This is a genomic window from Ralstonia sp. RRA, from assembly GCF_037023145.1.
GTDB lineage: Bacteria > Pseudomonadota > Gammaproteobacteria > Burkholderiales > Burkholderiaceae > Ralstonia.
Genome location: NZ_CP146091.1, coordinates 1,356,718 through 1,414,388, shown reverse-complemented (window position 1 = coordinate 1,414,388; position 57,671 = coordinate 1,356,718). Strand labels below are relative to the sequence as shown.

Sequence of the window (57,671 nt, the reverse complement as noted above, 5' to 3'; positions counted from 1 at the left end):
TTGTCGCTTCAGTGCGTGTTGCAGATCAGCCGAAGCGGCCGGTGATGTAGTCTTCCGTTTCCTTGCGGCGCGGCTTGATGAAGATCTTCTCAGTCTCACCAAACTCGATCAGCTCGCCCAGGTACATGTACGCCGTGAAGTCGGAGCAGCGCGCGGCCTGTTGCATGTTATGCGTCACGATGACGACGGTGTAGTCGTCTTTCAGCTCAGCAATCAGTTCTTCGATCTTACCGGTGGAAATCGGGTCCAGTGCCGAGCACGGTTCGTCCAGCAGCAGCACCTCAGGACGGATGGCGATGCCACGTGCGATGCACAGACGTTGCTGCTGACCGCCCGACAGCCCATAGCCCGACTGGTTGAGCTTGTCCTTGACTTCATTCCACAGCGCGGCCTTGGTCAACGCCCACTCCACGCGGTCGTCCATTTCGGAGCGCGACAGGCGCTCGAACAGCTTCACGCCAAAGGCGATGTTGTCGTAGATCGACATCGGGAACGGCGTCGGCTTCTGGAACACCATGCCGACCTTGGCGCGCAGCAGAGCGATGTCCATCTTCGACGTGAGCAGGTTCTCGCCGTCCATGTTGATCGCACCTTCGGCACGCTGCTCAGGGTACAGGGCGTACATCTTGTTGAACGTACGCAGCAGCGTCGACTTGCCGCAGCCCGACGGGCCGATGAAGGCCGTCACCTGCTTCTCGGGAATCTGCAGCGAGATGTTCTTGAGCGCGTGGAACTTGCCATAGTAGAAGTTCAGGTCGCGCACATCGATCTTCGGGCTTTGCGTGCGCACTTCGAGGGACGTAGCAGTCATGGTCATTTCTTGGTGAACAAGGCACGCGCAAGGACGTTCAGCCCCAGCACACCCAGCGTAATCAGGAACACCCCGGCCCAGGCCAATTGCTGCCACTCGGGGAACGGGCTCATTGCAAACTTGAAGATCACCACCGGCATGGTCGCCATCGGCTGATTCAGGTCCATGCTCCAGAACTGATTGTTCAGCGCGGTGAAGAGCAGCGGTGCGGTCTCACCGGCAATGCGGGCCACGGCCAGCAGCACACCGGTAATCACGCCGGCATACGACGCCTTGAGCGTGATCGACAGCACCATTTTCCACTTGGGCGTACCGAGCGCCATGGCGGCTTCACGCATCGCGTTGGGCACCAGGTTCAGCATGTTCTCGGTCGTGCGCACCACGATCGGGATCTGCAGCAGGGCCAGCGCAAGCACACCCGCAATCCCCGAGAAGTGCTGCACGCGCGCCACCACAACGGCATACACGAACAAGCCGATCACGATGGACGGTGCCGACAGCAGAATGTCGTTGATGAAGCGCGTGGCGCTGGCCAGTGCCGACGTCTTGCCATACTCCGCCAGGTAGATGCCGGCTAGGATGCCCAGCGGCGTACCGATCAGCGTGGCCATGCCAACCAGCATGAACGAGCCTGCGATGGCGTTGGCCAGACCGCCTCCCGGCGTGTTGGGCGGCGGCGTCATCTCCGTGAAGAGCGACAGCGACAGGCCGCCCACGCCCAGCGAGAGCGTGGTCCACAGAATCCACGCCAGCCACACCAGGCCGAAGCCCATGGCGGCAAGCGAGAGTGCCAGCGCAATACCGTTGATATTGCGGCGACGGGCCTGCAGGCGTGACTTGATCTTCTCGGAGTCGGCACGAACGGCAGGAATGGATGGCGTACGCATGGTATTGGGTCTCATGGCGTCGGGCAGATCGTGCTGGTTCACTTTTGACCCTCGCTCTTCTGCAGGCGCAGCAGAAGCAGCTTGGACGCCGCCAGCACGAAGAACGTGATGACGAACAGGATCAAGCCCAACTCCATCAGCGCGGCGGTGTGCAGGCCTTGGCCCGCTTCTGCAAATTCGTTGGCCAACGCGGAGGTAATGCTGTTGCCCGGCGAGAACAGCGACGCGTCAGACAGCAGGTTGGTGTTGCCGATCACGAACGTCACGGCCATGGTTTCACCCAGCGCGCGGCCCAGACCCAGCATCACACCACCGATCACACCCGCCTTGGTGTACGGCAGCACCACGTTCCACATGACTTCCCACGTCGTGCAACCTACGCCATAGGCGGATTCCTTGAGCAGCGTCGGCGTGATCTCGAACACGTCACGCATCACCGCCGAGATGTACGGGATGATCATGATCGCCAGGATCACCCCGGCGCACAGCAGGCCGATACCGATCGGCGCGCCCTGAAACAGCGCCCCGATGACCGGGATCTTGCCGACAGTCGCGGCCAGCGGCTTTTGAAAGTATTCGCTAAAAATCGGTGCAAATACGAGCAGACCCCACATGCCGTAGACGATGGACGGCACGGCAGCGAGCAGCTCGATGGCGGTACCCAGCGGTCGGCGCAGCCAGGCCGGCGACAGCTCGGTCAGAAACAGGGCAATGCCGAAGCTCACGGGCACGGCAATGATGAGCGCGATCAGCGAGGTGACCAGCGTGCCGTAGACCGGCACGAGCGCGCCGTAGATATCGGCGGGCGGATCCCACTCCGAATTCACCAGGAACGACAGGCCGAATTGCTTGATCGAGGGCCAGGAGCTGATGATCAGCGAAACGATGATGCCGCCCAGCAGCAGGAGCGTAACGATTGCGGCAAGGCGGGTCAGGCCGCCAAACACCAGATCGCCCATGCGGCTTGGTGCACGCATGCTGGAAGAAGCGCCGGAAGAATCAGAGAGCGTGGCCATGTGGGAAACCGGTCAGCCGTGAGAGAAGCTATGGAAATGGCGCGGGCGGCCGATCTGCACCGCCCGCCCGCACCTTGTGCTGCACACTACTTATGCAGCGGGCAACGATCAGTTATAGATCGCCTTACCCGACGCGTCCTTCACGTTCGACTTCCACGTCGCGCGGATCTGGTTCTTCACAGCATCCGGCAGCGGCACGTAGTCCAGACCCTTGGCAGCGTCATCGCCACCCTTGTAGGCCCAGTCGAAGAACTTCATGACTTCAGCGCCTTGTTCCGGCTTGGCTTGGGTCTTGTGCAGCAGGATGAACGTTGCACCAGCGATCGGCCAGGCGTCCTTGCCCGGCTCGTCCGTCAGGATCTGGTAGTACGTCTTGCTCCACTCGGCGCCAGCAGCGGCTGCCTTGAACGCCTCAGCGGTCGGTTGCACGGTGGCGCCCGACTTGTTCTGCAAGTTCACGTAGGTCATCTTGTTCTGCTTGGCGTAGGCGTACTCAACGTAACCCACTGCGCCACCCAGACGCTGCACGAAAGCGGCCACGCCTTCGTTGCCCTTGCCGCCCGTACCGGTCGGCCAGTTCACGGTCGTGCCTTCGCCAACCTTGCCCTTCCACTCGGCGTTCACCTTCGACAGGTAGTTCGTGAAGATGAACGAGGTGCCCGAACCGTCAGCACGGCGCACCACCAGGATGTCCTGGTCCGGCAGCTTGGCCTTCGGGTTCAGCTTGACGATAGCCGGGTCATTCCACTTCTTGATCTTGCCCAGGTAGATGTCGCCCAGGATCTGGCCGTTCAGGGTCAGCTCGCCCGGCTTCACGCCCGGCAGGTTGATCACAGGCACCACGCCGCCGATCACGGTCGGGAACTGGATCAGGCCGTCCTTGGCCAGCTCTTCGTCCTTCAGCGGCATGTCCGATGCGCCGAAGTCAACAGTCTTGGCGGTGATCTGCTTGATGCCACCCGACGAACCGATACCTTGGTAGTTCACCTTGGTCTGGGTCGCCTTGTTGTAGTCAGCCGCCCACTTGTTGTAGACGGGTGCCGGGAACGTTGCGCCAGCGCCAGTGATGTCAACAGCAAATGCGGCACCAGCGAAAGCCAGCGCAGCCACGCCCGCAATCGCGGTTTTGACCAGTTTCATGTGTCCTCCAGAGGAGCGGTTGAGCGATGACAAATTTTTGACACCCGAACTTTAGGTCGCTCACATGACACTTCTGTGACAACACAAAAACTTCTCAGAGCCGCCTTAAGGCGCACGAAAGTCGCCCTTAAGCCATAAAAAAAGCGGCGCCAAGGCCGCTTTTTTATTGCTTCTGCAGCGTTCGTCCGTCAATTCACTGGAACGTTGCCGCCAGGCGCTCTGCGTGTTGTGCGGCAAGGTCGGCATCCTGCGCCTCAACCATCACTCGCACAACAGGTTCGGTGCCCGACGGACGGATCAGCACACGCCCCTTGCCGTTGAGCTCTGCTTCGCTCGTCTTGAGCGCGGCCTGCAAGCCAGCGTGCGACTTCCAGTCGAAACCCTTCTCGACACGCACGTTGATCAGCTTCTGCGGGAACAGGCGCACACCGTCCAGCATCTGGTAGAGCGTCTGGCCGCTGCGACGCAATGCCGCAAGCACCTGCAACGCCGAGATGATGCCGTCGCCCGTGCTGTGCTTGTCCAGGCAAAGCAGATGGCCCGAACCTTCGCCACCCAGCAGCCAGCCGTTCTTCTTCAGCTCTTCCAGCACATAGCGGTCACCCACCTTGGCGCGCACGAATTCGACGCCTTGCGCCTTGAGTGCCAGCTCCACGGCCAGGTTGGTCATGAGCGTGCCGACAGCGCCCGGCACCGCCTGCCCTGCTGCGCGGCGCGCCTGCACCATCACATAGAGCAGCTCATCGCCGTTGTACAGGCGGCCGTTGCGGTCGACCACCTGCAGGCGGTCAGCATCGCCGTCGAAGGCTAGGCCGATGTCGGCACCATGTTCACGCGTGGCCTCGACCAGCTTGCCCGGCGCCGTCGCACCGTAGCCGTCGTTGATGTTGCGACCGTTCGGCTGGTTGCCGATCGACACCACATCCGCCCCCAGTTCATGGAAGACGTGCGGCGCAATGTGGTACGCCGCGCCATGCGCGCTATCCAGCACGACTTTCATGCCGAACAGGTTCAGATCGTTCGGAAACGTGCTCTTGCAGAACTCGATGTAGCGGCCGGCGGCATCCTCTATGCGGCGGGCGCGGCCCAGCGCATCCGACGCCGCGTACTCCATCGGCTTTTCCAACTCGGCTTCGATCTGCAGCTCGGTCTCGTCCGGCAGCTTGTCGCCGCTGGCCGAGAAGAACTTGATGCCGTTGTCATAGTACGGGTTGTGTGATGCTGAAATCACCACACCGGCCGACAGGCGCAGCGCGCGCGTCAGATAAGCCACGCCAGGCGTCGGCAGCGGACCGCTCATCAGCACGTCCACACCGGCAGCCGTGAAGCCGGCCTCCAGTGCCGCTTCCAGCATGTAGCCCGACAGGCGCGTGTCCTTGCCGATCAGCACGGTAGGCCGACCGTGGCCATGCGACTCAGCACCGTGTGCCAACACGCGGCCGGCAGCATAGCCAAGACGCAGCACAAAGTCCGGCGTGATCGGGGTCTCGCCCACGCGCCCGCGAATGCCATCGGTGCCGAAATACTTCCTGGACATGAGGAATCTCTCCTGCAGTAGTGTCTTTATTGTTTGTAAGGTGCCGGCCGCAGCCGGGCAATCGTCTGTTCGCTCGACCCCGCCCGCACGGCCGTCATGCGAGCGGTGGATCAACCCGCTCGTGACGCATCGCCCACCAGACCTGAAGCGCTTCCACGGTCGGCTGCACGTCGTGCACACGCACGATGAAGGCGCCGCGCTCCGCTGCCAGCACCGCGGCTGCCACACTGGCGGTGATGCGTTCGGCTGGCGGTTTGCCACCCAGCACTGCACCCAGGGTCGATTTGCGCGACAGGCCTGCCAACAACGGCAACCCGATCTGCTCGAACTGCGCCAATCGATTGAGCATCGTGAGATTGTGATCCGGCGTTTTGCCAAAGCCAAATCCCGGGTCAAGCGAAATGCGTTCGGCAGCGACACCGGCAGCCAGCAACGCTTCGGTCTGCACGCGCAGGAAGGCCGCCACTTCGCCCATCAGATCCGTATAACTGGGCGACTCCTGCATCGTTTCGGGATCGCGCTGCATATGCATCACGCACAGGCCGGCGTTGCCCTTGGCCACTGCCTCAATCGCACCTGGGCGGCGGAAACCCCAGATGTCGTTGATGAGATCGGCGCCGCCTTCCAGTGTGGCGCGCATCACCTCAGGCTTGTAGGTGTCGATGGACAGCGGTTTGCCGCAATCGCGCAGCGCCTCGACAATCGGCATCACGCGGTCCAGCTCTTCCTGCAGCCCCAGTGGCGCGGCGCCCGGCCGGCTCGATTCACCACCGATGTCGATCATGTCGACGCCCTCGGCGATCAGTTGTTCAGCATGGCGCAGCGCCGTATCGCGGGTGGCATGCTGACCACCGTCGGAAAACGAATCGGGCGTGACATTGAGAATGCCCATGACCAGCGGGCGCCGATCACGTGCGTAAAGAAAACGCCCACATTGGAAGTGCGTTGTGACTGGGATGGAAGCAGACAAGATAGGTAGACGGGAATGCAGCGCAGGACCGGAATGTTACGCTAGGCATGCCAAAAAGGCGCCCACAAAAAAGCCGGTGCGTTTGCACCGGCTCTACTGCGTTGCCGCCGGGGCGACAAACTAAACGGTCATCAAGCCGTGGCAGGCACGTTGCCCGGGTTCGCGGCGGGGGTACCACCACCCGGCGGCGTGCTGCCACCACCGGTCGAACCATAACGCGGCGGACGCGGCGGCTTGCCGTCCATGATGTCGTTGACCTGATCGGCGTCGATGGTTTCCCACTCGAGCAGCGCGGCCGTCATGGCTTCCACCTTGTCGCGGTTGGCTTCCAGCAAGCCCTTGGCCAAGGCGTACTGCTCGTCCACGATGCGTCGAATTTCCGCGTCGACCTTTTGCTGGGTCGCTTCAGACACCGTCTTCGATGCCATGCGGCCGAAGAAGCCATCCTGTTCAGTGTCGACGTACACCATCGTGCCGAGCGTATCGCTCATGCCGTAGCGCGTCACCATGTCGCGGGCCATCTTCGTGGCGCGCTCGAAGTCGTTTGAAGCGCCAGTACTCATTGCCCCCAGGAACACCTCTTCCGCAGCACGACCGCCGAACAGAATGGCGACCTCTTCAAGCATCGTGTCCTTGTAGGCGTAATGCTTGTCGTGCTCCGGCAGCTGCCAGGTCAGACCACCCGCCCAACCGCGCGGCATGATGGTGACCTTGTGCACCGGGTCCGCCTTCGGCAGCAGCTTGGCCACCACTGCGTGGCCCGACTCGTGGTACGCAGTCGCCTTGCGCTCCTCTTCGCGGATCACGGCCGACTTGCGCTCCGGACCCATGTAGATCTTGTCCTTCGCATCTTCAAAGTCTTGCATGTCGACCACGCGCTTGTTACGGCGGGCGGCAAACAGTGCAGCTTCATTGACCAGGTTGGCCAGATCAGCACCCGAGAAGCCCGGCGTGCCGCGTGCCAGCACCGAAGCATCCACGTCGTTGCCGATCGGCACCTTGCGCATGTGGACCTTGAGAATCTGCTCGCGGCCGCGGATATCCGGCAGGCCCACGTAGACCTGGCGGTCAAAGCGGCCCGGACGCAGCAGCGCCTTGTCCAGCACGTCAGCACGGTTGGTCGCAGCGATCACGATGACGCCCGAGTTAGCCTCAAAACCGTCCATCTCGACCAGCATCTGGTTCAGGGTCTGCTCGCGCTCGTCGTTGCCGCCGCCCATGCCAGCGCCACGATGGCGGCCGACCGCATCGATTTCATCGATGAACACGATGCAAGGCGCCTGCTTCTTGGCGTTTTCGAACATGTCGCGCACGCGGGCTGCACCCACGCCGACGAACATTTCAACGAAATCCGAACCGGAGATGCTGAAGAACGGCACCTTGGCTTCGCCAGCGATGGCGCGTGCCAGCAGCGTCTTACCCGTACCCGGAGGGCCCACCAGCAGCACGCCGCGCGGAATACGTCCGCCCAACTTCTGGAATTTTTGAGGATCTTTGAGGAAGTCGACCAGCTCGACGACTTCTTCCTTCGACTCGTCGCAACCGGCTACGTCGGCAAACGTGACGCTGTTGTTGTTCTCGTCGATCAGCCGAGCGCGCGACTTGCCGAACGAGAAGGCGCCGCCTTTCCCGCCGCCCTGCATCTGCCGCATCATGTAGAACCAGAACACGATGATCAGCAGCGTCGGGCCCAGGTAGGTAAGTATCGAATAGAGCATATTCGGCTCGTCTTCGGCCTTACCGGTCACCTGCACGCCGTATTTCATCAGGTCGCCGACCATCCAGATGTCGCCCGGCGAGATGATCGAATACTTGTTGCCCTCGTTGGGCGTGACCAGCAGCGTACGCCCCTGCACTTCTACGCGCTTAACCTTGCCGGCCTTCGCGTCATCCATGAATTGCGAGTACGTCACCCCTTCTTGGGCACGGGGCTTGTCGAACTGCTTGAAGACGGTGAACAGCACCAAGGCAATCACCAACCAGATGGCCGCCTTCTGAAACCAGTTGTTATTCAAGGCGAGACTCCTTTAGAAATGCCTTGACGGGATGCTTGGCATTGTAATGCACGGATACCGCCGTAGGTTGATTGCCCGCAAGACCATCGACAACGCCACCACGTACCGAGCACCTTTCCTGACTATCGTCCGTCAGCCCGGATGCTTGAGCTGTCGGCCCAGCAGGAACGTCTCGGACGACTTGTCGCGGGAGGCCTTGGGCTTGCGTGGCGCCACGATCTTGAAATGGCGCTTGAACATCTCGACGATCTGACTATAGCCGCTGCCGTGAAAACATTTGATCAGCAGTGCACCTTCAGGTTTCAGGTGCGCCATGGCAAATTCCACGGCCAGCTCGGCGATGTGCTCCATGCGCGCGGCGTCCGCCGACGCCACACCTGAGAGGTTGGGGGCCATATCGGACAAAACAAGGTCGACTTTGCCTCCGCCGGTGGCTTCCAGCACGATTTCTTCCAACTGCTGGAAAACATCGTCCTCGCGGAAGTCACCCTGGATGAACTCGACGTCGGCAATCGCTTCCATCGGCAGGATGTCGATGGCGACAATGGCGCCGTCAATGCGCCCGTCCTTCGCGCGCGGCGAGGCGGCCAGCTTGTTGCGCACATACTGGCTCCAGCTGCCCGGCGCAGCGCCCAGATCGACAATGACCTGGCCCGGCTTGATCAGCTTGTCCTGCTCGTCGATCTCCTTGAGCTTGTAGGCGGCGCGCGCGCGATAGCCCTCGCGCTGCGCCAGCTTCACGTACGGATCGTTGATATGGTCGTGCAGCCACGACTGGTTGAACTTGTTCTTTGCCATCGAATTGGTTGCCAAACTGCTTAAACATGGCGGCTAGGACTGATTTTGGCGGATAATACGCGCCGTTTGTCTTTTTGCGCGATCCCGCCCCTATTTATGCCCGCCCTCATCCTCACCCCTGCCCAACGATCGGAACTGCGCTCGGAAGCGCACGCGTTGAATCCGGTCGTCATCATCGGTGCGGAGGGCCTGACCAAGGCCGTTCTGGCCGAAATCGACCGCTCGCTGGCATCGCACGGGCTGATCAAGATTCGCGTGTTCGGCGATGACCGTGAAGCCCGCATCGAGCTTTACGACACCATCTGCGCCCGCCTGCAGGCTGCGCCCGTGCAGCACATCGGCAAACTGCTGGTGATCTGGCGCGAAGGTCCGGCCTACCTGAAGGAAAACCAGCCGAAGGACATCCGGCCGCCGCGCAAGACCACTGTCGGCGCCGGCCCGCGCTCCGTTACGGTGCGCAAGCCGAATCCGAACAGCGCGCGCCGCCCGAAGCCGGTCCGCTTGAGTGTGCTCGGCAACGAGCGCGTCACGGCCGGTGGCAACGTCAAGCGCGCCAAACCGCGCCAAACCAGCCAGAAGAAGAAGGCACTGTCCTGATCTGGCTCTGGCCCGCACAGAAAAGACCGGCTTTTTAGCCGGTCTTTTCTTTTGCCTTAGGAGGGCGACTGAATACCGGCTGTTTTCCAGATCAGGGCAAGGCCAAACAGACTTTGCACCAAGTAGAACACGCTCGACACACCATGCAGCATGCCGAACTGGACCCGGTATGCCGAGTCACCGACGGCCAGACCTTGGGCCGCCGCCTGCTCACGCAGTGAAGCCATGAACGGTTGCAGCCCAAAGTAGCCGACCAGCACGCACACCAGCATCCCCAGCACCAGCCATCGCAGCGACTTGTATCCCGACTGCCCGCGCCGCACCAGCGCCGTGGCTGCAAGCAGTAGCAAACAGCCTACACCCAAGCCGATCCACGCCTCGGCGTGAAACAGCCGGCCGGCGATCGAACCGGCCAACTGACGGTCTTCCAGCATGGCAAACAGCGTCGGGGCAACGATGTAGCCAATGGTCCAGAGCGATCCGCACCATACCGTGGCAAGCAACTGAAAGAAGCGCTGAGGCATGAAGGATCGTTCCGGCTGGAGGTGATTATTAGAGGTACTTGACGGCCAGGACTTCGTACTCGCGCTCGCCGCCCGGGGCGACCACGGTGGCGACGTCGCCTTCAAACTTGCCAATCAGCGCACGGGCAATTGGCGAGCTGATCGAGATCTTGCCGGTTTCCAGATCGGCTTCGTCATCGCCGACGATCTGGTACGTAACAGGCTTGCCCGAATCCAGGTCTTCCAGATCGATGGTGGCGCCAAAGACGATGCGGCCTTCGGCGTCCAGCGCGGACGGATCGATGATCTGTGCCGCCGACAGCTTGCCTTCGATTTCCTGGATGCGGCCTTCGATGAAGCCTTGGCGTTCCTTGGCGGCATCGTAGTCAGCGTTTTCGGACAGATCGCCCTGGGCACGTGCCTCGGCGATGGCGGTAACGACGGCCGGACGCTCCTTGGTCTTCAGACGTTGGAGTTCGTCTTTCAGCATCTCGGCACCGCGCTTGGTGATCGGAATGGTGCTCATAGTGGGTAATTCGGAATCACAAAAAAATCAGCCGCTGCGAAGCGGGAGGGCGCGTAGCGCACACCCGCCTGACGGCGGCTGTCGTTGTTTTGACACGGACGCTGTAGTGTAGGCGAACCGCCTAGAGGCGGCAACTGCCCCAGCTTAGGGGGTTTACCGCGACGCTATGCCGCGTCGCGGTGCCTGCTCGTGGCCTTTTGTCGGGCTCTGGGCTTACAGGGTGGCGTGCAGACCTTGGAGGTCGTACACATCCAGATGCTGCATGTGCTTCAGGCCCTCCACCGCGGCGCGGGCACCGGCGATGGTGGTGTAGTACGTCACGCGCTGTGCCAGCGCTGCCTGGCGAATCGAGCGCGAGTCAGCAATCGCGGTACGCGTCTCGTCGACGGTCGTGAACACGAGTGCGATCTCGCTGTTCTTGATCATATCGACGATGTGCGGACGGCCTTCCTTCACCTTGTTGATCACACGGACCGGAATGCCGGCCGCTTCAATGGCCGAGGCCGTGCCACGCGTCGCCACGATCGGGTAGCCCAGCGTATGCAGCGCGCGGGCGACTTCCACCGCGGCCGGCTTGTCGCTGTCCTTGACCGTCATCAGCACGGTGCCCTTCTCGGGCAGGCGCGAACCGGCGGCGAGCTGGCTCTTGAACAGCGCCTCGCCGAAGGTCTTGCCGACGCCCATCACCTCGCCGGTGGAGCGCATTTCCGGTCCAAGCACCGGATCAACGCCCGGGAACTTGTTGAACGGGAACACGGCTTCCTTGACGCTGTAGTACGCCGGCACGACTTCCGTTTCGACGCCTTGCGAATCGAGCGACTGGCCTGCCATGCAGCGCGCCGCCACCTTGGCCAGCGAAATGCCGGTCGCCTTCGACACGTACGGCACCGTACGCGACGCACGCGGGTTCACTTCCAGCACGTAGACGATGTCTTGGCCATCGCGTTGCTGAATGGCGAACTGCACGTTCATCAGGCCGACCACATTCAGCGCCTTGGCCATCGCGGCGGTCTGGCGCTTGAGTTCGTCAACGGTGGCTTGCGACAGCGAGTACGGCGGCAGCGAGCAAGCCGAGTCGCCCGAGTGCACGCCAGCCTGCTCGATGTGCTCCATCACGCCGCCGATGAACACGCGCTTGCCGTCGGAGAGGCAATCCACGTCGCATTCGATGGCGTCGTTCAGGAAGCGATCGAGCAGCACGGGGCTGTCGTTCGAGACCTTCACGGCTTCGCGCATGTAACGCTCGAGGTCGCGCGGCTCATGCACGATTTCCATCGCGCGGCCACCCAGCACGTACGACGGACGCACCACCAGCGGGTAGCCGATTTCTTCGGCCAGTTTCAGGGCTTCGTCTTCGGCACGCGCGGTGCGGTTGGGCGGCTGACGCAGGCCCAGCTCGTGCAGCAGTTTCTGGAAGCGCTCACGGTCTTCTGCCGCGTCGATCATGTCCGGCGACGTACCGATGATGGGCACGCCGTTGGCTTCCAGGTCCAGCGCGAGCTTCAGCGGGGTCTGACCGCCGTATTGCACGATCACGCCAACCGGCTTTTCCTTGTCGACGATTTCGAGCACGTCTTCCAGCGTCACCGGCTCGAAGTAGAGACGGTCAGACGTGTCGTAGTCGGTCGAGACGGTTTCCGGGTTGCAGTTGACCATGATGGTCTCGTACCCGTCTTCGCGCAGTGCCAGCGCGGCGTGCACGCAGCAGTAGTCGAACTCGATACCCTGGCCGATCCGGTTCGGGCCACCGCCCAGCACCATGATCTTCTTGTTGTTGGTCGGCTCGGCTTCGCACTCGCCGTGTTCTGCCTCGTAGGTCGAGTACAGGTACGCGGTGTTGGTGGCGAACTCGGCCGCGCAGGTGTCCACACGCTTGTAGACCGGGCGGACCTTCTCGGCGATACGCTTCTCGCGCACGGCCTGGGCGGTCGTCTTCATCAGCTTGGCGAGGCGGCGGTCGGAGAAACCCTTCTGCTTGAGCAGACGCAGCTCGGCAGCCGACAGGCTGTCCAGCGTGCGGGCCTTCACCAGCGCCTCGGTCTTGACGATGTCCTCGATCTGCGCGAGGAACCACGGGTCAACGGCGGTCTCGGAGTAGACCTCGTCGATCGACAGGCCCAGGCGGAATGCATCGCCCAGATACCAAATGCGGTCCGGACCGGCTTCGCCGATCTCTTCGATGATCTCGTCGCGGTCGGTGGACTTTTCGTCCAGGCCATCCACGCCGACTTCCAGGCCGCGCAGTGCCTTCTGGAACGATTCCTGGAAGGTACGGCCCATGGCCATCACCTCGCCCACCGACTTCATCTGCGTAGTCAGATGGCTGTCGGCCTGCGGGAATTTTTCGAACGCGAAACGCGGCACCTTGGTGACCACGTAGTCAATCGACGGCTCGAACGACGCCGGGGTCGCGCCACCGGTGATCTCGTTCTTCAGCTCGTCCAGCGTGTAGCCCACGGCCAGCTTGGCCGCGACCTTGGCGATCGGGAAACCCGTGGCCTTCGAGGCCAGTGCCGACGAACGCGACACGCGCGGGTTCATCTCGATGACGATCATGCGACCGTCCTTCGGGTTGATCGAGAACTGCACGTTCGAACCACCCGTGTCGACGCCGATCTCGCGCAGCACGGCCAGCGAGGCGTTACGCAGGATCTGGTATTCCTTGTCGGTCAGCGTCTGTGCCGGGGCCACGGTGATGGAGTCACCGGTGTGGATGCCCATCGGGTCCAGGTTTTCGATCGAGCAGACGATGATGCAGTTGTCGGCCTTGTCGCGCACGACTTCCATCTCGTATTCCTTCCAGCCGAGCAGCGATTCTTCGATCAGCAGCTCGTTGGTCGGCGAGAGGTCGAGACCGCGCTTGCAGATCTCTTCGAATTCTTCGCGGTTGTAGGCGATGCCGCCGCCCGTGCCGCCCAGCGTGAACGACGGACGGATCACGATCGGGTAGCCGCTCGTGCCGGTTTCCTTGGCGATTTGCGACTGCACAGCGACCGCTTCGTCCATCGAATGCGCAATGCCCGACTTGGCCGAACCCAGGCCGATCTTCGTCATTGCGTTCTTGAACTTCTGGCGGTCTTCCGCCTTGTCGATGGCCTCGGGCGACGCGCCGATCAGCTCGACGTTGTACTTCTCGAGCACGCCGTGGCGGTGCAGATCGAGCGCGCAGTTCAGCGCGGTCTGGCCGCCCATGGTCGGCAGGATCGCGTCCGGGCGCTCCTTGGCAATGATGCGCTCGACCACTTCCCAGGTGATCGGCTCGATGTAGGTCACATCGGCCGTGCTGGGGTCGGTCATGATCGTGGCCGGGTTGCTGTTGACCAGGACCACCTTGAAGCCTTCTTCACGCAGCGCCTTGCAAGCCTGCGCGCCGGAGTAATCGAACTCGCACGCCTGGCCGATGATGATCGGACCCGCGCCGATGATCAGGATGGTTTTAATGTCTGTACGTTTTGGCATAACCCGCTCGATTCGATTAATTCAGTGTGGCCGTCGCCAGCTTGGCGGAAAAGCCGATAAACATGGCGCCGACGCCGCTGCTCATACCGGCAGACAGACGTCGTCGCGCGCGGAACGCCGCGGCCAGCCGCGCGCCCACGAAGATGATGGTGGTCAGGTACAGGAAGCTGCAGACTTGGCAGACCAGCCCCAGCACAACGAACGACACCACCGGCAATGCGTAGTGCGGATCGACGAACTGGATGAAGAACGAGATGAAAAACAGGATCGCCTTCGGGTTCAGCAGGCTGATGACCAGTGCCTTCTTGAACGGATTGGCTTCGTCTGCCGGCGCCGTGGTCTGCTCAACCGACTCGCCGGCCTTGCGCGCACGCCAGTTGTTCAATGCACCGCGCAACATCTGCAGGCCGATCCACGCCAGGTAGGCGGCACCGATGTACTTCACGACGTAGAACAGCGCCGGACTCGCCTTCAACAGCGAAGCCACGCCCGCCGCCGACAGCACCATCAGGATGGCATCGCCCAGAAACACGCCGCATGCGCCCTGGTAGCCCGCGCGTACACCGCGACGGGCCGCCACCGACAGCACGTACATCGAATTCGGCCCCGGCAGCAGCACGATGAAGATCGTGCCGAGCAGGAAGGTCCAGAACTCGGTGACGCCGAAGTGGGCGAGCATAAAGGCGTTCATGAGGATGCGCTCTCGTTTGCTTTACTGCTTGGCCGCGTCCATCGCCGCCGTGAAGCGGTCGAACAGGTACGCGATGTCATGCGGACCAGGCGAGGCTTCCGGGTGACCCTGGAAGCAGAATGCCGGGCGGTCCGTCAGCTCGAAGCCTTGCAGCGTGCCGTCAAACAGCGAGACATGCGTGACGCGTGCGTTGGCCGGCAGCGAGTCGGGGTCCACCGCAAAGCCGTGGTTCTGCGAGGTGATGACCACGCGGCCGTCCTGCAGATCCTTGACCGGGTGGTTGGCACCGTGGTGGCCAGTCTTCATCTTGAGCGTCTTGGCGCCGACAGCCAGGCCCATGATCTGGTGACCCAGGCAGATGCCGAACGTCGGGAGGCGACGGTCCAGGAATTCCTTGGCAGCAGCGATGGCGTAATCGCACGGCTCCGGATCGCCAGGGCCGTTGGAGAGGAACACGCCGTCCGGGTTGTGCGCCAGCACGTCGGCAGCGCTGGTTTGCGCCGGCACCACCGTCACGCGGCAGCCGCGCTCGGCCAGCATGCGCAGGATGTTGAACTTCACGCCAAAGTCATACGCGACCACGTGATACTTCGGGGCGTCCTGCTTGCCGTAGCCGCGGCCCAGTTCCCATTCGGTCTGGGTCCACTCGTACGGCTCGGTGACGGACACCACCTTCGCCAGATCCATGCCCGACAGGCCCGGGAACGAGCGCGCCAGGTCGATGGCCTTCTGCACGTTGTCTTCGCCGGCCAGGATGCAGCCGTTCTGGGCGCCCTTCTCGCGCAGGATGCGGGTCAGCTTGCGGGTGTCGATGCCGGCAATGGCGACAACCTTCTCGCCCTTCAGGTAGTGCGAGAGCGAGTGCTCCTTGCGGAAGTTCGACGCGAGGATCGGCAGATCTTTGATGATGAGGCCGGCGGCATGGACTTTCGTGGCTTCGACATCCTCACGGTTCACGCCGACGTTACCGATATGCGGGTACGTGAGCGTGACGATCTGGCGCGAGTAGCTCGGATCGGTAAGGATTTCCTGATAGCCGGTGATGGCGGTGTTGAACACCACTTCGCCGATCGTATGACCGGCCGCACCGATGGAATAGCCACGAAAGACCGTGCCGTCTGCAAGCGCGAGAATGGCGGGCGGGAAAGACGGCAACACGGGTAGCTCCTGCTGGATTCACCCTGTGCCGACCTGATCGCCTTGGCGCCGAAGCGGAATTCCGGCTGCGCGGAATCCGGGCCGTTTGCGCGTCGAAACTGGGGCAGAACTCACCAAGAAACGAGGCAGACGGGGCGGTAGGCGGGAGGTAGGAAGCGGTTGGCGCTAGGGTGATGGGTTTCTGAACTCAAACCTGAAAATTATACCCGGACGCCACAAAAAACTCAATAAAAGGAAGGACTTAACGGCGAGCCGCGCTCGAATTGTGACGTCCCGCCAGGTCTGTGAACCCCATGCGCAGCTGTCGAAAACGTCACTTTTAGCACCCTACTCACTCCGCATTGCTGACTGCACCTGCGCCAGCGCGGTCGGGTCTTCAATCGTGGTCAGATCCCCCGGATCACGCCCTTCCGCCACCGCCTGCATGGCCCGGCGCAGCAGTTTGCCCGAGCGCGTCTTGGGCAGCGCGTTGACGAAGAACACGCGCGACGGCCGCGCCACTGCACCAAGTTGCGTCTCCACGGTGCGCATCAACTCCCCCTCCAGCGCAAGGCGATCGGTTGGCTCCGCTACGCGTGACGCGTCGCGCACGATGGCAAACCCCATCGCCACCTGCCCCTTGAGCGGATCCGCCACGCCCACCACCGCCACCTCCGCGATCGCAGGATGCGACGACAGGCTCTCTTCGATCTCGCGCGTGCCCAGACGATGGCCCGCCACGTTGATCACGTCATCGGTACGGCCAAGGATCGTGATGTAACCCTCTGCGTCCCGCACACCCCAGTCGAAGCTGGAATAGATCTGGCCACCAGGAAACGCCGACCAGTACGTCTTGAGGAAGCGCGCGTCATCACGCCAGACCGTGCTCATGCAGCCCGGCGGCAGCGGCGCCGTCACGGCCAGCAGACCCTTCTCACCCGGGGCACAGGGCTGGCCAGTCACCTCGTCGAGAATGTCGAGCTTGTAGCCATAGACCGGGAAACCGGGCGAACCCAGCTTTTGCGTTGACGGCTCCACGCCCTGTGGAATGGCCAGCATCGGCCAGCCGGTTTCGGTCTGCCAGTAGTTGTCGACGATAGGCTTCTGCAATGCTTCGCCGATCCAGCTTGCGGTCGGCTCGTCCAACGGTTCGCCCGCCAGGAACAGGCGGCGCAGGCTGGACAGGTCATGCCGGTGCAGCAGCGCCGGATCCTGCTTTTTCAGCACGCGAATCGCTGTCGGCGCGGTGAACATCACGTTGACCCGGTACTGCTCGACAATGCGCCACCAGATGGCGCCATCCGGGCGAATGGGCGTGCCTTCGTACATCACCGTCGTCAGGCCGGCGAGCAGTGGCGCATAGACGATGTAGCTGTGGCCGACCACCCAGCCGACGTCAGACGCGGTGAACATCGTGTCGCCGGCCTGCGCGCCGAAGATCAGCGGTATCGACGCGGCCAATGCCACCGCATAACCACCCGTGTCGCGCTGAACGCCCTTGGGCTTGCCGGTCGTACCCGAGGTGTAGAGGATGTACGACGGCTCACTCGACTCCATCCACTCGCACGGCACATCGGCATTCGCATGCTCGCTGCCAAGCGCGGCGTAGTCGACGTCGCGTGCGTTGTGCCGCATCGGTGCTAAGTTGCGATTGACGAGCAGCACGCGCTCGGGCTTGTGCACCGCCAGGTCGATAGCGGCGTCGAGCAGCGGTTTGTACTCGACCATCTTGCCCGCACGCGAGCCCGCGTCCGCGCTGACGATAACGCGCGGCGTGGCATCGTCAATGCGCGTAGCCAGGCTGTTGGATGCGAAGCCACCGAACACCACCGAGTGGATCGCCCCAATGCGCGCGCAGGCCAGCATCGCAAACGCGGCCTCAGGAATCATCGGCAGGTAGATCAACACCCGATCGCCCCGCTTGACGCCCAGCGCCTGCAGGCTGGCCGCCATGCGGTTGACCTCGCGGTGCAGCTGGCGATACGTGTACGTCGTCTCGATGCCGGTTTCAGTGGAGACATACACCAGCGCCGCCTGCTCGCCACGCGTGGCGAGATGACGATCCACCGCGTTGTGACACAGATTGGTGCGCCCACCAACAAACCAGCGCGCAAACGGCAAGCGTGAATCGTCGAGCACGGCGGAGTATGGCGTCTGCCAGTCGATGCGCTGGGCTTGCTCGTGCCAGAAGCCGGAAGGGTCGTCGACGGAACGCTGGTACAGCGCGCGGTATGCGGCAGACATGGGCATGACGTTGTCTCCTGGCCGACCCACTACATGGCGCGCCGGCTCAATGTTCGATGTGCTCGATGCGGCTACTGTGCGACCGCCAACTTACGCAGGTCTTACCGCAGCCCAAAAAGAAAACGGCGCCCCGCAGGACGCCGCTTCAGTTTGCCAGCTTCAGCGCTTCTTGCGCTTGGCCGATGTGCTGGCCACTGGCCTGGCCTTGACGACCGGCTTGCCGGCCACCTTGGCTGTCGGGACCCGCCCGGTCGACGCCGCCGCCGACGTTGCCGATACACGCACCGCACGCACACGACCACCGGAGCGTGCCTGCGGCAGCATCAGCACCACGTTATGCCCCCGCGGGATCGCATCGCCTGGCAACTGGTTCCACGCACGGATCTGCGCCACCGACACGCCATAGCGCCGCGACAAGCCTGCAACCGTATCGCGCTTGCCTGCGCGCACCACCACCTTTCTCAGATCAGGCATGTCGGGTTCGACGGCCATGGTGGCGTTTTCGGCCAGTTCAGGGCTGATATCCGGCGCATCGTCCTTGGCGCCATCCGCGCGCGGCACGACCACCGTGGAACCCGCTTTCAGGCGCATGCCTTTGGGAATGCGGTTGATCTCACGGATGGTGTCGGGGTCGACCTTCAGTCGCGCCGCCAGGGCTTCCACGCGCTCACGATTGCCGACCGTCACGGCCGTCCAGCTCGACAGGCCGCCGCGATACGTATTCAGGTTGTACTGAAACGTTTCCGCGTTGTCGTACGGCAGCAGAATCTGCGGATTCGAGGCGCCCAGGATCACCGGTCGGTTGAACGACGGGTTGAGCGCCTTGAACTCATCCATCGGCAGATTGGCCAGCCGCGCCGCCAGCACAACATCAATGTCCCGCGAGGTGGTAACGGTGACGAAATACGGGTGGTTCGGGATGTCCGGCAACCTGACGCCGTAGCGCTCGGGGCTGGCGATGATGTTCTTCACCGCCTGGAGCTTGGGCACGTACATGCGCGTCTCGGCCGGCATGTTCAGGTTGACGTAGTCCGTCGACAGGCCCGCCGCCTGGTTGCGCGCAATCGCCCGGGCGACCGAGCCCTCGCCCCAGTTATAGGCGGCCAGCGCCAGTTGCCAGTCGCCAAACTGATCGTGCAGCTTGGAGAGGTAGTCCAGCGCGGCGTCTGTCGAGGCGAGCACGTCTCGGCGCTCGTCCTGGAAGACGTTCTGCTTGAGGTTGTAGGTTCGGCCGGTACTGGGGATGAATTGCCACATCCCGGCTGCCTTGGCACTCGACACTGCCTGCGGGTTGAACGCACTTTCCACGAACGGCAGCAGGGCCAGTTCGGTGGGCATGTTGCGCCGCTCCAGTTCTTCGACGATGTGATACAGGTAGCGATTCGAGCGCTCGACCATGCGCTGGAACGCTTCCGGGCGCTGCGCATACCAATCGGCACGGTCATCCACGGCCGAGCTTTGCAGATCGGGCATGGAGAAGCCTTGGCGAATGCGCACCCAGAGATCCTTGGCCGGCCCTTTCAGGGAGGCCACGGGCTGCTGATCAACATTGACGACCGGCGCATTTTGGCCGGAAGCGGAGGCAGAGGCGCTTGTGCTGGCAGTGTCGGCATTCGGAGCGGGAGCCGTAGCACAGGCCGCGAGAAGCAGACTGAGCACAGATGCCGCAAGAAGTCGCACGGATCGCATCAAGTTCTGAGGGGTTGGACCTAAAAATTGCCCCAGATAGTAAGAAACGCATCCCGCCACGTCAACCCGCGTAGACCCGGCGTTTGCCTCGGCAGCCATCTCGGCGCGCAAACGGTAGCACCCGCGCGGCGCGTATTCTCAACGGAAACTGTTCTTCCACTCGCGCAAAGCGGCGAATACGGCCACCGGATCTTTTGTGCCGATAGCGGCGTGACGCGCCACCGCTTGCATCACTTCGGGCTCATCCGACCGCATGAACGGGTTGGTCGCGCGCTCATGGCCAACGGTGGTGGGCACGGTCGAGCGGCCCTCGGCTCGCAACGCCGCAACCTTGTCCTCCCAGGCGGCCAAGCTGGCGTTGCCCGGCTCGACTGCGCGCGCAAAGCGCACATTCGATGCGGTGTATTCATGCGCGCAGTAGACAAGGGTGTCTGGCGCCAGCGCAGCCAGCTTGGCCAGCGACGCGCGCATCTGCGCAGGGGTGCCCTCAAAGAGCCGGCCGCAACCAGTCGCGAATAGCGTGTCGCCGCAAAACAGGCTGGCGGGTGTCTTGTCACCCTGCAGATGGCCGACGTAGGCGACGTGGCCACTGGTGTGCCCCGGCACATCAATCACGCGGAACGTAGCTGCCGGTTGCTCGAGCGTGACGACGTCGCCTTCGCGCACGGCCTGGGTGCGGCACGGGATGGTTTCGCCCGCCGGACCGATCACCGGCAACGGTGCGCCCTCGGGATTCTCCGGATACGCCGCGACCAGTTCCCGCACCCCGCCGACGTGATCGCCGTGATGATGTGTGATTACAATGGCACCGAGCGCCAGCCCGCGCTCCTGGAGGAAGCGCAGCACGGGTTGCGCGTCGCCTGGGTCCACAACAGCAGCCACGCGGCCATCGTGAAGTGCCCAAATATAATTATCGGCAAACGCAGCGATCGCCTCTACCTCAAGTGCTACTTCCGACGGCACACCACCCTGGACCATGCCTGACTCCTCTAACGATCGCCGCATTATAGATTGGCACCACTGGCTGGCTTCACCGCCTGGGCAATACGTCCTGCGCTGGGAGCAGGCGCAATTCGATCGCACCGTCGCCGACATGTTCGGCTTTCATGCGCTGCAACTCGGCCACCCGGGCTTTGGCGCGCTGCGCGAGAACCGCATCCCGCTGATTGCGCGCGTGATCGACGATATCGACCCAACCGCCCCCATTGAAACGCTCGACCCAATGGACGGCGACCCGGCCGATCCCGTAGACGCCTCAGCCGACGGCGAGAGCGACGCCAGCGCCCCGCAGCGCCAGGCCAAGCCTCGCGTGATCTGCCGCTACGACGAGCTGCCGTTTGCCTCGCAGAGTATCGACCTCGTAGCCCTGCCCCATGTGCTGGAGTTCACCGACGATCCGCACGAAGTGCTGCGCGAAGTGGCGCGCGTGCTGATGCCTGAGGGGCGATTGATCATCACCGGCTTCAACCCGCTGAGCCTGTGGGGCATGCGCCAGGGCATGCGGCGCCTGGGTACGGAATCGTTCCTGCCAGCGCAGAGCCAGATGATTGCCTTCACCCGCCTGAAGGACTGGCTCAAGCTGCTCGGATTTGATATCGTGCGCGGCCGTTTCGGCTGCTACCGGCCGCCCAACCGCACCGAGAAGTGGCTGCAGCGTACGGCCTTCATGGAGAAGGCCGGCGATCGCTGGTGGCCGATCTTCGGGGCGGTCTACATGCTGCAGGCCGTCAAGCGCGTGCGCGGCATGCGGATGGTCGGCCCCGCGTGGAAGACCCGCAAGTCGCCCGCGCTGGTGCCAGCCGGCACGCCGGTCGCCACGCCATCGGGCTCGCATTCGACCAAGACGCCGCCGGCCGCCGCGTGCGACGGCAAATCGGGCGCCTAACTTCAGCCGATGGGCGCCACCGCCCTCTTACCACTCACTGATCGCTTTCGTATTCATGCAGGAAGTCACCGTCTATTCCGATGGCGCATGCAAGGGCAACCCAGGCCTTGGCGGCTGGGGCACCGTGCTCGTCTCGGGCGGCCACGAAAAAGAACTCTTTGGCGGCGAAGCCGTCACCACGAACAATCGCATGGAGCTGATGGCCGTCATCGAAGCGTTTCGCGCGCTCAAGCGGCCGTGCCGAGTCAAGGTCTACACCGATTCGCAGTACGTGCAGAAAGGCATCAGCGAATGGCTGGCCGGCTGGAAGGCACGCGGCTGGAAGACCGCAGACAAGAAGCCCGTGAAGAACGATGATCTGTGGCGCATCCTCGATGAACTCGTCGTCACGCACGAGGTGAGCTGGCATTGGGTCAAGGGCCATGCTGGCCACCCGGGCAACGAACGCGCCGATGCCCTCGCCAACAAGGGCGTGGAGCTGGCGCGCCAGGCGGCCCGCGCCTAACGCGCCCGCTTGCCCCCTTTATACCGGCCGATCACCTGGGCTTGATGTCGCGCACACGTGATGCGTAATGACGTTGCATTCATCGACTCGCGCCATACACTGGAGCAAAGGCGGCGCACAGTGCATCGCCGTTTTTTCATGGAGGCCGGCCATGAAATCGATTGAATTCCCCGCGGGCACACCACGCTACTGCGCAGCAGATCTCACCCTCACCTGCACCGCCAGCGTTGACGGCACCTACGCCTGCTATGCGGTGACGGCGGAGGCACTGGAAGAGCATTTCGGCGCCCGTTCCTGGCGGCAGGAAGATCTGCTGCAGGCAATGGAAACCCATCGCGGGACCATCGAAGACATGGCCCGCTCGCTGTTCAAATTGACCGATTCACACGACATCGTGCTGCGCAGCGGGCACTTCCGCTTTGGCATGTAGCTCAGCATCTCAACAGGTGACGTCACCCCGGTTGCGTCACCTGCCAGGCACGTTCGCCCGCACCAGAACAACGAACGGCCTTGGGGGACCGGGGGAGAAAGGGGCGCCATGCGGGACAGCGGACAACATCGGCAGGGCCTCGCCACCCACCCATTTTTGGAGGCACGCCGTGCAAGCACCGATCGATCTCTCTCTAGAAGTCTTTCGCACTCAGCTACAAACCGCCCTGCACACCCTGACCACTCTGGAGGAAACACAAGAACGCGCGCTCAAGATCACGCTCAAGGGCGTGGAAGATGCGGAGCGGCGTGCACTGCAAGCCTGCGCCTCGGTTTCCGAGGCTGCCAACTGGGAAGACCTGGCCGCACTGCCGGCCGCCCTGCTGCAAACCCGCATCGAGCAAAGCAGTCGCCTCTTCCAAACCTTCCTGAGCATGGTGAGCGAGCAGCAGAACGCCCTGCTTCAACAGGCCACCACATCAGCGGAAGCCTGGCGCACGCTGGCAACACATTGGGGAGATGAACCGATGATTGCGCCAGTCCGTGCACTTTTCGGCGCGCTAGGCACCGCAGAACTGCCGGGCATGCCGCAAACGCTTCAGCCTTCAGACAAGAAAAAGGCGAGCGCAAAGAACACTGAGCCCGCCGCCCCGGCGGTGTGAGCAAAGCCACGCACCGACGGTTGACGCGCGCTAGTCAGGCTTGCACTCGTACTTCATCTCGCGCCGACCGTCTTCGTAGACCACTTCCAGCCGGCAGGTGAAGCCCCAGAGCCGGGTGACGTGGCGCACCATCTCTTCGTAGTTGCTGCCCAGGGGGCGGCGGTTGTTCTGCTGATGCCGCATGGTCAGCGAACGATCACCGCCCACGTCCACATTGGTGACCTGGATATTCGGCTCGATGTTCGACAAGTCGTACTGGCTCGCCAGCAGCTGGCGGATCATGCGGTAACCCTCGTCGTCGTGGATGGCAGTCACGCGCAGCTTGGGCTCGCGGTCATCATCCAGCACCGAGAACAACTTCAACTCGCGAATTACCCGCGGCGACAGGAACTGCAGCAAGAAGCTCTCGTCCTTGAAGTTGCGCATGGCAAAGTCGAGCGTCTCCTGCCAGTCACTGCCCGCAATCTCGGGCGCCCAACGGAAATCTTCATCGGTGGGTGCTTCGCAAATGCGGCGGATGTCCTGAAAGATCAGGAAGCCCAGCGTGTACGGGTTGAAACCGCTGTAGTAAGGGCTGTTGTATGGCGGCTGGTAAATCACATTGGTATGCGCCTGCAGCAGCTCCAGCATGAAGGCATCGTTGACGAGCTTCTCGTCGTACAGCTTGTGCAGGATGGTGTAGTGCCAGAACGTAGCCCAGCCTTCGTTCATGACCTTGGTCTGACGCTGCGGATAGAAGTACTGCGCGATCTTGCGCACGATGCGCACGATCTCTCGCTGCCAGGGCTGCAACTTGGGCGCGTTCTTCTCGATGAAGTAGAGAAGGTTTTCCTCCGGCTCCGGCGGAAACTTCGGTTCCGGCTCGGGCACATCGTCTGCGGTGGCCAGCGCATGCGCACGGTGCTTGGGCAGTGTGCGCCACAAGTCATTGACCTGCGCCTCCAGGTATTTTTCGCGTTCGTCCTGGCGCGCCTGCTCTTCGGTAATCGACAGCTTTTTGGGCCGGCGATAGCGGTCCACACCGTAGTTCTGCAATGCGTGGCAGGAATCGAGCAACAGTTCCACTTCCTGCTCGCCATAGCGGCGTTCGCATTCGGCCACATAGCTCTTGGCGAACAGCAGGTAGTCGACGATGGCGTCTGCGTTGGTCCAGGTGCGGAACAGGTAGTTGCCCTTGAAGAAGGAGTTGTGGCCGTAGCAGGCATGCGCGATCGTCAGCGCCTGCATGGGCATCGTGTTCTCCTCCATCAGGTAGGCGATGCAGGGGTTGGAGTTGATGACGATCTCGTACGCCAGCCCCATCTGGCCACGCTGGTAGCCACGCTCCGAAGCTAGAAAGTGCTTCCCATACGACCAGTGGTTGTAGCCCAGAGGCAAGCCGGACGACGCATAGGCATCCAGCATCTGCTCTGCGGTGATGATCTCGATCTGATTCGGATAGGTGTCCAGGCCAAACTCGCCGGCAATGCGGGCGATGTTCTGGTCATAGAGCTTGATCAGATCGAAGGTCCATTCCGAGCCTGTCGAAAGATAGGCCATGCTCGTTCCCCGTTGACTCCGTCACACGCTGCCGCGTGCTCTCCGAAGCAGCGCCACGGGCACTGCCGTTCAGGTGGTGCGCTTCTGGAACAAATCGTGCAATACCGGATAGATTTCGTCAGCCTTGAGGATGCGCTGCATCGCGAAGTTCTCATATGCAGCCTGCACCGTAAGATACTCCTCCCACAGGTTCTGTGGCTCCGTCGAGACCACCTCGATGTAGGCGAAATACTGTGTCACCGGCAGGATCGATTCGCGCAGCAGCTGGGCGCAAAGCTCTGAATCCCCCGCCCAGTTGTCGCCGTCCGATGCCTGGGCACAGTAGATGTTCCACTGGCTCGGTGGGTAACGGTCATGGATCACTTCCGTGACGAGCTTGAGCGCGCTCGACACCACCGTACCGCCGGATTCACGCGAATGGAAGAAGTCCTCCTCACTCACCTCCTTGGCTACGGTGTGGTGCCGGATGAAGACGACGTCGATGCGCTCGTAGTTCCGCTTCAGAAACAGGTACAGCAGCATGAAGAAGCGCTTGGCGAGATCCTTGCGCTGTTCATCCATCGAGCCCGATACATCCATCACGCAGAACATCACCGCCTGCGCCTGCGGGCGCTTGCGTTGCACGCGATTGTTGTAGCGCAGGTCGAGCTTCTCGATAAAAGGCACACGGTCCAGGCACGAGCGCAGGTGCCGCATCTCTTTCGTCAACTCCAACGCGCGCGCACAGTACGGCCCGTCGTTCTGGAGCACCTCGTTGTACTCGGTCTCCAGTTCATGCAGGCGCCGCTGATACGGGCTGGACAGCGCAATGCGTCGGCCGATGGAGCTGCGCATCGTGCGCAGGATGGACAGGTTCGAGGGCGTGCCGTCCAGCGAGTAGCCGGCGCGTACCTTGCGCACTTCCGCGATCTTGGCCAAGTGACGCTTGGCCATGTCGGGCAGTGCCATGTCCTCGAAGAAGAAGTTGAGGAAGTCCTCGCGCGAGAGCGTGAAGACAAAGTCGTCTTCGCCCTCGCCCGAATCACTCGCCTGGGAGCCGGTGCCGCCACTGCCCTGCTGTTGCCGGTCAAAACTGTCGCCCCGGACAAATTGCCTGTTGCCGGGGTGGACGCCCTCCCGGCGCCCGCCCGAGCCGTGGTGAAACATGGGCTCGGAGATGTCCTTGACCGGAATGGACACCTGCCCGCTCTGCTCGATGTCCATGATCTTCCGGCCGGACACCGCCTTGGCCACCGCGCGACGAATCTGGTCCTTGTAGCGCTTGATGAAGCGCTGCTTGTTGACGGTACTCTTGCCGCCGCCGTTCTCTCGCCGATCGATGATCGTGCCCATGTGGCTGCCCTCGGTTGGAAGTGGTCTGCTTCGCGCCTCTCCTTAAGACGACTTCCGTACGCGCAGGTACCACTCCACCAGCAGGCGCACCTGCTTCTCCGTATAGCCCTTTTCCACCATGCGGTTGACGAAGTTCTCGTGCTTCGCCCGGTCGTCGTGCGACGACTTGGCGTTGAACGAGATCACCGGAAGCAAATCTTCCGTGGTCGAGAACATCCGCTTTTCGATCACCGCGCGCAGTTTCTCGTAACTGGTCCAGACCGGGTTCTTGCCCCCGTTCTTGGCCCGCGCCCGCAGCACGAAGTTGACGATCTCGTTGCGGAAGTCCTTCGGGTTGGAAATGCCCGCCGGTTTCTCCACCTTCTCCAGCTCGTCGTTCAAGGCACTGCGATCGAGAATCTCGCCGGTATTCGGATCGCGGTACTCCTGATCCTGGATCCACAGGTCGGCAAACACCACGTAGCGGTCGAAGATGTTCTGCCCGTACTCCGAATACGACTCCAGATAAGCGGTCTGGATCTCCTTGCCGATGAACTCAACATAAGGCGCAGCAAGGTACTCCTTGATGTAGGACATCAGCTTGGATTCCGTCTCCGGCGCAAACTGTTCACGCTCGATCTGCTGCTCGAGCACGTACAGCAGGTGCACCGGGTTGGCCGCCACCTCCGCCCCATCAAAGTTGAAGACCTTCGACAACACCTTGAAGGCAAAGCGCGTCGACAGCCCGGTCATGCCCTCGTCAATACCGGCAAAGTCGCGGTACTCCTGATACGACTTGGCCTTCGGGTCGACATCCTTGAGGCTCTCGCCGTCGTAGACGCGCATCTTGGAGAAGATGTTGGAGTTCTCCGGTTCCTTGATGCGCGTGAGCACCGCAAACTGCGCCATCATCTTCAGCGTGTTCGGTGCGCACGGCGCATTCGACAGCGAGCTGTTGCGCAGCAGCTTGTCGTAGATCTTCACCTCGTCCGACACGCGCAGGCAGTACGGCACCTTGACGATGTAGATGCGATCGAGGAAGGCTTCGTTGTTGCGGTCGGACTTGAAGCTCTGCCACTCCGCCTCGTTCGAGTGGGCCAGGATCACGCCGTCAAACGGGATCGCACCAAAACCCTCGGTGCCCTTGTAGTTGCCTTCCTGCGTGGCCGTCAGCAACGGGTGCAACACCTTGATAGGCGCCTTGAACATCTCCACGAACTCCAGCAGCCCGCGGTTGGCCAGGCACAGCCCGCCGGAGTACGAGTACGCATCCGGATCGTCCTGCGGATAGTCCTCCAGCTTGCGGATATCGACCTTGCCGACCAGTGACGAGATGTCCTGATTGTTCTCATCGCCCGGCTCCGTCTTGGAAATCGCAATCTGCGAGAGCACGGACGGATGCAGCCTCACCACGCGGAACCGCGTGATGTCGCCATTGAACTCATGCAGCCGCTTGACCGCCCATGGCGAGGCAATCGAGTTCAGATAGCGCCGTGGAATGCCGTAGTCTTCCTCCAGGATCTTGCCGTCTTCCTCGGGCGAAAACAGCCCGAGCGGGGACTCGTGAATGGGCGAGCCCTTGAGCGCATAGATGGGGATCTGCTCCATCAGCGCCTTCAGCTTTTCAGCTAGAGAGGACTTGCCGCCGCCCGGAGGCCCGAGCAGATAGAGGATCTGCTTGCGTTCCTCAAGGCCCTGCGCGGCATGCTTGAAGAACGAGACGATCTGCTCGATCGTGTCCTCCATGCCGTAGAACTCCCGGAAGGCCGGGTAAATGCGGATGACCTTGTTGAAGAACAACCGCGACAGCCGAGGATCGTGGTGGGTGTCCACAAGTTCGGGCTGGCCGATTGCAGCAAGCATGCGCTCGGCTGCGGTCGCATAAGCGGTGGAGTCCTTTTTGCAGATATCCAGGTACTCCTGGATGCTGTACTCGTCCTCTTTGCGAGCCTCAAAACGCGTAGCGTAGTGGCGGAAAATATCCATATCTCCCCCGTAGATTTCTTCCTCACCACCAGCATGGTCATGCTGGAACGAGGCTAGTTCTTGCGTGCGTTGAATGCGGTACTTATTCCACTGTAGACCAATCACGGATGAGCACAAGAACGCTTAAGCCTCTGAAGCGGTGCACAAGCAATCGTGATCGCATTAGCGCTCGACGTGATGCAGTGCCAAACCGCAACGGCTCGCAATCTCATCAGCATGTTCATGCGCAGCAATCTGTTGTCACCACTCGCACCGCTAATGCGCCCAATCGGGGTGGAGCAGAAAGCGTACCCAGTTCCACGGGTGCGCTCGCATGTTTGTACGTAACCGATCTGCATGAGTTCCCACCAACCGCTCCAACGGAAGCAGGGGTTATCCCGGCCCCGCTGGCGTTCAATGCCTCTTGCGGTGTTGCATACGTAGCAACCCGGGCGGCCTCCCCCGTTGTGTTCGCAACCTTTCTTCCGTTGAGCAACGGTCAATTGCACAAAACGGGGCGAGTGGCCTCGATTCGGTGCAGGCGCCACGTGCCCGATCCAAGCGGGCGGATTGTCGTTTTTTCTACGCTAGCGAGGAGATGCTGCTGAGTGCGCAGGAATGAATAACGAAAGACGGCAAAGAAAAAAGGCCCTCGGCGATTGCCTGAGGGCCTTTCTTTTGCGATTGCTCGCGAATTGGTGGGTGGTACAGGGATTGAACCTGTGACCCCTGCCGTGTGAAGGCAGTGCTCTACCGCTGAGCTAACCACCCGAAAACTGCTGCCGGGATGCGGCGAAAACGAGATTATGGCGAAAAGCTGTGCCCGTGTAAAGCCCCCGGCTGCACTTTTTTGCTTCGATCTCGCATCAAGCCGCCGGAGGCGTAGCTTCCGGCGCTTCCCGGGTCCAGACAGTCTTGCCGCCGCTGGCCTTGTCGATCTCCTTGAGCACGCCAGCATGGGCTTGGGCTTCCGTCTCGGTGGCCAGCAGCACCGGCAATTCAAGCGCGCTCAAGTCAACGGTGGCGGCCACTGCCGAAGCACTCTCGCCGCCTTCCAGCATGTCGATTACCAGCGTGTTCTGGCCGCGCGTCATGGCCAGGTAGACCTCGGCCAGCAGTTCCGCATCCAGCAAGGCGCCGTGCAGCGTACGGTGTGCGTTACTCACGCCCAGCCGGTCGCACAGCGCATCCAGCGAGTTTCGCTTGCCCGGGAACATCTGGCGCGCCTCGCGCAACGTATCGATATGCCCCGACAGATGTTCGCGGAAGGGCGGCAGCCCCAGGCGCTGGAATTCCATGTCCAGGAAGCCCAAGTCGAACGCGGCGTTGTGGATGATCGCCTCGGCGCCCTGCACATAGTCACGGATTTCGTTGACGATTTCCGCAAATTTGGGCTTGTCGGCCACAAACTCGTTGGTGATGCCGTGCACCGCCATCGCGCCTGCGTCGATCTCCCGCTCAGGGTTGATGTAGAAGTGCAGATTGCGGCCGGTCAGCCGGCGGTTGACCATCTCCACGCAGCCGATTTCGATCACGCGGTCGCCAGTGGCGGCGTTCAGGCCCGTGGTTTCGGTATCGAGGATGATCTGTCGTGTCATACGCCCACCTACCCGTTACTTGAAGACGACGGTCTTGTGGCCATTGAGCAGGATGCGATGTTCGGCATGCCACTTCACGGCGCGGGCCAGTGCCACGCACTCCACATCACGACCGACGGCGGTGAGCTGCTCCGGGTCCATGCTGTGGTCCACGCGCTCGATCTCCTGCTCGATGATCGGGCCTTCGTCGAGGTCGGCCGTCACATAGTGCGCCGTCGCGCCGATCAGCTTCACGCCGCGCTCGTGTGCCTGGTAGTACGGCTTGGCACCCTTGAAGCTCGGCAGGAACGAATGGTGGATGTTGATGGCGCGGCCTTCCAGCTTGCGGCACAGGTCATCCGAGAGGATCTGCATGTAGCGCGCGAGCACCACCAGATCGATCTGCTGCTCCTGGGCAATTTCCCAGATGCGGGCTTCTTGCTGCGCTTTCTGTGCGTCAGTCGCTTGCAGCAGCGGCAAGTGCATGAACGGCACGTCGTACGACGCAGCCAGTTGATAGAAATCGCGGTGGTTCGAAGCGATCGCAGCGATCTCGATCGGTAGTTGGCCTGCGCGGGCGCGGAACAGCAGGTCGTTCAGGCAATGACCGATCTTCGAGACCAGGATCATCACGCGCGGCTTGATCGCGGCGTCGAACATGCCCCACTGCATCGAGAAACGATCACCGATGGGTGCAAAGCGGTCGCGCAGCGTTTGCAGGTCCAGCGGCTGGCCCTGCGGCACGAAATGCACGCGCATGAAGAAGCGGTTGGTGAACTCGTCGCCGTACTGGTCGGAATCGAGGATGTTGCAGCCCTGCTCGAACAACAGGCCGGACACGGCATGAACGATGCCGGGCTGGTCCGGGCAGGACAGGGTGAGGATGAAACCGGAGTGACTCATGAAGCGTTTTACGTATTGTTGTCAGGCGCGAACCGTTGCGGCACAAGGGACGGAATCAAGCGCGCCAGGGCACCGAGGGTGACGAGCGTGGCGTCCACCGTCATCGCGCAATTCGCCATGATATCAAGCGCGGCGTCGGGGCTGGCGCGCAGGTGGCCTGCCACCTCGCCGTCCTGATTGGCAGGGGTGAAGCTGGCGGGCAGCGTCAGGTCAAAGGCGAACAGGGTCTCGTTCTGGATACCTTCGGGCACGGCGCGCAGGACGTCGATCGTGCCGCGCGGCACGAGCCGGGCCGCCAGATCGACACCGATGCCCGCCTCTTCCCAGCATTCTTTTTCCAGCGCGCCGCGGGCGTCGAACCCATGGCCGATACCGCCGGCGACGAGGTTGTCCCACATACCGGGGTCGATCGGCTTGGTGCTGGCACGGCGGGCCAGCCAGAGCATTGGCTCTGGGCCGTCGATCAAGCCGTTCATGTGGGCGGCGTAAGTCCGGATGCCGAAAAAGCGCGCGGCTGCGCGTTCGACCAGCGCCAGTGCAGGCGTGCCCCAGCCGGTATTGACGGCGAATTGCTCGTCGCGCCAGCCACGTACGTGCCCCTCCTCGGCCAAGCGCGCAATCACCTCGGCCAATGCGGCGGTGCGTTCGCCCTCGGTGGCAAGGGTGCTGCGCAAATCGACCCGACCTGCCGATACCTCGAACCACTGCGGCCAGCGCCCAAGCAGCGCGGCGCGCTCGCCATCCAGCAAACCGACGCGCTGCCCTGCAACAATCCAGGGCACCAAAGCTGCGGCATCAAGGGCGTTGCGGGCCGCCAAACCGTCAACAACCTGATGAATACGCGAATCAGTCATACGAGCACCGCGCAAGGCAGTACGACATTGTGCTTTCCGTACTGCGCCCGAATGTGCTGTTCATGCGCGATAATGTGCCGTTAGTAGAAGCCATCATCAGATTGGAGAAACAAGGATGGATGAAATCGACGAGCTGTCGGATCTGCCGACCCCGCGCTTTATCTGGGGGTTCGCCATTGCCGTCACACCGTCCGGCGAAGTGTCGCACGATGAATTCGAGTACCTCACGCACACGCGTTCGCCGCGCTTCACGTGCCGTGTGGTGGAACTCGAAGACATGCCCGCCGAGCCGGAAGACGACGGCGATATCGACGGCCGCATCGTCCACTTCGAAAACCCCAAGCGGATGTTCTACATCACCGACTTGGGCCTGGCGCTGATGAACTTCACGCTGTTCGACAAAGTGGACAACAAGGCCAAGCTGAAGAACGCCTGCGACGAAGCCATCGCCGACTGGCTGACCCGCCGCGATTTCCTCGATTCAGAGGAAGACGACGAGGAGTAATCCGCCTAGCTTGCCAGGCCTGCGCTGTCACCGTCGAAGCGCAGGTCAGTCAAGCGCACATCGGCGTAAGAGCGCCCGGCATCGAGCAACGCCGACACCTGCGCCTTCACCCGCTCTTTCTGCACCCGCAATGCGCGCGGAGGCACCGTCGGATCCTGACCGGTGTGGTGCAGATACAGCATCTTGTAGGTGAGCTGGCTTACCATCCACTGCCGCAGTACGCGGCGACGGCCTGCGTGGTCGGCCTCCAACGCATCCACCTGCATCAGCAATGCCGAGAAGGCGCGCGCCATGCTGGCGGCATCAGACTCAGCTCCGGCAATGCAACGTTCAGCCAGCGCACGCGCTTCGGCCGGCGACATGACATCGGTTTCGACGAAACGGTCCGTGGGTTGACTGACGGTCACGCCCTGGCGTGCGAGCCGGGCTGATACGGCGCTCAGCGCTTCCTGTGCGCGGCGGATGGAGGCGTCCAATGATTCGGTGCTCGCCTGCAGTAAGCCGATGGTCGGCTGCTCGCTGGCTACTGGGTTGGGCGGTTCGACAAGTTTTTTCGCGTCCATAGTCCCCTCCGGTTGCCGCCCGCAGCTCAAAATGCACCGAGGCGAAAAAACGGATTGTAAGGCGCATAGCGCACAACGCGATAAAAGATCACATTTCGGCCTGCAAAATCGCGCCTTGATGTGACAAAGCGCAATCGACCAGGCTACGCCTGTTGGCCTGCATCAACGCCGCATTGTCGCTCCACGGTTAAAATAAGGGATTACGCGCAGCACATCCCCTGCCCTGCGCCCTCTCATTTGCGGACCGCCTTTGCGCGGCAAGGAAGTCGCCTTGATCAAGTGGATTCTCGTTGCCCTTTACCTGGGCTCCATCCTGTACGTGCACTTTCGCGGCAAAGTGCGCCTGAAGTTCTGGCGCCAGATGTTCGACCACTCCGCGGTGGTCGCGCCGGTCAACTGCTTCATGTATGCGTTCTCGGGCGTGCCGCAGACGGCCTATGTGCCGGTCGAGCGCTTTCCGGATCTGGAAAAATTGCAGGCCGCCTGGCCGCAGATTCGTGACGAAGGCCTGGCGCTGGTCAACCTGCGCAAGATCAAGGCCGCCGAGAAGAACGACGACGCCGGCTTCAACTCCTTCTTCAAGAATGGCTGGAAGCGCTTCTACCTGAAGTGGTATGAGGCAAGCCACCCGTCGGCTGAAGAGTTCTGCCCGAAGACGGTTGCGCTGCTGCGCGAACTGCCCAGCGTGAAGGCCGCGATGTTTGCCGAGCTGCCGCCAGGCGGCAAGCTCAACCCGCACCGTGATCCGTTTGCCGGTTCGCTGCGCTATCACCTGGGCCTGGCCACGCCGAATGACGACCGCTGCTTTATCGAGGTCGATGGCGAGCGCCACAGCTGGCGTGACGGCGAAGGTGTGGTCTTTGACGAGACCTACCTGCACTGGGCGCAGAACGGCTCCGACAAGGACCGACTGATCCTCTTCTGCGACATCGAACGCCCGATGAAATTCGGCTGGGCGCAGCGCGTCAACAAGTGGCTCGGCCGCAAGGTCATGACGGCCGCCAGCTCGCCCAACGATGAAGGCGACCAGACCGGCGGCATCAACAAACTGTTCCGCTATGTCTGGCTGATGGGCCAGTATCGCCGTCGCTTCAAGGCGTGGAACCGCAAGGTCTACTACGTGGTGAAGTTCGGTCTGATCATCGGTGGAATCGCCCTGATCGTCTGGATCTGACCCCACTGTCGCATCGCACAAGGAACCGGCTTCGCGCCGGTTTTTTGTTGCGTTTGCAAAAGATGCAAGCAATACGACTTCCTTACGCTTTTACACAAGCCGGTGTGAAAAAGCGCTACGTCAGCCACAAATCTCGCCTAATGTCAGGAACTGAGCGCTCAGGCGTTCATCTGATATGGCGGGCACACCGCTTGCTGCAAGGTGTCTGACACCCTCGGCCGACAAGCTTGGGGCCCACGTCAGCTCGTTACGCAGGGCTCGTTTGCTCTTTTTGGCCCCTTTCCACAACACTGAGACCGATCGCCATGAACAAGAACCTCCTCAGCCGTCGTACTGCTGCCACGCTTGCTGCTGTCGCGCTGCTTGGCACCCAGATCGCAGCCTGTACCACCACCAGCCCGAAAGCAGAGGGCTCCGACGTGATGACGTCGACCAACAAGCACGCCACCACCAACTCGCAAGCCGATTCCGTGCTCTCGCGCCTGTACACCACCGCCAACGGCTCACGCGAGCTTGTTGGGCGCGCCAAGGGTGTGCTGGTATTCCCGTCGGTGCTCAATGCTGGCTTCGTGGTCGGCGGGCAGTACGGCGAAGGCGTGCTGCGCACCGGCGGCGGCCGTCCGCTGGGCTACTACAACATCGCCTCCGCTTCGGTGGGCTTCCAGGCTGGCGCCCAGTCGCGCGCGCTCATCATCCTCTTCATGACGGACGAGGCGCTACAGAAATTCCAAGCCAGCCAGGGCTGGACGGCCGGTGTGGACGCCACGGTGGCGTTGGCCAAGATCGGCGCCAATGGCGCGATCGACACCAACACCGTGCAACAGCCGATCATCGGCTTCAACCTGACCAACGCTGGCCTGATGGCCGGCGCATCGGTCGAAGGCACGAAGATCACCAAGCAGACCAACTGATCCGCACACGCTGCCTGTTGCAAGAACCGCCGTCTCCTACGGCGGTTTTTTTTTTGCCGGTCGGGCATACCGCGTTGCACCGATGTTGCAGCGCGCGTTGCAGCATCCCAGTGCAAGACAACAAATCAACCACTCAGAAAAGCATGCAGGCAAGTCGCCCACGCGCGCCAGCTTTGTCTCTGGGTTGGAATCCGCCGGCACGATCGATCTGGGCGGGCTGGACGTCCGTTACAGCCCCAACATCCGCAAGGGATCGAACTACGTGGAACTCACGGTGGTCGGCCCGAGCGTTACGTTCGTCAAATAGGTGCATACTCCGGTGCACGCTGCCGCGGCAGCCGCTCTACCGCAAGGCATAGCGGTTGCCTGCGTAAAACGCATGAGTACATAAGAAAATACTATTTGGAATTCGCATACTGCCTCTACCAGAATGCATGAACCGCATGCATGACCGGGATCAATCAGGCTGATGGAACTCCGACAACTCGAAGCGTTTGCTGCCGTCATGTCGACCGGCAGCGTCACCGCGGCAGGCAAACTGCTGGGCCGTTCGCAGCCCGCCATCAGCCGGCTCATTCAAGACCTCGAAGCCGAAATCGGCTATGCCTTGTTCACGCGTGCGGGGCCGCGCGTCTCGCCCACCGAGCAGGGTTTCCTGCTGTATGAAGACGTCGAACACACGCTGATCAGCTTGCGGCAGATCCGCACACGCGCAGAAGAAATCGCGCGCGGTGAAGCGCGCCCGCTGCGGCTGGCTGCTACCTCCGCACTGGCGGCCGGGCTGCTGCCTGCGGCGCTGGCCGATCACCCCGAGTTGGCCCAGCACGTGCAGATTCGCAGCGCCTCACCCGAGCAGGTTGTGCATGCCGTGCTCACAGGCGCGGCAGACCTGTGCATCAGCAGCCTGCCGCTGGAGCATCGCGGCGTGACGGTGCATTGGATTGGCGAATCGGCCTGCGTGGCTGCGGTGCGGCAAAGCGACCCGCTGGCCGCCGCCCCACGCGTGGCGCTGGCCGATTGCGCCGGGCGACGCATCGTGACGATGCACAACCCGTATCGCCTGCGCCGCCGCCTGGATCAGGCACTCGCCCGAGCCGGTGTCACGCCCACCGAACTGATCGAAACCAACGCCTCATTCAATGCGCTGACCGCCGTGCGTGCTGGCCTGGGCGTGGCGTTGCTGGAGCCAGTCACGGCATACGGCGTGCCGATTGACGGCGTGACCGTACGCCCGATCGACGCCGATATCCCCTTCTTTTTTGGCGTGATCACACCCGAGGCCAAGCGGCCATCGGCGGCTGTGACCGCGCTGATCGACGCGCTCTCCCGCGCCGCGCAACGCCTGCTGCCCGACTGCAAGCTGCACGACCCGGCACGCCACGCCAGCATGCTGCAGGTGCTGTATGGCGAACCCACCAACGAAACAGAAGACGCGTCCGCATGACCGCCGTACAACAAGACAACACGCCGCAAGCAACCGGGCCCACCGGACTGAAGGCACTGGAAGCCCGTTTGCGCCAGGACCTTGCCTGGCTGGAGTTGCCCGCCAAGGCCTGGACGCTGCCGCATGAACTGAACGGCCAACCCGTGCTGGACGTGGCCGTCATCGGCGGCGGCATGGCTGGCCTGGCAGCTGCGACGTCGCTCAAGCATCTGGGCATTGGCGCTGTGGTGTTCGACCGCTCGCCGATTGGCTTCGAAGGCCCGTGGGCAACCACTGCGCGCATGGAAACCCTGCGCTCTCCCAAGCAGTTGACGGGCCCTGCGCTGGGCCTGCCCGCATTGACCTTCCGCGCGTGGTTCGAGGCGCAGTTCGGCACCGATGCGTGGGAAGTGCTCGACAAGATCCCGCGCCTGCAATGGATGGACTACCTGCGCTGGTACCGCCACGTGCTGCAGATTGACGTACGCAACGAGCACCACGTGAAAGCGATTCACCCCCGCAAGGATGGCGCTGTCGAACTCGTGATCGATGTGCCGGGGCAGCCGACGCAACGCGTGTATGCGCGCCGCGTGGTGCTGGCCACCGGACGTGACGGCCTGGGTGGCCCGACCGTGCCGGACTTTGCAAGTCACCTGCCGCGCCGGTGGTGGGCGCATTCGTCCGATGAGATGGACTACGGCACCCTGGCCGGCAAGCGCGTTGGCGTGATCGGCGCGGGCGCATCGGCGATGGACTCGGCGGCGACGGCGCTGGAAGCCGGCGCAGCGAGCGTCGATTTGCTCATCCGCCGCTCCGACCTGCCCCGCGTGAACAAGGGCAAGGGCGCTGGCAGCCCCGGGCTCGTGCACGGCCACCTGCACCTGCCTGATGCGTGGAAATGGCGCATCCGCCATTACATCAACGTTGAGCAGGTCCCGCCGCCGCGTGGCAGCACGCTGCGCGTGTCGCGCCATGCCAATGCGCGCTTCAACCTCGGCTGCGCCATCCTGGGCGTGGACGAGCACGACGGCGTGCTGCACGTGGCCACACCCAAGGGCGTGTTCCATCTGGACTTCCTGATCTTCTCGACGGGCTTTCGCACCGACTGGGCCTCGCGCCCCGAGTTCAGCCTGCTGGCGCCACACATCCGCCTATGGCGCGACCGCTACACCCCACGCCCCGGCGAGGAAGACACCGAGCTAAGCGACTCACCCGATCTCGGCCCTGCATTTGAATTCCGCGAGAAGGAGCCTGGCTCGCTACCCGGTCTGTCGCGCGTGCATTGCTTCTGCTACCCGGCATCCCTCTCGCACGGCAGCGTGTCGGGCGACATCCCCGCCATCAGTGAAGGCGCGAAACGACTGGCGCAAGGCATTGCGGGCTTGCTGTACCAAGAGGACATCGAAGCGCACTACGCCGCCATCGAGGCGTATGCGGAGCCGGAAATTTTCGGTGACGAATGGACACCCGCACCGCCTCCCGGCGTCGACGTTAATGCAGAGGCCACCTCAAGCCAGGAGGCGGCACGATGACGGGTTGGCTCCTCCGCCGCATCGGCCAGGCGCTGCTGGTCGTGCTGGTGATGACGGTGATTGTTTTTGTTGGGCTACACGCCATCGGCAACCCGGTCGACATCCTGATCGGTCAGGACGTGGACCAGATCGACCGCGCACGCATCATTGCCGAACTCGGCCTGGACAAGCCGCTGTGGCAGCAGTACCTGAGCTTCCTGAACGGCGCGGTGCATGGCAACCTCGGCAAGAGCTTCGTCTACAACGAACCCGCCATCCAACTGATCCTGCAGCGCCTGCCGGCCACGTTGGAGCTGGCGTTTGCAGCGCTCATCATCGCGGTGGTGATCGGCGTGCCGCTGGGGCTGTTCGCCGGGCTGTATCCGAACCATCCGGTGTCGCGTCTGCTGATGACGGGCAGCGTGGTGGGCTTCTCGCTGCCGACGTTCTGGGTGGGGCTGATGTTGATCATGGCCTTCAGTGTGAGCCTCGGTTGGCTGCCCGCCAGCGGGCGTGGTGAAACGGCTCGCCTGTTCGGCGTCGAATGGTCATGGCTGACGGCCGATGGCCTGCGCCACTTATTGCTGCCGGCCATCAACCTGTCGCTGTTCAAGCTCTCGCTGGTGCTGCGGCTGACTTCGGCCGGCGTGCGCGAGGTGCTGCCGATGGACTTCGTGAAGTTCGCGCGTGCCAAGGGGCTGTCGCCGTTGCGCGTGGTGCTGGCGCACGTGCTGCGCAACACGCTGATCCCACTGGTGACGGTGCTCGGCCTGGAGCTGGGTTCGACCATCGCGTTTGCCGTGGTGACGGAGAGCATCTTTGCCTGGCCCGGCGCGGGCAAGCTGATCCTGGACAGCATCAACTCGCTGGACCGCCCTGTCATCGTTTCCTACCTCATCGTTGTGGTGTGCCTGTTCGTGTCGCTCAACCTGATCGTCGACATCCTGTATCGCATGCTGGACCCGCGCGTGCGCGCAGCAGATAACGCGGAGGCCGCATGAACACGCCTTCGCAAACCACCGTGGCGACCGCCGCGCCGACGGCTCCGGCGCCGCGCAAGCAATCCCCCTGGCGGCGCGTTGCAGCGGATTTCCTCGCCTCCAAATCCGCCATCTTCGGGCTGGCCGTTGTGGTGCTGCTGATGGCCGCCGCGCTGGCCGCACCGTGGATCACGCCGCAGAACCCGTATGACCTGATGCAGCTCGACGTGCTGGACTCGCGACTGCCGCCGGGCTCGCCCAATGGGCTAGGCACCTTTACGTACTGGCTCGGGACAGACGGCCAGGGGCGCGATCTCTACTCCGGCATCCTCTACGGCCTGCGCATCAGCCTGGGCGTGGGGATCGGCTCGGCAGCCGTTGCCGCCGTGATCGGCACGTTGCTCGGGCTGATTGCCGCCTACGCGGGTGGCAAGGTCGACAACTTCATCATGCGCACCGTTGACCTGCTGCTGTCGTTCCCGTCGGTGCTGGTGGCGATGATGATCCTGGCCTACCTCGGCAAGAGCATCACCAATGTCGTGCTGACGCTGGTGCTGCTGGAGTGGGCGTACTACGCGCGCACGGTGCGCGGGCAAGCACTGGTCGAGCGCCGCCGCGAATACGTGGAAGCCGCACGCTCGCTCGCCCTGCCCGGCTGGCGCATCGCACTCAAGCACATCCTGCCGAACTGCCTGCCGCCGCTCATCGTCGTGGGCACGCTGCAAGTGGCGCGTGCGATCACGCTGGAAGCCACCCTCTCCTTCCTGGGCCTGGGCGTGCCGATTACCGAGCCGTCGCTGGGCCTCCTGATTGCCAACGGATACCAATACATGTTGTCTGGTCAGTACTGGATCAGTTTCTATCCAGGCATTGCGCTGCTGCTGGCGCTGGTCGCCATCAACCTGGTGGGCGACCGCCTGCGCGAAGTGCTGAACCCGAGGGCGCAACGATGAGTGCGTCCGCAAGTTCCAATCCGTTGACGCTGGAAGTCCGCAACCTGCGCACGCATTTCTTCACACGCGACGGCGTGCTGCCTGCGGTGGACGACGTGTCGTTTTCACTGGAGCGCGGGCGCATCCTGGGGCTGGTGGGGGAATCGGGCTCGGGAAAGTCCGTCACCGGTTTCTCGATCATGGGTCTGGTGGACCCGCCCGGCCGCGTCGTCAGCGGCGAGATCCTCTACCAGGGTCGCGACCTCACCAAGCTGCCCGCACGCGAACTGCGCAAACTGCAGGGCAACCGCATCGCCATGGTCTTTCAAGACCCGATGATGACGCTCAACCCCGTGTTGCGCATCGACGCCCAGATGATCGAGGCCGTGCGCGCGCACAGCAGCATGAGCCACGCACAGGCTCGCGAGCACGCGCGCGACACGCTGGGCCTGATGGGCATTCCCAGCCCGGAAGAACGGCTGCGCGCGTATCCGCACCAGCTCTCGGGGGGCATGCGGCAGCGCGTGGCGATTGCCATTGCGATGCTGCATCGGCCCGACCTGATCATTGCGGACGAGCCGACCACTGCGCTGGACGTGACCATCCAGGCGCAGATTCTGTCGGAGGTGCAAAAGCTCGCACGCCAGCATGGCACCGCGCTGATCTGGATCACGCATGACCTGTCCGTCGTGGCCGGCCTGGCCGATGAAGTGGCGGTGATGTACGCCGGCCGCATCGTCGAGCACAGCCCGGTGGATGCCGTACTCGATGCGCCGCTGCACCCGTACACCATGGGCCTGATCGACAGCCTGCCGAGCGAAAACCGCCGCGGCCAGCGCCTGCGCCAGATTCCGGGCATGACGCCGAACCTGTTGTCGCTGCCGGCCGGCTGCTCGTTTGCAGCGCGTTGCCCGCGTGCATCCGATGCATGTGGTGTGCGCCCCGAGATCACGCAACCCGACCCCGGCCGCCTTGTGCGTTGCTTCCACCCCGGCACGCTGCCGGCAGCCACGCGGGAGGTCACATGAGCACGCCGCTGGTCGAACTCAAGCAAGTCGGCAAGCGCTTCGGCGATCGCAAGATCGGCCCTGTTGACGGCATGCTGCAGCGCCTGGGGCTCGCGAAGCCGCCCGCCGTGGTGCGCGCCGTTGATGGCATCGACCTGGCGATTCAGCCCGGTGAGGTCGTCGGCTTGGTCGGTGAATCCGGCTGCGGCAAGTCCACGCTCGGCCGCATCGCCGCAGGGTTGATGCCGCCGTCTGACGGCGAGGTGCGCGTGGACGGCAAAGCCGTCAACACGCTCTCAGCAGACGAAGCACGCGATGCACGCCTGAAGATTCAGATGATCTTCCAGGACCCATACGCCAGCCTCAACCCGCGCCTGCGCGTGGAAGAGATCATCGGCGAGGCAGCGCGCGTGCACGGCCTGACCGACCGCGCCAATTTTGCCGACTACGTAACCGCGCAGATGCAGCGCGCGGGCCTCGACCCTGCCCTGCGTGACCGCTATCCGCACCAGTTCAGCGGTGGCCAGCGGCAGCGCATCGGCATTGCTCGCGCATTGGCAGTGCAGCCGTCGATGCTCGTTTGCGATGAGGCGGTGGCAGCGCTGGACGTGTCCATTCAGGCGCAGATCCTGAACCTCTTCATGGACCTGCGCGAGCAGCTCAACCTGACGTACCTCTTCATCAGCCACGACCTGGGCGTGGTGGAGCACCTGTCGGACCGCGTGGTGATCATGTACCTTGGCCGCGTAGTGGAATCGGCGCCAGCGGAGGAAGTGTTCCGCCGTCCGAACCATCCATACACGCAGACGTTGCTGGCGGAGATTCCACGCCTATCAGCCCGGCACAAGACCTTCACGGCCATCCAGGGCGAGATGCCCAGCCCGCTGAACCCGCCGACCGGCTGCCATTTCCACCCACGCTGTCCGCACGCCATGCCACGCTGCAAGACCGAAGCCCCGACCTTGCGTGGCATTGCAGTCAACCATATCAGCGCGTGTCACCTGAACGATCTTCAATAAGAAGCCAACGAAACAACAATTAAGGGAACAAACGTGAAACGCCTCCTCGCTTCGTCGATTGCCGTTGCCCTGCTTGCTGCTGCCGGTGCTGCCGGCGCGCAAACGCTGAACATCGGCTTTGCCGATCCGCTGTCGTCGCTCGACCCGCAACTGAACAACCACGCTGGCGACCGCTCCGTCGACGTGCATTTCTGGGATCTGCTGGTCGAGAACAAGTGGAACAAGCTGCAACCCGGCCTGGCACTGTCGTGGAAGACGCTGGACCCGAAGACGTGGGAATTCAAGCTACGCCCCGGCGTGAAGTGGCACGACGGCCAGCCGTTCACGGCGGATGACGTCATCTTCTCGTACCAGCGTGCGCGCAGCGTGCCGGGCAGCGTGGCGACGTTTGCGGGCTATCTGCGCACGGTGGAATCCGTCACCGCCAAAGACCCGCTCACGCTCATCATCAAGACGAATATCCCGAACCCCGACCTGCCGCTGAACCTGGCGTCCGTGCACATCGTCAGCAAGCACGTGGGCGAAAAGTCCGCCACCGAGGACTACAACGCCGGCCGCGCCGTGGTGGGCACGGGCCCGTACAAGTTCGTCTCCTATGTGCCCGGCGACCGCGTGGTGATGGCGCGCAACGACAACTACTGGGGCGGCAAGCAACTCTGGGAAAAGGTCAACTACCGCTACATCAACAACGCCGCCGCGCGCACGGCCAACTTGCTCTCGGGCGAGGTGGATGTGATTGACAAGGTGTCGGTGGCCGACCTCGCGCGACTGCGCCAGTCACCCAGCGTGCACGTGTTTGCCTACCCCGGCCTGCGCGTGATGCTGCTGCAGCCGAGCTTCCGCAAGGGACCGAACGAATACATCACCGGTAACGATGGCAAGCCGCTCGCCAACAATCCGCTGCTCGACGTGCGCGTGCGCCAGGCGCTGTCGCTGGCGATTGACCGCAAGGCCATCGTCGATCGCATCCTCCAAGGCGCCGCCACCGTCGCCAACCAGTGGATGCCTGCCGACACGTACGGCTACAACCCCGACGTGAAGAACATTGCCTACGACCCGGCACAGGCGAAGAAACTGCTGGCCGATGCAGGTTTTCCGCAGGGCTTCAACCTGGTGATGCACGTGCCGAACGACCGCTACCCGCAAGGCCCGGAAACGGCGCAGGCGGTGGCGCAGTTCTGGTCGCGCATCGGCGTGAAGACCAAGGTGGAGGTGGTGCCCTGGTCGGTCTACTCGGGCCGCGCCAACAAGAACGACTACGCGATGAGCATGCTGGCATGGGGCAACGGCACGGGTGAGGCAAGCTACGCGCTGGTCAACGTGCTGGCCACGGTGGATACCAAGAAGGGCCTGGGTGCATCGAACTGGGGCCACTACAGCAACCCGGCCGTGGACAATGCGCTGAACGCCTCCACCGAGGAGTTCAACGTCGAGAAGCGCGCGGCCATCCTGCGTCACTCGGTCAAGCTGGTGTCGGATGACGTGGGCGTGCTGCCGCTGTTCCACTACCAGAACGTGTGGGCCGCCAAGAAGGGCCTGAAGGTGGCCCCGATGACCAGCGACCGCACCGCCGCACAGATGGTCACCAAGGACGGCAAGTAAGGGCGCCATGGCTACGTTCGTGCTCAACGTCACGCCGGCGGATGACCTGATCGACGTATCGCGCCAGATTGTTGTGACGGGGCTACCGCCCGGCGCGCAGGTCGGCATCGTCGCGCAAACGCGTCGTGGCACTGGTGTGTTGTGGCACAGCCGCGCCGCCTTCATCGCGGATGCGCAAGGCACCGTCGACCTGACGCGCGATGCGCCCGTCTCCGGGGACTACACCGGCATCAGCGCCATGGGCCTGATCTGGAGCCAGCGCCCGGAAGACGGCAAGGCGCGCGAGGTCTTCCCGCAACCGGTGACCGCGCCGCTGACGACATCGCTCACAGCTACCGCCAACGGCGAGTCGATCCACGCGAGTTTCGTGCAGCGGCTGGCAGCACCCGGCGTGACCCGCCACGAGGTCCGCGATGAAGGCCTGGTCGGCACGCTCTACTTGCCGGACGCCTATGCACACCCCGGCCCGCGCCCGGCGGTGCTGATCCTCAATGGCTCGGGTGGCGGCATCAACGAGCCGCGCGCGGCGCTGTACGCCTCGCACGGTTATGCGGCGTTTGCGCTGGCCTACTTTAAGGCGCCGGGGCTGTCGGACTACATCTCCAACACGCCGTTGGAGTACTTCGAGCGTGCACTTGCGTGGCTGCGCAAGCGTGTTGAACCACTGCATGATTTCGTGGCGGTGAGCGGCCAGTCGCGCGGTGGCGAGCTGGCATTGCTGTTGGGTGCGACGTTTCCAGAAGCCGTGTCCGCCGTGATCGGCTATGTGCCTGGCGCGGTCGTGCACAGCGCGCAGAATGCCGCCGACCCCGCCATCGGCCGTGAAGGCGCGACGTGGCTGTACCGCGGCCAGCCGCTGCCGCATTTGTGGGAGGGCAACCGCACCGCCACGTGGGCACCGTTCGACGAAGGCCCAGCGCCGCATCGGCATGAGCGCGCCATCCGCACCGCGCTGCAGGATGCGGATGCCGTGGCGCGCGCCCGCATCCGCATCGAACGTGCGCGCGGGCCGGTGCTGCTGCTCTCTGCCACTGACGACGGCTCGTGGCCCTCGAGCGACTACTCACGCATGGTCACCGCCAAGCTGGCCGAGGTACGTCACCCCTACCCCGTGCAGCACTTCGACTACGAAGGCGCCGGCCACGCCATCGTCTTCCCCTACGTGCCGACCACGCAGCTCGTGTATGCGCACCCAGTGTCGGGCCGCATCAGCACCGGCGGCGGCGAACCGCGTGCCAACGCTCATGCCGACGCGCAGTCGTGGGCCGCTGTACGTCGCTTTCTCGCCAGCGCGGTGGCTGCGCGCGGCGCCTCCGTACCCGATTCTCGGAGCCTTTCAACCATGGATTTCACGCCCGCTCAAGATGTTGTCGATCAGGTTGCTGGCCTGGACGACGGCAGCGCCACGCACGCGCTGCGTCACGCCCGTGAAAAGGTGGCGACCGCCACCCAAGGCAGCTACGACGGCCTGTTCGACGCGGCCTTGCCCGGCCTCACGCTTGGCGAACGCCTGCTGGTGGCGCTCTACGCTTGCCGTCTGACGCCTGCGCCTGAACTGGCTGAGCACTACCGCGCGCGGCTGGCAGAAACGCCGGTCGATGCCGCCGCATTGCAGGCGGTCGACCACGGTGCAGTGGAAGCGCTGACTGACCCGCGTTTGCACGCCATCCTCACCTTCACGCGCACGCTCATTGAGCGCCCCATCGAAGGCGATCGCGCAGCATTGCAGAAGCTGCCCGCCGCCGGGCTTGCCACGGCGGATGTTGTCACCCTCGCACAACTGATCGCGTTCCTGTCGTACCAGACGCGGCTGGTGGCCGGCCTGCGTGCGCTGAACGCGGCCGCCGGCACCAACGCATCCGCACCCCCCACGGAGACCGCAGCATGACCGAGATCATCCGCGCCCACGGCTTCACCAACGAATCGCTGGAGTGGCAGGCGTGGCTCGATGTGGTCGACCTCGACCGCGCCACGCCCGAGCAGATCGCCGTGCTGGAAGAGAGCCACCCCAAGGCGAAGACGTCGGACTACTACCGCTTCCTCGTCCATCAGCCGGAGATCCTGCGCCAGCGCTCGGCTGCGTTCAACGCGATCATGTATGCGCCGGGCGGCCTGTCGCGCGCGGAGCGTGAACTCGCCAGCGCGGTGGTGTCGCGCGTGAACGGCTGCGTGTACTGCGCATCGGTGCACGCGCAACGCTTCGAGCAGCTTGCCAAGCGCAACGACGTGATCAAGCAGGTCTTCGAAGACCCGCACACCGCCGGCACGAACGCGCGCGAACGTGCCATCGCGTTGTTCTCCATCGACCTGACGTTGCGCCCCGGTGACGTGCGCGCCGAAGACCTGCAACCGCTCAAGGCCGCTGGTCTGACGGATGCGGAGATTCTCGACCTCATTCACGCCGTGGCGATCTTCGCGTGGGCGAATCGGCTGATGCTGAACCTGGGGGAACCGGTGTTTCCGGAAGCGGCCTGAACGCCGTGCACGATCACATACAGCGCCAACCCACGCACTCTGATGGTTTGGCCGTACCCTGCCCTATGCGGCGCCTTGAATTTATGTAAGCGGGCGGAAAAAAGACGGGGAACTGTCTGAGCGAAGCGAGTTTTCCCCGTCTCCGCCCGGTTACGGAAATTCAAGGAGTGTGTCGCCGCATCGGGCGCGCCTTTCTTTGCTTACTTTCTTTGGCAAGACAAAGAAAGTGAGTCGGCCCCGGCAGGGGACGAAACGGGGGATATGCCAATCGCGCCAATCCCCCGCCACCAGCATCAGACCATCGGCAGTTGCCGCACGGGCTTACCCGTCAACTGCGCCACGGCATGTGCGACGGCCGGCGCAATCGGTGGCACGCCAATCTCACCCACACCGGTCGGCTCCGCCGTGCTCGGCACGATGTGCGTTTCGATGACGGGCGCCTCCGCCATCTTGAGCGCTGGGTAGTCAGGGAAGTTCGACTGCACGACCTGCCCGTCCTTGATCTCGATCCGCCCGTACAGCGCCGCCGTCAAGCCGAAGATGATCGCGCTCTCGATCTGCTGCGCGACGATGCCCGGGTTGACCACCGTGCCGCAATCCACCGCGCATACCACGCGATGCACGCGCGGCTTGCCATCCTTCAACGACACCTCCACCACCTGCGCCACCACCGAGCCGAAGCTCGGGTGCAGCGCAATGCCGCGTGCACGTGGGGCACCATCGGCTGCCGGCGGCAGCGGTTGCCCCCAGCCTGCAGCCTGCGCAGCCGTGTCGAGCACCTTCAGTTCGCGCGGATGCGCCTTCAGCAAATCACGCCGCATCGCCAGTGGATCCAGCTTGGCTGCGGCCGCCACGTCGTTCAGGAAGCCCTCCATGAAGAACCCGTTGTACGAGTGCCCCACGCTGCGCCAGAACCCCACCGGGATCGGCAGATCCACCGCCAGATGCGCAATGTGCTCGTGCTCGATCTCGTACGGCAGGTCGAACAGCCCTTCGGCGGTGTAGCGGTCGATGCCTGCAGAGGGCGCACCGAACAGGCGATCCAATTCGCCCGCCAGGATCGACTGACCCGCACTGCGCGAGGCAATCGCCGTGATTTTGCCGTTCTCCACGCGCGCCTTCAGCCGTGCAATGGCGTGCGGGCGATAGAAGTCATGGCGAACATCTTCCTCGCGCGACCAGATGACCTGTACCGGCTTGCCTTCTGTCTTGGTGGCAATGGTGACGGCCTGGCTGATGAAATCGGACTCCAGCCGCCGCCCAAAGCCGCCGCCAATCAGCGGGATGTCGATGTGGACCTTGTCGCCGCTCACCCCGGCCGCGCGCGCCGCCACCAGTTGTGCCAGCGTGGCGACCTGCGTGGGCGCCCACAGATGCACTCCATCCGCTGTCACCTGTGCCGTGCAGTTGATCGGCTCCATGGCCGTGTGCGCGAGATACGGTGCGGTGTATTCGGCTTCCACAAGCGTCGCGCCGTCGGCCTTGTCGAAAGCCTTCAGGCCCTCGCCGAGCGAGCGGTAGGTGAACCCACCCTTGTCGCTATCCAGCGCGCTGACGAGCTGCTGGCGGATGCCCGCGGAATCGAGCGAGGCGTGCGGGCCGTTGTCCCATACAGGCTCGACGGTCGCCAGCGCCTGGCGTGCCTGCCAGTAGTGATCCGCCACAACGGCCACGCCAGGCGCACCACCTGCCGCACCTTCAAACGGCACCACATAGCGCACGCCCGGCATGCCGAGCGCCGCTTTCGACTGAAATGTCTTGAGCTTGCCGCCAAAGACCGGGCACATCACCACGGCGGCGTACAGCATCCCTGCCGGACGCGCATCGATCGAGAAGCGCGCGCTGCCATCCGTCTTGGCGGCCAGATCATTGCGTGGCGCAGGCTTGCCGATCAACTGGTATTGCGAAGCCGGCTTGAGCACGACATTGGACGGCGGCGCAATGCCGCGCGCGGCTTTCGCCATGCCACCGAAAGTCGCCTGCTTGCCCCCCGGGCCGATCAACTGCCCTTCCCGGATGCTCACCTGCGCTGCGGGCACGTTCCACTCGCGCGCCGCAGCCTCCACCAGCGCAGCACGCGCCGTGGCGGCCGCCTCGCGCACCGGCTCCCAGCCGTCAGCCGTACTGCTGCTGCCGCCGGTGATGATGAGCCCGATCTCACGCGCGCTCTTGGCCATGACCCAGTGCAGCGCGCGGGCCCAGGTCTTGTCTGCGCTGTCCGGATGCAACGGGAGCGAACTGTCCCCCATGGCGACCACGTTGCCGTAGATGCGCTCCACCGGCGAGGTCTCGATGCTCACGCGCGTCAGCGGAATATCCAGCTCTTCCGCCGCCAGCATCGACAGCGCGGTGTGGATGCCCTGCCCCATCTCCACGCGCGGCATCGCCAGGATGACGTTGCCCTCCGGGGTGATCTTGATCCACCCATTCAGGGCAACCTCGCCCCCGTGTTCGGGAAACAGCGCCGGATCGCCCACGCGGCTGCGCGGCGGCATCACGCCCCAGCCGACCACCAGCGCGCCCCCTGCAGCGAGTGCCCCCAGCAGGAAGCGCCGACGCCCGCTACGGGGCTTGGTTGCCTTGGCGTTCATGCCTGGCCCTCCCGCAGTACCTTCGCCGCGCGCTTGATGGCCGCGCGCACACGCGGATACGTGCCGCAGCGGCAAATGTTGGTGATGGCCGTATCGATATCGGCGTCGCTCGGGTCGGGTTGCCGCGCCAGCAGATCCGCTGCGGCCATCAGCATGCCGGACTGGCAGTAGCCGCACTGCGGCACCTGCTCATCCACCCAAGCCTGTTGCAGCGCGTGGCGCTTGCCTTCGCCACCCGCCAACCCTTCGATGGTGGTGATGCGCTTGCCCGCCACCGCCGCCACCGGCAACACACACGACCGCACAGCCGCCCCATCGAGGTGCACCGTGCATGCGCCACACGCTGCGACACCACAACCGAACTTGGTGCCGGTCATGTTCAAGTGGTCGCGCAGGACCCACAGCAGAGGCGTGGCCGGGTCGCAGTCGACGCTGACCGGCCGGTGGTTGACGTCCAGATCCATGAGGGTGGTCTCCTTGCTTTTGTGTTCTTTTTTGTGGCGAAAGCGTACGTTCAAACGCCTCCGCACCGCAATAGTGGGACACCTCGATTCCATAGGATTCCGCAAAAGAATCAAAGGTCTAGCAACACGCAGGAGCGCGCCGGCCTTCAGTACGTGCACACGGCAATATGTGAGCAGCCGTTGTGCTCCTTCGGGTGTCATGCGCCTGCAGGCTTCGGCACAACGCCCCGAATAAGCCCAGTCCTACACCACGACCCGCCGCTTTAGGACTGATCCGCTTTTCGCACTTCCCTGGACTCAATACAGTCTGCGCATCGTCCTTCGCGCGTGCTCGTGTCAGAGGTCATGCACAACGTCGGCAACTCCGTGGCGAAATCGTCACAGAAAAGCCGCAGCCGCCCTGCAACACGCGCCATCACCATGAACCCCGTCCAGATCCGCGTCGCCATCGCCGACGACCATCCGGCCATTCTGTTTGGCGTCAAACATGAACTGGCCAGCCGCCAATCGATCTCGATCGATGGCCTCGCACGCAACTCGACCGAACTGATCGAGTTACTCGACCGCACACGCATCGACGTGCTTGTGTGCGACTACGCCATGCCTGGCGGCAACTACGGCGACGGCATGGCATTGCTGTCGCTGGTGCAACAGCGCTACCCGCACGTGCGCATCGTGGTTCTGACGATGATGGAGAACGCGGCGATCCTGTCGGTGCTCATGACAGGCATTCAATGCATCGTCAGCAAATCCGATCTGACGAACCATCTGTCGCTTGCCGTGCATGCCGCGTTTGCGAATAGCCGCTACGTATCGCCAACGATCGAGAAGATTCTGCGCACGCTGGACCCGATCCACAGAGACGCGCCAGGCAATGCGCAACTGACCGGCCGCGAACTCGAGGTCATCCGCCTGTACGTATCGGGCATGACGATCAACGAGATCGCCGCGCGTCTGAACCGCAGCAAGAAGACCATCAGCACGCAGAAGAGCAGCGCAATGCGCAAGCTCAACATCGACCGCGAGGTCGACCTGTTCCACTACGGCGTCGAGACGGGCTTGATCCCCTCCGTCATGCGTCCGGCGCGGTAGCGCACAGGCTTTCCATTGCCCGCCCGGACCGGAATCCACTACCAGACAGGTCTGATGGACGGGCCTTCTCTCAACTCATAACGTAGATGGATTCGCGCCATGACATTGGTGCGACATGTGCAACGCACCCAGCATTGCCATTGGAGGCCAGATCTTGAAGCAGACGGAACGAGACAAACTACGGCACATTCTGCTCGGCTTCGCCGAGCTGACGGCGCCAGCGCGCCACGAGTTTCTGGGCGCCATGAATGAATACCTGTTCTCGTCGCCGCAACGCAGACGGCAGATTGTCGAGACCTGGAAGCAGTCAGGCTCGCCTGCGCCAGACCAGCCGCAACCGCACAGTGTGCCGCCCGCTGAGCAACCGGTCTGACACCGCTGTGCTCGGCACTCAGCCAGCATCACGTGGCGGCGTTTGCGACGACGTCAGCCAACCATGCGCTGCGGCGTACTTGAAGAGATCCGCATCGCGCGAGATGCCGAGCTTCTCCATGGCCCGGTTCTTCTGGGTGCTGATCGTCTTCTTGCTGCGGTTGAGCCGTTCGGCAATCTCGTCCACCCGCAGGCCCGACACATACAGCCGCGCCACCTCCGCCTCTCGCGGGCTCAGTTCAGTCGATGCCGGTGCGCCGGCTCGCTGCGCCTCACGTGTTTCCAGCACAGCAGCAACCGCTGGGGAGTGGTACTTGCCCCCGTGTGCGCTGCATGAATGGCAGGAACCAGATGCGACACCGCATCGGACTTGCTGACAATCGCACGGACGCCAATGTCATCGAGCGAACCGAGAATGGCCGGACTGTCGAGCATCGTCAGCACAACAATCCCCAACGGGCAACACAATCTCGCGATGAACGCTGTTCAACAGCGCTCATGAGAGCAACGCGCAACGCGTGCTCAGGCCGCACGGCGCCCCAGTGTTTCCTGTGTCATCTGCGCCAGCTGGTCGAGCCCGGGCCGCAGCCCCGATAGAGCATCGCCTCGCTTTGCCTTCAGCTCCATCTCCGCGCAGGCATCTGCAACGGCTTGCTCGTGCACCATCGCAAACGTACCGCGCATGGCGTGCAGGTGGCGCAACGTGGCTTCCCGATCGTCGGTCGACAGCGCAACGTGCAGGGATACCAGCAGGTCACGCGTTGAACCCTGGAGCGCGGCAAGTACCCGCTCGGGCAAGCGCCCTTCACCAATGTTCTCGCGGCTCCCTGCCGTTGGTGCCGTCTGCGCATCGCTACGCACCACACGACGCAGCGTCGTATCAAGCGCCTTGAGCAGGATCGGCTTGACCAGCACGGCGTCAATCCCCTCCTGCACACAACGCTGATGCTCTTCGATGGCCGCGTGCGCTGTCAGCGCAATGATCGGCTGCTTCGCGCCTTGTGCGCGCAAGCATCGTGCAAGCGCATAGCCGTCCATGCCCGGCATGCTGAGATCCGTCAGCAGAATGTCGTAGTGCCGTTCGTTGAAGCGACGTAACGCTTCGCCGCCGCTGTCGGCCAGGGTGACCTGATAGCCCAGCGACTCCAGTTGCATCCGGATCAGCTCCCGGTTCGACGCCTGATCGTCAACGGCCAACACGCTCACGCTGCCCGGTTGGATGCTTTGCGCACTCTCGGCAGGCTGGGCATCGTCCTTGACGTTGGCGGGCGACTCGGTGGGCGCAAACGGCAGTGTGACCGTGAACTGGCTGCCGTCTCCGGGTGCGCTGCGCAGACTGATCGTGCCGCCCATCAGGTCGACCAACCGACGGCACAACGCAAGCCCCAGTCCGCTGCCGCCAAACCGGCGCGAGATGGTCGAATCAGCCTGCACAAAGGGCTCGAACAAGCGCGCTTGCTGCTCCGTGCTCATGCCGATCCCGCTATCGCTGACGCCGATGACGATCCCTTGCCGGCCCGCGCTGTCTACCTTCGCATAGATCTCGATCAGCACGTCGCCCTTGTTCGTGAACTTGATCGCGTTACTGAGCAGGTTCGAGGCGATCTGCCGCAGCCGGGTCGGATCGCCCGCATACCAGGGGGCAACGCTGTCGTCGACGATGCAATCGAACTGCAGCCCCTTCTGCTGCGCAATCGGCTCGAAGATTGCCGCCACCTCGCGCACGACCGCCACAGCATCAAACGGGATGGACTCGATCGATACCTGACCCGCCTCGATCTTCGAGAAATCGAGCACGTCGTTGATGATGCCCAGCAGCGCGTTGGACGACGACGTGACCGATTGCAGCCGCTCCCCCACCACCGGTTCAAGCGGCATCCGCTGAATGAGTTCGAGGTTGCCGAGAATCGCGTTCAGCGGCGTGCGGATTTCGTGGCTCATCGTCGACAGGAATGTCGATTTCGCCCGGTTGGCTTCGTCAGCAGCCTGTTTGGCATCGCGCAGCGCTTGCTCGGTGCGCTTCTTGTCGGTGATGTCCGTAAACGCTGTCACCAGCACGTTCGCATTGTGATAGTGCGCAGGTGCAACATTGACGGCCAGATCGATCGCGTTTCCGTCCACCGTGTCGAGCGCGAGATCGTCGTGCACGACACCCGTGCCGCCGTGCGTTGCATAGCGCTGTGCAATCTCGGCAGACAGCGATGGTGCCTGGACAACCGCACGGCCAGCGACCTCATTCATGATCGGGCTGCTCAGCATGGGCTCGCCAGTGCGCGCGTCGATTACGCCCAGCCCGATCGGCGCGGTTTCGATCAGGATCCGGTTCAGGCGCTCGATCTCGACAAAGCGCTCGGACCGCTCCAGCGTCGGCGTGAACACACGCCGGTTGAACCACCACAGCAAGATCCACAATACGGCGATCAACCCGGCTGTAAGCAGCGTCGTCAGGCGAATCTCGGGCCAGACGCCAGCCAGCACATCACGCCATGTGAATGCGTAGACCACACGCCCGCCTACCAGACCAGGTGGGGTGCTCACCATGAAAACGCCGTTGCTCGCGCGCTGCAAGGACACGGCCGTCGAAGCGCCAGACAACTCGCGCAACGCGGCCAGCACGTCGGGGCGCTTGTCTGCGTCGGCATCGATCGCGATAGGCGCCCCGCCCGCGCCGAGGACGACGAATGTTCCGTCGAACCGGTCGATCGACAGCGGTGCCAGCACAGCCTTAATCGGAATCTCAACAACGAACACGGCAAACGGCTTGCCACCGGCATCCAACCCGTAGATCGACATCCGCAGCGCAGACTCGCCCGTCAGCGGATTGCGGTAGGGCTCAAGCCAGCGCACCGTGTGCAGTCCGTTGCGCGGGTCGTGGACGGTCTTTGGCGCAACCGACTCGCCAGCAGCATCCTGCGTAAGCGCTGCAAAGAAGGCCGGCCGGTTGGCAAGCGCGGCGTCAAGCTTTGCTTCGTCCGGCCAGGGAAACGGCGACATCGCAATGAAGTCTTGCGATGGCGTATAGACATACGTTGTGAACCGATAGCCCTGAATGCTCGCGGTGGCGGCCAGCGTGCGCGAGATGCTGTCCGTCAGCGCTATGAAGCGCGACAGTTTGGGCACCGGTGTATCAGGCGTTGCACTCGCAAACACAACAGAATGCAGCCCGCTGTCATGTTGGCGAACCAACCGCCCTCCGTCTGCCTGGAAGCGGGCGGCTTCCGCCGGGGCTGTGGTCTCGCGCTGGTTCCATACCAGTTCAGCCATGTAGATCGTGCTCCGAAGCACGATCTCCGCCTTCGTGACCTCGCTTGCCATCCGCTGGCCCTCGATCGCGAGTTCACGACGTTGCCGCTCGTTGTGCGAATGGACCATCGACGCCACGGCAATGCCGAATGTGAGCAACGCCATCACGGTCAGGACAATGCCACCACCAAACAGCGCCGAACGCCGGAAGCGGCGCATGGCCGTGAGCACGGTGGATGACTGGGCATTCGGCATGGTGTGACGAACCTTCAATGGCGCGGTATAGAGTGCGATGTTACGCCGGAATCTCTTGCGCCCAAGAGATCGGCGCGACGCGCATCAGAACAAACGGACGACAAACCATATTCGGTCTTGTCCTACGGCATCACGTAGCCAAATCGGACAAATCTCATTCAGAGTACGGCGCCCCTTCGAGAGAATGACTGTGTTGGGCGTGGTCCACTCCCGCGGTCCAGCAACTTGCTTTAGACACTTTCCATTTCGCCGCCTCTGGGCGGCAGTTTTTTTATGTTCGCCGCTGTGGAAGCCCAGTCATGAAAGAACGAGCAACCGTCCTCTGCAAACGCGGTGACCGGATCCTTCTGGTCGCCCGGCTCAATGCTCGCTGGGTGTTGCCTGGTGGCAAACCGCGCCGCGGTGAAACACTGGGCGACGCCGCCCGCCGCGAGTTGGCGGAGGAAACGGGCATCGTCTGCCGTACCGTACGCCCATTGTTCCAATTCGCTGGTGGCAACAAGCGGCACCACGTGTTTGTCGCCGACATCGAAGCCAGTGCCATCGCCCGCCCAGCTCAGGAGATTGCCCACTGCGCCTGGTTCGACCGACAGACGATTGCGTCGATCGACTGCAGCCGACCGACGCCATTCATCGTCAAGCGCGCGCTCAAAATCCTGGACGACGAGCGCTACGTCATGGCCTACATGGAGGCGATGCTGCTGCAGGCAGCCGCCTAAGCTGCCCGAGCCACCCGGGCCACCTCACCACGCCCAACGCACCCCCACGTTGCCCAGGACCGTGCGCTGGTGCTCGCCACCCAGATTCGTGAGATAGCTGAGCGTTGCATACGCACTGCTGCGTTTGCTGAGTTGCGCGACCAGCCCTGCACCGATCTGCCCGGCCGTCTGGCCAACCTGCGCGCCAATCGTGGTGCTTCCACCAAACGTGGTCTTGTCATCCGAACCGAACGAACGCAGCACGTTCAAGCGCAGATACGGCTTCCAGTTGATCCCGTTCGAATCAAACGACCATTGCAGCCGTGCACCCACGCGGCCCAGGAACGTGTTGCCGTTGTTCCACGACACGTTCGAGACTCCGTCGTTGAAATCCTTGAGCGACAACCGTTGCCAAACCAGTTGCGCCTGCGGTTCAAGCGTCAGCCCCTGGCTGAGCGGGATCGGCAGTCCGGCTTCGACAGAGCCTGTAATGGCGTTGCCGTTGGTGGAACCGTGCACGTTGTCGTTTGAGCTTGTGCGCACCGTTAGCGCGCTGCCCATCAAGACGGCATCCGTGTACCACCCCGTCGGCGCGACATGTGTCCAGTAACCGCCGAGGTTGTAACCGTTGACCTGCAAGGAGCCGACGCCCAGCCCCTGCTGCGCCAACGCGAAACCACTCACGTCACCCACCGCGCGCGAGAAGCCCAGCAACACGCCATAGTGATTGCGATGGCCGCTCTGTTGGGTGTCTGCGTATAGATCCTGACCAACCTGCATACCCCACACCGTTCCGTCAAACGACGGGTTCACATCGCCCTTCTGCTTGATGTTGGTGTTACCACCCCACACACGCGCCCACGAAGCCGGCACGGCGCCGTTTTCAGTCAGCAAACCCTGCTCGCCCTGGCGGTCATGGAACGTATCGATCTGCAGCAAGCCGAGCTGCCGTGCGACCGCCGGCGCTTCCGAGTACAGCGGCACTTCCGGGCGATAGATGGGCAACGGAGCAGCACCCGGTGCTGCATCTGCAATGGCCTCGACGATCGAGGTCGGCGTGCCTTCAGCCGACGTAATGGGCGGTACAGGCGCAGGCGTCGGGGTCGGGGCTGGCGCCGGTGTAGGAGTCGGCGTGGGTGTAGGAGTTGGTGTGGGAGCCGGTGTAGGCGCGGGGGGGAATCGTGTTACGCAGATACCAGTTGTTGCCTGTGCCACTCGATGCACCACCCCTGGCCAGGAAGTACGTGTAGGCCCCAGCGCTGACTGAGCCGCCCGACAGCGTAAAGGCACTCGCACCAGTCGTCGCCCCGTTGACTGCCTGCACGACCTGAATACCGTCGGCGATCGTTTGCGCGCCTGCCCCACCCACGTTCGTCACCTTGAGCGCGCTTGAGCCGCTTGCAGTGCCGCCGCTCACAACGAGTCTGTCCGATGCCGCACCATCACCCGCCAGTACTGTGTTCAGCGCGATCGTCGCGCTCTGGCCGGTGTAGTTGCCCGCTACGGTCAGGGTGTTGCCGACCCCGCTACCCCCAAGTTGCGCGAGTCCCGCATTGGTCAGATTGCCGTTGATCTGGAAGTTGCCGGTTGCACCGCTAGCCAGACTGGCCAACGCATTCGCAACGCCAATCGTGCCATTGTTCGTCACGTTGCCGGTCACGCTGCCATAGCCACCGAGCGTCGCACCGCCGGCCACCGACACCGCGCCGCCGCCAGAGAGCGCCGCCGATGCACTGGTGCCATCGCCGACAACCAGGGTGCCGACATTGACGTTGGTACCGCCGGCGTAGCTGTTCGCCCCGTTCAGCGTGAGGACACCGCTGCCGAGCTTGGTCAGCGAACCCGTTCCGGTGATGTTCTGCGCAACCGTGGAATTGAAGCCCTGCGTATCGATCGTGCCGTTGTTGGCCGTAATCGACACCGCGCGGCTTGATGCCAGGTTGAACGCGCTGCCGAGTTGCAGCGTACCGCCGTTGAGCGTGAGCGCACCCGCGGACGCGCCCAATGCATTGTCTGCGGCCACCGACAACGCGCCCTGCGTAATGGTCGTACCGCCGGCATACGTGTTGCTGCCAGACACGGTCAAGGTACCCGCGCCGGTCTTCTCAACCGCACCGGACCCGCTGATGGTACCCGTGTAGGTGCCGGCGCTGTCCTGCTGGAAGCGCACGAGCCCGTTGTCAGTCACGGACAGCGGCAAGTTCGACGCATTCGCCTGCAACGTCGCGCCAGCGTTGACGGTGGCAACGACGGAGGCTGTGGTCGTGCCAAGCGTGCCCGTCAGATTGAGCGTGCCGCTCTGTACCAGCGCGGTTGAGAACGTACCGGTGCCTGCCCAGGTCCAGGCGGTACCGGCCATGGTCAGGCTCTGGAAATTGGTGAACGCATTGGACGCCGTGCCCGTACCTTGCAGCGTCACCGTGTTAGTGCCGCCACCACCGTTGGCCGTACCGATGATCTGCGAGCCCGTCTGCAGAATCAGCGTCACGTTGCCGTTGCCGCCCTGGATAGCCGTCCCACCACCGCCCTGGATCAACCCTGCATTGGTGATCGTCGTGGCGCCGTTGGTCGAGCGGACACCGATACCGTTGTTGCTGATGATCCGGCCGCCAGCCTGGTTGTTGATGGTTGCGGTAAACGAGCTGCCGAGCGTGTTCGACACCACCGCATCCACGCTGCCGCTGCTCGATGCGGTGCCCGTCGTCTGAATCGTGCCGCTGTTGTTCAGGGTGTCGTTATTGCCCTGCATATAGACGGCCGGAGCATCCCTGCCGTTGGAAGTCAGCGTACCGCTGTTATTGACGGTGCCGTTGCCACCAAGCAACGACACCGCGCGAGCATTGCTTCCGGACGTCGTTACCGTACCGGTGTTGGTAATCGTATTGCCCGAGGCTCCCGGATTGCTTTGGCCCCACGCGGCAGTCATGCCATACGAATTGTTGCCGGTGGTTGTAATGGAGCCATTGTTGACAAGCGTATTGCCATTGCCGTTGGCGGCTATGCCATCGTTGTATGTGCCGGTGGTCGTGATCACACCGGTCACGCCATTGGTGATCGTGTTGTTGTTATTCACCCCAATCAGCATGGCACCGCGGTTTGCAACTCCGGTGCCATTGCCAGACAGCGAGAGATTGCCGTTATTGGTGATGGCGCTTTGCGTATCAACAGAAAATGGCGTCGGCGTCGTTGCCAACGTGTAGCTGC

The 57,671-nt window shown here is 63.1% G+C and carries 49 protein-coding genes, 1 tRNA gene and 1 pseudogene (1 of these 51 running past the window's edge); 21 read left to right on the top strand and 30 right to left on the bottom strand.

The genetic code is table 11. The features are described 5' to 3' along the window. Positions 1 to 25: 25 nt before the first annotated feature. From pstB to V6657_RS07065, 8 genes are all read right to left on the bottom strand, one after another. Positions 26 to 811 (bottom strand): phosphate ABC transporter ATP-binding protein PstB, encoded by a 786-nt coding sequence (pstB, locus tag V6657_RS07100; RefSeq protein ID WP_137884636.1) that lies wholly within the window; start codon positions 809 to 811, stop codon positions 26 to 28. 2 nt (positions 812 to 813) lie between these two features. Continuing rightward, a complete protein-coding gene (gene pstA, locus V6657_RS07095; RefSeq protein ID WP_048932620.1) occupies positions 814 to 1,698 on the bottom strand; it encodes a phosphate ABC transporter permease PstA in 885 nt (294 codons plus the stop codon). A 38-nt stretch (positions 1,699 to 1,736) separates the two neighbouring features. Continuing rightward, positions 1,737 to 2,714 (bottom strand): phosphate ABC transporter permease PstC, encoded by a 978-nt coding sequence (gene pstC / locus V6657_RS07090; protein WP_048932621.1) that lies wholly within the window; start codon positions 2,712 to 2,714, stop codon positions 1,737 to 1,739. Between the two features lie 108 nt (positions 2,715 to 2,822). After that, positions 2,823 to 3,854, bottom strand: coding sequence for a phosphate ABC transporter substrate-binding protein PstS (pstS, locus tag V6657_RS07085; protein WP_048932622.1), 1,032 nt, complete (start codon positions 3,852 to 3,854; stop codon positions 2,823 to 2,825). Positions 3,855 to 4,047: 193 nt separating this feature from the next. After that, the gene (gene glmM, locus V6657_RS07080; RefSeq protein ID WP_048932623.1) at positions 4,048 to 5,391 is read right to left on the bottom strand and encodes a phosphoglucosamine mutase; all 1,344 of its coding nucleotides are present in this window, start codon (positions 5,389 to 5,391) and stop codon (positions 4,048 to 4,050) included. A 94-nt stretch (positions 5,392 to 5,485) separates the two neighbouring features. Continuing rightward, positions 5,486 to 6,349: a dihydropteroate synthase gene (gene folP / locus V6657_RS07075; protein WP_137884639.1), complete on the bottom strand. Its 864-nt coding sequence runs from the start codon at positions 6,347 to 6,349 to the stop codon at positions 5,486 to 5,488. 143 nt (positions 6,350 to 6,492) lie between these two features. Then, entirely contained in the window at positions 6,493 to 8,376 is a 1,884-nt protein-coding gene (gene ftsH, locus V6657_RS07070) for an ATP-dependent zinc metalloprotease FtsH (protein ID WP_048932625.1), read from the bottom strand. A 132-nt stretch (positions 8,377 to 8,508) separates the two neighbouring features. Further along, positions 8,509 to 9,174, bottom strand: coding sequence for an RlmE family RNA methyltransferase (locus V6657_RS07065; RefSeq protein ID WP_048932626.1), 666 nt, complete (start codon positions 9,172 to 9,174; stop codon positions 8,509 to 8,511). A 96-nt stretch (positions 9,175 to 9,270) separates the two neighbouring features. Here V6657_RS07065 and V6657_RS07060 point away from each other — a divergent pair, with 96 nt between their 5' ends. Next, positions 9,271 to 9,771 (top strand): YhbY family RNA-binding protein, encoded by a 501-nt coding sequence (locus V6657_RS07060; RefSeq protein ID WP_048932627.1) that lies wholly within the window; start codon positions 9,271 to 9,273, stop codon positions 9,769 to 9,771. Between the two features lie 56 nt (positions 9,772 to 9,827). On the opposite strand, the gene V6657_RS07055 is transcribed toward V6657_RS07060, so the two are convergent. The 8 genes from V6657_RS07055 to gloB form a co-directional block, all read right to left on the bottom strand. Then, positions 9,828 to 10,295, bottom strand: a complete 468-nt coding sequence (locus V6657_RS07055; protein ID WP_048932628.1) for a DUF4149 domain-containing protein — start codon at positions 10,293 to 10,295, stop codon at positions 9,828 to 9,830. Positions 10,296 to 10,323: 28 nt separating this feature from the next. Next, positions 10,324 to 10,800, bottom strand: a complete 477-nt coding sequence (gene greA / locus V6657_RS07050; RefSeq protein WP_048932629.1) for a transcription elongation factor GreA — start codon at positions 10,798 to 10,800, stop codon at positions 10,324 to 10,326. A gap of 213 nt (positions 10,801 to 11,013) precedes the next feature. Further along, positions 11,014 to 14,259, bottom strand: a complete 3,246-nt coding sequence (carB, locus tag V6657_RS07045; protein WP_048932630.1) for a carbamoyl-phosphate synthase large subunit — start codon at positions 14,257 to 14,259, stop codon at positions 11,014 to 11,016. Positions 14,260 to 14,275: 16 nt separating this feature from the next. Further along, entirely contained in the window at positions 14,276 to 14,950 is a 675-nt protein-coding gene (gene leuE / locus V6657_RS07040; RefSeq protein WP_048932631.1) for a leucine efflux protein LeuE, read from the bottom strand. Between the two features lie 21 nt (positions 14,951 to 14,971). Continuing rightward, entirely contained in the window at positions 14,972 to 16,108 is a 1,137-nt protein-coding gene (gene carA / locus V6657_RS07035) for a glutamine-hydrolyzing carbamoyl-phosphate synthase small subunit (RefSeq protein ID WP_048932632.1), read from the bottom strand. A 327-nt stretch (positions 16,109 to 16,435) separates the two neighbouring features. Then, positions 16,436 to 18,337, bottom strand: a complete 1,902-nt coding sequence (prpE, locus tag V6657_RS07030) for a propionate--CoA ligase (RefSeq protein WP_048932633.1) — start codon at positions 18,335 to 18,337, stop codon at positions 16,436 to 16,438. 153 nt (positions 18,338 to 18,490) lie between these two features. After that, positions 18,491 to 20,020: a transglycosylase SLT domain-containing protein gene (locus tag V6657_RS07025; RefSeq protein WP_048932634.1), complete on the bottom strand. Its 1,530-nt coding sequence runs from the start codon at positions 20,018 to 20,020 to the stop codon at positions 18,491 to 18,493. Between the two features lie 138 nt (positions 20,021 to 20,158). Beyond that, positions 20,159 to 20,998, bottom strand: a complete 840-nt coding sequence (gene gloB / locus V6657_RS07020; protein ID WP_048932635.1) for a hydroxyacylglutathione hydrolase — start codon at positions 20,996 to 20,998, stop codon at positions 20,159 to 20,161. Here gloB and V6657_RS07015 point away from each other — a divergent pair. The 4 genes from V6657_RS07015 to V6657_RS07000 all read left to right on the top strand — a co-directional run bounded on the left by V6657_RS07015 (position 20,997) and on the right by V6657_RS07000 (position 23,501). Next, the gene (locus V6657_RS07015; RefSeq protein ID WP_171017948.1) at positions 20,997 to 21,905 is read left to right on the top strand and encodes a class I SAM-dependent methyltransferase; all 909 of its coding nucleotides are present in this window, start codon (positions 20,997 to 20,999) and stop codon (positions 21,903 to 21,905) included. The genes gloB and V6657_RS07015 overlap by 2 nt on opposite strands. Before the next feature lie 55 nt (positions 21,906 to 21,960). Beyond that, a complete protein-coding gene (gene rnhA, locus V6657_RS07010) occupies positions 21,961 to 22,410 on the top strand; it encodes a ribonuclease HI (protein WP_048932637.1) in 450 nt (149 codons plus the stop codon). A 151-nt stretch (positions 22,411 to 22,561) separates the two neighbouring features. Beyond that, entirely contained in the window at positions 22,562 to 22,840 is a 279-nt protein-coding gene (locus V6657_RS07005; protein ID WP_021194828.1) for a DUF1488 domain-containing protein, read from the top strand. 169 nt (positions 22,841 to 23,009) lie between these two features. Continuing rightward, entirely contained in the window at positions 23,010 to 23,501 is a 492-nt protein-coding gene (locus V6657_RS07000; protein WP_048932638.1) for a hypothetical protein, read from the top strand. 30 nt (positions 23,502 to 23,531) lie between these two features. On the opposite strand, the gene V6657_RS06995 is transcribed toward V6657_RS07000, so the two are convergent. From V6657_RS06995 to V6657_RS06965, 7 genes are all read right to left on the bottom strand, one after another. Then, positions 23,532 to 25,040 (bottom strand): SpoVR family protein, encoded by a 1,509-nt coding sequence (locus V6657_RS06995; RefSeq protein WP_048932639.1) that lies wholly within the window; start codon positions 25,038 to 25,040, stop codon positions 23,532 to 23,534. Positions 25,041 to 25,109: 69 nt separating this feature from the next. Next, a complete protein-coding gene (locus V6657_RS06990) occupies positions 25,110 to 26,372 on the bottom strand; it encodes a YeaH/YhbH family protein (protein WP_048932640.1) in 1,263 nt (420 codons plus the stop codon). A gap of 42 nt (positions 26,373 to 26,414) precedes the next feature. Next, positions 26,415 to 28,337, bottom strand: coding sequence for a PrkA family serine protein kinase (locus V6657_RS06985; protein WP_048932641.1), 1,923 nt, complete (start codon positions 28,335 to 28,337; stop codon positions 26,415 to 26,417). A gap of 675 nt (positions 28,338 to 29,012) precedes the next feature. After that, positions 29,013 to 29,087: transfer RNA gene (locus V6657_RS06980), tRNA-Val, on the bottom strand. Positions 29,088 to 29,182: 95 nt separating this feature from the next. Then, the gene (gene dnaQ, locus V6657_RS06975) at positions 29,183 to 29,914 is read right to left on the bottom strand and encodes a DNA polymerase III subunit epsilon (protein WP_048932642.1); all 732 of its coding nucleotides are present in this window, start codon (positions 29,912 to 29,914) and stop codon (positions 29,183 to 29,185) included. Positions 29,915 to 29,929: 15 nt separating this feature from the next. Then, positions 29,930 to 30,796 carry a formyltetrahydrofolate deformylase gene (gene purU, locus V6657_RS06970; protein WP_048932643.1) on the bottom strand — a complete coding sequence of 289 codons (867 nt, stop codon included), beginning with the start codon at positions 30,794 to 30,796 and terminating at the stop codon, positions 29,930 to 29,932. 8 nt (positions 30,797 to 30,804) lie between these two features. Further along, complete coding sequence (locus tag V6657_RS06965; RefSeq protein WP_048932644.1) at positions 30,805 to 31,650, bottom strand: DUF4743 domain-containing protein; 846 nt, start codon at positions 31,648 to 31,650, stop codon at positions 30,805 to 30,807. Between the two features lie 115 nt (positions 31,651 to 31,765). Here V6657_RS06965 and V6657_RS06960 point away from each other — a divergent pair, with 115 nt between their 5' ends. Continuing rightward, positions 31,766 to 32,155 (top strand): hypothetical protein, encoded by a 390-nt coding sequence (locus tag V6657_RS06960; protein ID WP_048932645.1) that lies wholly within the window; start codon positions 31,766 to 31,768, stop codon positions 32,153 to 32,155. A 5-nt stretch (positions 32,156 to 32,160) separates the two neighbouring features. On the opposite strand, the gene V6657_RS06955 is transcribed toward V6657_RS06960, so the two are convergent. Beyond that, positions 32,161 to 32,718 (bottom strand): hypothetical protein, encoded by a 558-nt coding sequence (locus V6657_RS06955; protein WP_048932646.1) that lies wholly within the window; start codon positions 32,716 to 32,718, stop codon positions 32,161 to 32,163. A 271-nt stretch (positions 32,719 to 32,989) separates the two neighbouring features. On the opposite strand from V6657_RS06955, the gene lpxO reads away from it, so the two are divergent. The 12 genes and pseudogenes from lpxO to V6657_RS06895 all read left to right on the top strand — a co-directional run bounded on the left by lpxO (position 32,990) and on the right by V6657_RS06895 (position 45,752). Continuing rightward, positions 32,990 to 33,892, top strand: a complete 903-nt coding sequence (gene lpxO / locus V6657_RS06950) for a lipid A hydroxylase LpxO (RefSeq protein WP_048932868.1) — start codon at positions 32,990 to 32,992, stop codon at positions 33,890 to 33,892. A gap of 305 nt (positions 33,893 to 34,197) precedes the next feature. Further along, the gene (locus tag V6657_RS06945) at positions 34,198 to 34,803 is read left to right on the top strand and encodes a YSC84-related protein (RefSeq protein ID WP_048932647.1); all 606 of its coding nucleotides are present in this window, start codon (positions 34,198 to 34,200) and stop codon (positions 34,801 to 34,803) included. A gap of 139 nt (positions 34,804 to 34,942) precedes the next feature. Next, a pseudogene (locus V6657_RS06940) lies at positions 34,943 to 35,110 on the top strand (amino acid transporter); the annotation flags it as partial. A gap of 162 nt (positions 35,111 to 35,272) precedes the next feature. Beyond that, entirely contained in the window at positions 35,273 to 36,247 is a 975-nt protein-coding gene (locus V6657_RS06935) for a LysR family transcriptional regulator (RefSeq protein ID WP_048932648.1), read from the top strand. Further along, the gene (locus V6657_RS06930) at positions 36,244 to 37,758 is read left to right on the top strand and encodes an NAD(P)/FAD-dependent oxidoreductase (RefSeq protein ID WP_048932649.1); all 1,515 of its coding nucleotides are present in this window, start codon (positions 36,244 to 36,246) and stop codon (positions 37,756 to 37,758) included. Before V6657_RS06935 ends, V6657_RS06930 begins: the two co-directional genes overlap by 4 nt. Further along, positions 37,755 to 38,738 carry an ABC transporter permease gene (locus V6657_RS06925; protein WP_048932650.1) on the top strand — a complete coding sequence of 328 codons (984 nt, stop codon included), beginning with the start codon at positions 37,755 to 37,757 and terminating at the stop codon, positions 38,736 to 38,738. Before V6657_RS06930 ends, V6657_RS06925 begins: the two co-directional genes overlap by 4 nt. Then, positions 38,735 to 39,670: an ABC transporter permease gene (locus V6657_RS06920; protein WP_048932651.1), complete on the top strand. Its 936-nt coding sequence runs from the start codon at positions 38,735 to 38,737 to the stop codon at positions 39,668 to 39,670. Before V6657_RS06925 ends, V6657_RS06920 begins: the two co-directional genes overlap by 4 nt. After that, complete coding sequence (locus V6657_RS06915) at positions 39,667 to 40,677, top strand: ABC transporter ATP-binding protein (protein ID WP_048932652.1); 1,011 nt, start codon at positions 39,667 to 39,669, stop codon at positions 40,675 to 40,677. Before V6657_RS06920 ends, V6657_RS06915 begins: the two co-directional genes overlap by 4 nt. Then, positions 40,674 to 41,675, top strand: coding sequence for an oligopeptide/dipeptide ABC transporter ATP-binding protein (locus tag V6657_RS06910; RefSeq protein ID WP_048932653.1), 1,002 nt, complete (start codon positions 40,674 to 40,676; stop codon positions 41,673 to 41,675). Before V6657_RS06915 ends, V6657_RS06910 begins: the two co-directional genes overlap by 4 nt. Positions 41,676 to 41,708: 33 nt before the next feature. Further along, positions 41,709 to 43,277: an ABC transporter substrate-binding protein gene (locus V6657_RS06905; protein WP_048932654.1), complete on the top strand. Its 1,569-nt coding sequence runs from the start codon at positions 41,709 to 41,711 to the stop codon at positions 43,275 to 43,277. Positions 43,278 to 43,284: 7 nt separating this feature from the next. After that, positions 43,285 to 45,165 carry an acyl-CoA thioester hydrolase/BAAT C-terminal domain-containing protein gene (locus tag V6657_RS06900; RefSeq protein ID WP_048932655.1) on the top strand — a complete coding sequence of 627 codons (1,881 nt, stop codon included), beginning with the start codon at positions 43,285 to 43,287 and terminating at the stop codon, positions 45,163 to 45,165. Then, positions 45,162 to 45,752 (top strand): peroxidase-related enzyme, encoded by a 591-nt coding sequence (locus V6657_RS06895; protein ID WP_048932656.1) that lies wholly within the window; start codon positions 45,162 to 45,164, stop codon positions 45,750 to 45,752. Before V6657_RS06900 ends, V6657_RS06895 begins: the two co-directional genes overlap by 4 nt. A gap of 293 nt (positions 45,753 to 46,045) precedes the next feature. Here the strand turns inward: V6657_RS06895 and V6657_RS06890 are convergent, their stop codons facing one another. Further along, positions 46,046 to 48,343 carry a xanthine dehydrogenase family protein molybdopterin-binding subunit gene (locus V6657_RS06890; protein ID WP_048932657.1) on the bottom strand — a complete coding sequence of 766 codons (2,298 nt, stop codon included), beginning with the start codon at positions 48,341 to 48,343 and terminating at the stop codon, positions 46,046 to 46,048. Then, on the bottom strand, positions 48,340 to 48,807 hold the full coding sequence (locus V6657_RS06885) for a (2Fe-2S)-binding protein (protein ID WP_048932658.1): 468 nt from the start codon (positions 48,805 to 48,807) through the stop codon (positions 48,340 to 48,342). The genes V6657_RS06890 and V6657_RS06885 overlap by 4 nt, the downstream gene beginning before the upstream one ends. 420 nt (positions 48,808 to 49,227) lie before the next feature. Here V6657_RS06885 and V6657_RS06880 point away from each other — a divergent pair, with 420 nt between their 5' ends. Both V6657_RS06880 and V6657_RS06875 read left to right on the top strand, forming a co-directional pair. Beyond that, complete coding sequence (locus V6657_RS06880) at positions 49,228 to 49,899, top strand: response regulator transcription factor (RefSeq protein ID WP_048932870.1); 672 nt, start codon at positions 49,228 to 49,230, stop codon at positions 49,897 to 49,899. Between the two features lie 154 nt (positions 49,900 to 50,053). Further along, the gene (locus V6657_RS06875) at positions 50,054 to 50,272 is read left to right on the top strand and encodes a hypothetical protein (RefSeq protein WP_137884604.1); all 219 of its coding nucleotides are present in this window, start codon (positions 50,054 to 50,056) and stop codon (positions 50,270 to 50,272) included. An 18-nt stretch (positions 50,273 to 50,290) separates the two neighbouring features. Here the strand turns inward: V6657_RS06875 and V6657_RS06870 are convergent, their stop codons facing one another. After that, complete coding sequence (locus V6657_RS06870) at positions 50,291 to 50,560, bottom strand: LuxR C-terminal-related transcriptional regulator (RefSeq protein ID WP_053166319.1); 270 nt, start codon at positions 50,558 to 50,560, stop codon at positions 50,291 to 50,293. A gap of 233 nt (positions 50,561 to 50,793) precedes the next feature. After that, entirely contained in the window at positions 50,794 to 53,769 is a 2,976-nt protein-coding gene (locus tag V6657_RS06865) for a hybrid sensor histidine kinase/response regulator (RefSeq protein ID WP_048932660.1), read from the bottom strand. Between the two features lie 299 nt (positions 53,770 to 54,068). On the opposite strand from V6657_RS06865, the gene V6657_RS06860 reads away from it, so the two are divergent. Continuing rightward, on the top strand, positions 54,069 to 54,488 hold the full coding sequence (locus tag V6657_RS06860; protein WP_048932661.1) for an NUDIX hydrolase: 420 nt from the start codon (positions 54,069 to 54,071) through the stop codon (positions 54,486 to 54,488). 24 nt (positions 54,489 to 54,512) lie between these two features. Here V6657_RS06860 and V6657_RS06855 read toward each other — a convergent pair whose 3' ends face one another. Beyond that, positions 54,513 to 55,544: an autotransporter outer membrane beta-barrel domain-containing protein gene (locus V6657_RS06855; protein WP_248694693.1), complete on the bottom strand. Its 1,032-nt coding sequence runs from the start codon at positions 55,542 to 55,544 to the stop codon at positions 54,513 to 54,515. Next, on the bottom strand, positions 55,531 to 57,671 hold the 3' portion of the coding sequence (locus V6657_RS06850) for an autotransporter-associated beta strand repeat-containing protein (RefSeq protein WP_248694682.1). 202 nt of this gene lie beyond the right edge of the window; only the last 2,141 of its 2,343 coding nucleotides appear in the window; the start codon falls outside the window, past its right edge; the stop codon is at positions 55,531 to 55,533. Before V6657_RS06850 ends, V6657_RS06855 begins: the two co-directional genes overlap by 14 nt.

Excerpts from the sequence above, each read along its gene's own strand:
- V6657_RS07025 (WP_048932634.1), bottom strand. The coding sequence starts at position 20,020 with ATGCGATCCGTGCGACTTCTTGCGGCATCTGTGCTCAGTCTGCTTCTC.
- rnhA (WP_048932637.1), top strand. The coding sequence starts at position 21,961 with ATGCAGGAAGTCACCGTCTATTCCGATGGCGCATGCAAGGGCAACCCA.
- V6657_RS06945 (WP_048932647.1), top strand. The coding sequence starts at position 34,198 with ATGAACAAGAACCTCCTCAGCCGTCGTACTGCTGCCACGCTTGCTGCT.
- V6657_RS07065 (WP_048932626.1), bottom strand. The coding sequence starts at position 9,174 with ATGGCAAAGAACAAGTTCAACCAGTCGTGGCTGCACGACCATATCAAC.
- gloB (WP_048932635.1), bottom strand. The coding sequence starts at position 20,998 with ATGGTCCAGGGTGGTGTGCCGTCGGAAGTAGCACTTGAGGTAGAGGCG.
- V6657_RS06915 (WP_048932652.1), top strand. The coding sequence starts at position 39,667 with ATGAGTGCGTCCGCAAGTTCCAATCCGTTGACGCTGGAAGTCCGCAAC.
- purU (WP_048932643.1), bottom strand. The coding sequence starts at position 30,796 with ATGAGTCACTCCGGTTTCATCCTCACCCTGTCCTGCCCGGACCAGCCC.
- V6657_RS06995 (WP_048932639.1), bottom strand. The coding sequence starts at position 25,040 with ATGGCCTATCTTTCGACAGGCTCGGAATGGACCTTCGATCTGATCAAG.
- V6657_RS06965 (WP_048932644.1), bottom strand. The coding sequence starts at position 31,650 with ATGACTGATTCGCGTATTCATCAGGTTGTTGACGGTTTGGCGGCCCGC.
- V6657_RS06900 (WP_048932655.1), top strand. The coding sequence starts at position 43,285 with ATGGCTACGTTCGTGCTCAACGTCACGCCGGCGGATGACCTGATCGAC.
- V6657_RS06930 (WP_048932649.1), top strand. The coding sequence starts at position 36,244 with ATGACCGCCGTACAACAAGACAACACGCCGCAAGCAACCGGGCCCACC.
- V6657_RS06960 (WP_048932645.1), top strand. The coding sequence starts at position 31,766 with ATGGATGAAATCGACGAGCTGTCGGATCTGCCGACCCCGCGCTTTATC.
- V6657_RS07055 (WP_048932628.1), bottom strand. The coding sequence starts at position 10,295 with ATGCCTCAGCGCTTCTTTCAGTTGCTTGCCACGGTATGGTGCGGATCG.
- pstB (WP_137884636.1), bottom strand. The coding sequence starts at position 811 with ATGACTGCTACGTCCCTCGAAGTGCGCACGCAAAGCCCGAAGATCGAT.
- pstA (WP_048932620.1), bottom strand. The coding sequence starts at position 1,698 with ATGCGTACGCCATCCATTCCTGCCGTTCGTGCCGACTCCGAGAAGATC.
- dnaQ (WP_048932642.1), bottom strand. The coding sequence starts at position 29,914 with ATGACACGACAGATCATCCTCGATACCGAAACCACGGGCCTGAACGCC.
- prpE (WP_048932633.1), bottom strand. The coding sequence starts at position 18,337 with ATGCCCATGTCTGCCGCATACCGCGCGCTGTACCAGCGTTCCGTCGAC.
- V6657_RS06895 (WP_048932656.1), top strand. The coding sequence starts at position 45,162 with ATGACCGAGATCATCCGCGCCCACGGCTTCACCAACGAATCGCTGGAG.
- greA (WP_048932629.1), bottom strand. The coding sequence starts at position 10,800 with ATGAGCACCATTCCGATCACCAAGCGCGGTGCCGAGATGCTGAAAGAC.
- V6657_RS07060 (WP_048932627.1), top strand. The coding sequence starts at position 9,271 with ATGCCCGCCCTCATCCTCACCCCTGCCCAACGATCGGAACTGCGCTCG.
- carB (WP_048932630.1), bottom strand. The coding sequence starts at position 14,259 with ATGCCAAAACGTACAGACATTAAAACCATCCTGATCATCGGCGCGGGT.
- V6657_RS06885 (WP_048932658.1), bottom strand. The coding sequence starts at position 48,807 with ATGGATCTGGACGTCAACCACCGGCCGGTCAGCGTCGACTGCGACCCG.
- V6657_RS07015 (WP_171017948.1), top strand. The coding sequence starts at position 20,997 with ATGCCTGACTCCTCTAACGATCGCCGCATTATAGATTGGCACCACTGG.
- V6657_RS06990 (WP_048932640.1), bottom strand. The coding sequence starts at position 26,372 with ATGGGCACGATCATCGATCGGCGAGAGAACGGCGGCGGCAAGAGTACC.
- V6657_RS06925 (WP_048932650.1), top strand. The coding sequence starts at position 37,755 with ATGACGGGTTGGCTCCTCCGCCGCATCGGCCAGGCGCTGCTGGTCGTG.
- V6657_RS06890 (WP_048932657.1), bottom strand. The coding sequence starts at position 48,343 with ATGAACGCCAAGGCAACCAAGCCCCGTAGCGGGCGTCGGCGCTTCCTG.
- V6657_RS06865 (WP_048932660.1), bottom strand. The coding sequence starts at position 53,769 with ATGCCGAATGCCCAGTCATCCACCGTGCTCACGGCCATGCGCCGCTTC.
- glmM (WP_048932623.1), bottom strand. The coding sequence starts at position 5,391 with ATGTCCAGGAAGTATTTCGGCACCGATGGCATTCGCGGGCGCGTGGGC.
- leuE (WP_048932631.1), bottom strand. The coding sequence starts at position 14,950 with ATGAACGCCTTTATGCTCGCCCACTTCGGCGTCACCGAGTTCTGGACC.
- V6657_RS06985 (WP_048932641.1), bottom strand. The coding sequence starts at position 28,337 with ATGGATATTTTCCGCCACTACGCTACGCGTTTTGAGGCTCGCAAAGAG.
- pstS (WP_048932622.1), bottom strand. The coding sequence starts at position 3,854 with ATGAAACTGGTCAAAACCGCGATTGCGGGCGTGGCTGCGCTGGCTTTC.
- V6657_RS06860 (WP_048932661.1), top strand. The coding sequence starts at position 54,069 with ATGAAAGAACGAGCAACCGTCCTCTGCAAACGCGGTGACCGGATCCTT.
- V6657_RS06880 (WP_048932870.1), top strand. The coding sequence starts at position 49,228 with ATGAACCCCGTCCAGATCCGCGTCGCCATCGCCGACGACCATCCGGCC.
- V6657_RS07005 (WP_021194828.1), top strand. The coding sequence starts at position 22,562 with ATGAAATCGATTGAATTCCCCGCGGGCACACCACGCTACTGCGCAGCA.
- V6657_RS06955 (WP_048932646.1), bottom strand. The coding sequence starts at position 32,718 with ATGGACGCGAAAAAACTTGTCGAACCGCCCAACCCAGTAGCCAGCGAG.
- V6657_RS06920 (WP_048932651.1), top strand. The coding sequence starts at position 38,735 with ATGAACACGCCTTCGCAAACCACCGTGGCGACCGCCGCGCCGACGGCT.
- V6657_RS06910 (WP_048932653.1), top strand. The coding sequence starts at position 40,674 with ATGAGCACGCCGCTGGTCGAACTCAAGCAAGTCGGCAAGCGCTTCGGC.
- V6657_RS06935 (WP_048932648.1), top strand. The coding sequence starts at position 35,273 with ATGGAACTCCGACAACTCGAAGCGTTTGCTGCCGTCATGTCGACCGGC.
- pstC (WP_048932621.1), bottom strand. The coding sequence starts at position 2,714 with ATGGCCACGCTCTCTGATTCTTCCGGCGCTTCTTCCAGCATGCGTGCA.